Raw genomic sequence first — 57671 nt, 5'->3', positions numbered from 1 at the left:
CTGTGGGTAGTACAGGCGGGATTTTCCAGCGCAGTTGCCACCGGTTCTCTGTTCCTTCAATTACTTCCACATAAACCGGCCTGCCTTCGTGTGCACCGGTGGGTAACGAGAAAACAAGCAGTAATAATCCAAATAACAGGCGCATTTAATTGGCCTCGTTTTTGCGGATGATGGTGTATTTACGCTTGAGCTTTTCAATAGCTTCCGCTTTTGCCTGGTCTCGCCTTGTGCGCCTCAAATCATTAAGCACACGGGCTGCTACCTGCTCGAGCAATGGCTGGCGTTCGGGCTTAATGTTTTGGGCATATATCAGGTGATACCCATATTCAGATTGTAGCGGCCCTTGCCATTTGCCTGTCTGTGCTGCGCTAAAAAGATATGAGGTTATTTCTGATCCGAAATGATCATTGATAAGCGCACGGGGTTGCTCAATATAATTGCGGTGGAAATAAAAGCGGTCTGCAGAGGGTGTGCTGCCTGCTTTCAGAGCCAAAAGTGCTTGTTCAGCACGATCTTTCGCGACATCTAGGCCACCTTTTTCTTTTGAGAAAAACAAGTGGGTGAAGCTGGCTTCTGCAGGCAGTGTGTAATCCCGGTGGTTGGCTTCATAAAAAGTTTTCAGTTCCTGTTCCGTAATCTGCTGATCTGCGGTGGTAAAGCCTTCAATGATAAAATCCATTTTCTGGATCAATCGCCGCCGGATGATTTCATCGTCCTTGCTAAGGCCAAGGTTTTCAGCTTCACGCACCAATATTTCATCGCGGATAAAATCAGCTTCAAGGCGGGTGCGGTGATCTGCATCCATGCTGCCTAGCAGCTGAGTACTCCTTGCCGCATCAAAGCTTTTGTTCTGGAACTGAAGGTAGGTGAGAAGGGCTTCTTCACTCACCTCAATCATGTAAGGATTGACCTCAGGTTCACCAGCTTTCAGGTTCAGGAATGCATAGAACAGCAGCCCGCCAATAACAAACTGGACGAGCGGTTCTTTTATCAGGGTGCGCATACCGGCAGCCTTACGGTTTATACCAGATGGCGGATGTGTAGGCACGTTCCTGTATCACTTCCGGGCCTTCTTCCGGCGCGTTATCCAGCCCCAGTGCTATAGCATCAAGAAGCGAATGGCGTGCGGTTGGAATTTGAAGCACCCGCACATAATAAAAGGCGCGTTCATTCGGGTTAAATTCAGGGTCGCTCCATTTGGTGATCAGCTCAGGTGTACCGATGGTGTTGTCGGTTTTTCCTGTTGTACGGTCTACCGTATCGCCAATCGCAGGCAGTTTGCCATTCGCACCGATGGTACGGCTGCCCGACCACGCAACGTCAAATACCTTTTCATGAAGTTGCCCACCAGCATCCAGCCAACCTTTTACCACTTGTACGCGGTCAAGGTTTGCGCCAACCGGATCTTTCACCGCTTGAATGAGGAATTCTGGCGTTGCGCCTTCTTCATTTGAGCTTGAGAAATCGCCGCCCATAGGCACACCGCCCGCATAGCCAACTTCTGCAATGTTACCAGCTTCAGCATCAAAACCATCAAAGCCCCAGCCAGCGAAGAAACGCACACGCATGCGTGGGCCGGTGGTGCCGTAAACTTCTTTACGTTTGAAAGCATTGAAGATGCTTTCGCGGGTATTTTCTTCTGCCCACACGGCAGCTAAACCCTGTGCCGCCATGTTCCAGCCGTTTACAGTGCGGCGGCCAATGCCGAAATCTTTTTTCGCCTCCGGTATGCTATCTCGTGCCATTTTGCCCCAGAAATTATCTTCATCAGCAGACGCCAGCCCGCTGTGGCTATCAGTAGAGCCGATCACACCAAACTGGTATGGGTTCACGCCAACTTTGCTTTCAAGCTTAAGGCCGGTTTTCAGGGCTGACCGAATATAATCTCCCTTACCCGGTTTATAGGTGTAGGGCTTTTCGCTGTTTTGGATATAGAAGCCGTAAGTTTCAAAATCAGCAAATTCATCTTCTGGTGAAAGGTTAGGGTGTGTTTCGCTGTCTCCCTTGATCTGAGTGATCTCGGTAACTGGTTCCCAGAAGCTGCGGCGGGTGGCGTATTCTTCGGTTATTGGCTCACCCTTCAGGGTGGTTTCCTGAAACATATAACCTTTGGAAATATTGGAATTATGCGGGATGGCCAAAAACTTGGCGCCTGTGCGCTCTGATGTTGCTTCAAGCCATGCCCATAGGTCTTCCGGGTATTGGCTTTCATCTGAACCGTAGGGTAGATACTGCTTGGCGGTATCGCCGCCATCAGGGGACATAACAATCCGGTGGAGATTAGCGCCCGTTGGAATACTGCTCCATTCCCAACCGATCAGGCTGGTAAATTTACCCGGTTCGTTGTGTTTTTCCGCCGCATCAACAATTTCATTCCAGGCAATTTGTTCAATGGCGTTTGTGTTGCCAAAGGTGCGGGTAGGCATGCGGTTGTTTGGATCTTGTACCGGATCGCCACCCGGGTTGGCCATTTCCTTTGGGAGCAGATCCACGAAAACATCAGCAGCCGTACCTTCTTCAATCTTATCGTTCAGGGTGTTGATAGCAAACCAGCGGTACAGGCTATCCCACCATCCCATCTCGGGCAGTTCTTCAACCAAATCAAAATTAATAGCGCGGATCACGCCCATCAGTTCTGCATGATCAGCCACCACAAGGAAATCCAGTGGGCGCTCAAGCTGCACCCGCGCCCGGTTATAAGGGTGGATCACAGGTTGGCCTTTGGCCCAGCGGTAGGCGGTATCCGGATCAGCAGACTTATTCTCGTTCATGAAGGCATCAAAGGAATAGGAAGTATGAAGGTGAGTATCCCCCCAATAAAGATTTGTGGGTTCTGTATCTTGTGCAGCCACCGTGAATGAAAGCGCGAGTAGCGCACAGCCACTAAGTAATTTCTTTATCATTTTTCCCTGCTTCCCTTTGGTTGATCCATGTCTTTGATCAATTTAAATCATATGATTTAAATAATGTGTATCATTAAATAAATGTCGGGGCAAGATGGGGTACTTTTTCACAATTTCGGGAAAACACGGCGAAACGAAAGTTAAATCAGAGGAAATGCAGGGTTCTATTACTAAAGTTTATTGACGTAACAGTGTAAGCCGCGCTTAATGTGGCCCCAGTGGCGCATGGTGGGTCAGCGCTATAAAAATCAACAAAAATGGTTACAGTTCCAAAGGGGGAACACATGAAGAATTTACTGAAAATGTCTGTTGCGACAGCAGCCCTTTTGATTGCGGGCGCATGCTCAGAAGGTACAGAAACTGCATCTGCTCCAGCAGAAGAAAAAGCAACACAGGTTGCCGCTGCAAAGCCTGAGCTTGGCACGTGGGGCGTTGATATGACAGCGCAGAAAGCCAGCATTAAGCCGGGGGATGATTTCTTCCAGTATGCAAACGGCACATGGCTCGACACATTTGAGCTGCCAGCAGATAAAACAAATTATGGTGCTTTCAACGTACTTGGTGATCGTTCTCGTGATCAGGTAAAAGCAATCATTGATGAACTTGCCTCCGGTTCATACGCGGCTGGCTCTGTTGAGCAGAAAATTTCTGATTACTACAACAGCTATATGGATGTTGAGACAATCAACAAGCTTGGCATCGCACCGCTTCAGCCAACGCTTGATTATATCGCGGGCATTAGCGATGTAGCTGGCCTTACAGAGGCATTCGGTCGTCAGGATATTGATAGCATCACATCGCCACTTGGTTTTGGTCCGGGCATTAACCGCACGAACCCTGATGCATACCAAATGAACCTTGGTTTTGGCGGCATGGGCCTTCCTGACAAGGATTATTATTTCAACGAAGCAGAGCGCTTTGTGAAAATCCGCGAAGCTTATGTAGCATATATCGAAAAGATGCTGACATTCGCGGGCGTTGAAGGCGCAGCGGAAAAAGCACAGGCGGTAATGGCGCTTGAAACAAAGCTTGCTGAAAAGCAGTGGGAACGTGCTGATCGCCGTAACCGTGATAAAACATTTAACCCAATCAATTATGCTGATCTGGCAACAGAATATCCGGGCATTGATTGGGATGCGATGTTCAAAGCAGCAGGCTATGCTGATTTTGCTGACCTGAACGTATCACAGCCATCTGCTGTGAAGGATGCGATTGAGCTGATCAACACCCTGCCGATTGAAGACTGGAAAGCATACATGACTTTCCACCTGATCTCAGATCACTCTGCGGTTCTTCCTGAAGAAATTGATCAGGCTGCGTTTGATTTCTACGGTAAAACACTTCGCGGTCAGCCACAGCAGCGTGCGCGCTGGGAACGTGCTGTTGGCCGTGTTGGTGCTCTAAATGCGCTGGGTGAAGCGATTGCACAGGTTTATGTGAAACGTCACTTCCCTGAAAGCTCTAAAGCACAAATGTCTGAGCTTGTGGAAAACCTCCGCACAGCACTTGGTCAGCGTATTGATGGCCTTGAGTGGATGGGCGATGACACGAAGGTAGAAGCACGTAAGAAGCTTGCGTCTTTCAACCCGAAAATTGGTTACCCGAACAAGTGGAAAGACCTGTCTTCCATGGAAATTAAAGCGGGTGATCTGTTCGGTAACGCCAAATCTATCCGTCTTTATAACTATGAAGATACAAAATCTCGCCTTCACAAGAAGACAGATAAAGACGAATGGTTCATGACACCGCAAACAGTGAACGCTTATTATAACCCTGCGTATAATGAGATTGTGTTCCCTGCGGCAATCCTTCAGGCACCATTCTTTGATCCGGCTGCTGACGCTGCTGTAAACTACGGTGGTATTGGTGCTGTAATCGGTCACGAAATGGGCCACGGTTTTGATGATCAGGGTTCCAAATCTGATAGCGAAGGCGTTCAGCGTAACTGGTGGACTGATGAAGACCGCACAAACTTCGAAGCGCGTACAAAAGCTCTTGCAGCTCAGTATGACAAATTTGAAGCGGTTCCTGGTAACTTCGTAGACGGTAACTTCACACTTGGTGAAAACATCGGTGACCTTGGTGGCCTTGCAATGGCGTACCACGCTTACAAACTTTCCCTTGGCGGTAAAGAAGCGCCAGTGATTGATGGTCTTACAGGCGATCAGCGTTTCTTCCTTGCATGGGCACAGGTTTGGAAGCGTAAGTACCGTGAAGCAGAGTTGATCAACCGCCTAAAATCTGATCCGCACTCACCATCTGAGTTCCGTGTGAACGGTATCGTTCGTAACATGCCAGAATGGTATGAAGCGTTTGGTGTGAAAGAAGGCGATGCGCTTTACCTAGCACCAGAAGAGCGTGTAGCGATCTGGTAATCAGGCTGTTTTAAAAAGTTTTGGAAAGGGTCGCTTATGCGGCCCTTTTTTGTTTATGCGTCCACTTTATGTATTTGCACCTTAAAACCTTCTTCTGCGGTGGGTGGTGCATAATGCTTGGTGATACGGTGGAACTGTTCTTCTGTTGCAGCAAAAGCATGCTCGCCTGCTGCGTTTCGCGCTTTTAGCCGTTTCAGACACAGATCATCCGGTGCTTCAAGAACATGAAGGGTATGGGCTGCACCAGAGTTTTTGGTGATTGAACGCATCCAGTTGCGGTTCTCAACTGTATTTGCCGGGAAATCCAGTACCACTGAAACACCAGCTTTAAGAAGCGCAGTGATGTGTGGCCCCATTATTTTCCTCAGATTGCCAGAGCGGTGTACATAGTCCGCGACTGTAGACATTTCCGCGCCGTGCAATGTGCCAAGCCAGTCGTCCTCAGAGATAAGAACAGTTTTCTCGGCCGCCGCAAGTTTTGCAGCAAGGGTTGATTTTCCAGAAGCGATTTTGCCGCACAGCATGTGCAGCGTTGGGTATGCAGGTGTCATGATAAAAACCTTGGTTTCCGCGTATGCGGTATATTTCACATAATTTAAAAAGGCTTAACCCGGCCCGATCGATCAGACCGGGATGGTAATTCGCTTTTGCTGCCGAAGGGCATTTATGTGTTTAAAGGTATTTTTCATCATAAGATATGATGTGGCATTATCCCCGCATGATTTCAAGGCTTGGGTTTATTCTGCTAGAGGCTTTTCCTGAGCGCTTAAATTAGCGGCCACTATCAGCATCCCCGATGCTATGACATCTATCCAATACACTTTCGTGAGTGACGAATTTAAGGGCTCCAACAGATGATACAGCAGAATGAAACTCAGCATGCTGGTCAATCCCATAATGCTTGCTGTGGGGCGGTGCTTTGGCTGAAAGGCTGACAGCATTATAAACCCACCAATAATGCCGAATAAAACGGCCCGGTGCTGCAAAAGAAGAAGCATGTCCTTGGGTTGCTCCGGAATCTGGTAAAGCGCAGACAATTGGTCTTGCCCCAGAACACCCATAAGCGGTGTGAAGTTAATCAGCCCAACGATTAGGTATAATCCAGTGATAAGATGCTGTTTCACGCCTATCCCTTCTATTCAACTTTAGTTTGAGGGCAGTAGGTAAGGAAAGCAATGGTGTGAAAGGTAATAAGTGTAAGTGTGAGTATGATGGATAAAAGAACCCAAAACACTGTTATCGTTATCATGAAATTAAGCATTTATTCTTTAAATTGGAGCAGTAAACATGATTCTGAATTTCAGGGGTGAAGGAAGAATGTCCGCGTTTAAGAAAATACAACAAGTTCTTAGCATAACGAAAGCTAAAAGAAATATGGCCATCGCATGCGGCTTGCTTTCTTTGATGGTTGGGCTGTGCGTGGTTTTAGGTTTTAGGTTTGATTATATTACGCCTGTAGAGCGTTATACCGCACCAATCACAACTGTTATTTTTTTCATGCTGGCTCTGGGGTTTGCGTTTCTTCCTGTCCGTTTTGATCAACGACTAGGATTTGTATTTAAAGTTTCGTCCGGGGCTATGCTTCTAAGTGGACTTTTGGAAGCCTCTTTCTTTCAAAAGGCAAATGTAGAATTTTATCTTTTGATGCTATCTCCTTACTATTTGATGCTTATGTTTTCTGATGCTAATTTAGAGAAGATAAGATGGGAGCGTTGGTTTTTTCTTGGTTCCAGTGCGGCCATTATCATCGCTCTTATTTTAGGGCCTTTTGCATGGAATGATCGCCGAACGATTCTTATGGTTGCTGCAATAATCAGCCAGTTCTCCATTCTCAAGCTTTTTGGGTTCCTTCAAATTGTGAATATCAAACTGAAGAAAACAAAAGAGCAGGCTAAAATTGCCAAAAATATTGCCGAGGCGGCGGAGCAGGCACGGCAGGAAGCTGACAGATCGAACAGAATGAAATCTCAATTCCTTGCGAATATGAGTCATGAATTACGCACCCCTTTGAACGCGATCATTGGATTTTCTGAAATGATTAGCTCGGGTGTTCAGAAGACAGATCCGTCGGGCAAAAATATAGAATATGGTCAATATATCCTAGAAGCGGGGAGTCATCTCCTGAGTATTGTGAATGATATGCTTGATCTCGCTAAAATTGAAGCGGGTCGGATGCGGCTTGATGAAGAAAACTGTTCATTACATGAAATTGTTTCGTCTACGGTGCAGGGGCTTTCACCTTTGATAGAAGAGAAGAAATTGCAACTGTTAACAGATGGTGTGGAAAAGGGTGTTTTTCTAAGTGTTGATGCGAGGATGGTTAAACAGGTTTTTGTTAACCTTATTTCCAACGCCATTAAGTTCACTGATCCTGAGGGGATAATAAAAATAACCAGCCAAGTACATGAAAGCGGTAAATTAACTGTCTCTATTGAAGATAACGGCATTGGTATGGGGGTGGCTACCATTAAGCGAGTCCTCGAACCGTTTGTACAGGGAGAGGATTCATATGCAAAAACCAAAGGGGGCACAGGATTGGGTCTTAGTTTAGCCAATGCAATGATAGTATTGCATAGAGGGGCGCTTTATATCCACAGCGAAGAAAATGTAGGCACTGAAGTAACAGTCGTATTTCCTGAAGACAGAGTGCACCGCGCATAATCGCAGGGGTTTTGTTAACCTAACCCCAACAGCCAATCTTTGAAGATATGAACCTTGCTGCTGTGTGCCATGGCGGCGGGGTATGCAAGATGGTACCCTTCTTGGCTTCGTACGGGTTCACCAAATGGGGCAATCAGGCGGCCTGCCTTCAGGTCTGCTTCCACATAAAGCTTAGGCATGATAGCAACGCCTAGACCGCTCATCACCGCTTCGATCATCATGGTGAAATTCTCAAACTTCGGGCCGGTTTTTTGGCGCGTGGCACTCATGCCTTGGGCGGCGAACCATTCGCTCCATGCAGCTGGCCGCGTTGTCATCTGCAAATGGCTGTAGCTGAAGATATCGTCTGCGCTGTAATGGGCTGGTGCGATCACGGGCACTAAATGCTCATCCAGTATCTTATGGCTGATGTAATCAGGCCAATCACCGCTCCCGTAAATAATCGCTGCATCCACCTGCGCACTATCAAAATCCTCAAACGTAAGGCCGGAGATAATATTGAGCTGCACACTGGTGTGCTTCTCCGTGAAACCACCAAGCCGGGGAATAAGCCAACGGCTGCCGAAGGTGGGCAGAAGACCGAGCTTTAAAATGTTTGCATCCGCCCCGTAGCTGATAAGCCTGCTTACAGAGCGTTCAAGCGTTTCAAGGGTTGGGGAAAGTGTGCGAAGGAATTCTTCCGCTGCGGGGGTAGGGATTAACCGTTTCCTTTCTCGTGCGAACAGGGGCTTTCCAGTGAAATCTTCCAGATTGCCAATTTGCCTGCTCACAGCACTTTGGGTGAGGTTGAGTTCCTCTGCTGCTTTGGTCACCAACCCATGCTTCATTACACTTTCGAAACATTCTAAGGCTATGAGGGAAGGTAAATGGCGACGCATCATTGCTCTTTCATTACATTTTGTAATGAATTTATCAGAATTAATCACTTCAATACAGGGTTTTTATGGTGTTTTATGATCTTTAATCATTAATTCAGCCTACGGGGAAGTAGCCATGTCATCGAAGCCGCAGTTTAACTGGGAAGATCCATTCCTGCTTGAGGAACAGCTTACAGAAGAAGAGCGGCTGATCCGCGATAGCGCGCGGGATTATTGCCAAGATAAGCTGCAAACCCGCATTCTTGAAGCCAACCGCCATGAGGTGTTTGATCGCGCTATCATGACAGAGCTTGGTGAAATGGGCCTCCTTGGCGCAACCATCCCTGAAGAGTATGGCGGCGCTGGTGTGAACCATGTGGCTTACGGCCTGATCGCCCGTGAGGTTGAGCGTGTGGACAGTGGTTACCGTTCTGCGATGAGTGTGCAGTCATCTCTCGTGATGTACCCAATTTATTCTTACGGCACTGAAGAGCAGCGCAAGAAATACTTGCCAAAGCTGGCGTCTGGTGAATTTGTGGGTTGTTTTGGCCTTACTGAGCCTGATCATGGTTCTGATCCGGGCGGCATGAAAACGCGTGCGGAAAAAGTGGATGGCGGGTACCGCCTCACAGGCGCAAAAATGTGGATCACCAACAGCCCAATCGCTGATGTAGCCGTTGTTTGGGGCAAGCTTGACGGTAAAATCCGCGGTTTCATTCTTGAGCGCGGTATGGAAGGTTTTTCAACTCCGAAAATCGAAGGCAAGATGAGCTTACGCGCTTCTATCACCGGTGAGATTGTGATGGATAATGTATTTGTGCCGGAAGAAAATCTTCTACCGAACGCGTCTGGCCTCTCTGGCCCGTTTGGTTGCTTGAACAAAGCGCGCTATGGCATCGCGTGGGGTGCCCTTGGTGCAGCGGAATATTGCTGGCATGCAGGCCGCCAGTATACGCTGGACCGTTCGCAGTTTGGTCGCCCACTCGCGCAAACCCAGCTGGTGCAGCGTAAGCTCGCGGATATGATGACAGAAATTACCCTTGGCCTTCAGGCTTGTCACCGTGTGGGTCGCCTTTTGGATGAAGGTAAAACAGCGCCTGAGAATATCTCCCTTATCAAGCGCAACAGCTGTGGTAAGGCGCTGGATATCGCCCGTATGGCGCGGGATATGCACGGCGGTAACGGTATCTCCGATGAATTCCATGTTATCCGCCATATGGTGAACCTGGAGACAGTGAACACCTATGAAGGCACATATGATATCCACACCCTTATCCTTGGCCGTGCTCAAACTGGCCTGCAGGCCTTCATGTAATGGCAGGACCGCTTGAAGGCATAAAGGTTCTTGACCTGAGCCGGGTGCTTGCGGGGCCGTGGGCCGCGCAAACGCTGGCTGATTTAGGCGCAGATGTGGTGAAGGTGGAACGCCCCGGCGCGGGGGATGATACCCGCCAGTGGGGCCCGCCATATTTCAAAGATGGTAACCGCGAGATCTCCGCCTATTTCATGACAGCGAACCGCGGCAAACGCTCGGTCACCGCTGATATGCGCACGCCAGAAGGGCAGGAGTTTATCAAAAAGCTTGCAGCCCGCGCGGATATCGTTGTGGAAAACTTCAAAGTTGGCGGGCTTGGAAAATATGGGCTGGATTACACGAGCCTGAAGGCCATTAATCCGGGCCTTATTTACTGCTCTATCACAGGGTTCGGGCAAACCGGGCCGTATGCCAAACGCGCAGGGTATGATCTGATTATCCAAGCCATGGGCGGGTTGATGAGCATCACCGGTGAGCCTGATGATGTGCCGGGCGGCGGGCCACAGCGCGCAGGCGTTGCCGTGTCTGATCTGTTCACGGGGCTTTATAGCACGATCGGTATTCTCGGCGCGCTTCACCACAGGAGCGTATCGGGCGAGGGCCAGCATATTGATGTTGCGCTCTTGGATACACAGGTGGCGATGCTGGCGAACCAAGCTTCCAGCTATCTGGTTTCAGGCACACCGCCAGAACGCCAAGGCAACAGCCATCCTTCCATTGTACCGTATCAGTCGTTCGCGACGAAAGATGGCCATATGATTTTGGCGGCGGGGAACGATAGCCAGTTCAAGCATTTCTGCGAAGCCGCTGGTATGCCGGGCTTAGCGAGTGATGAACGTTACAGCACGAACCCAAACCGTGTGGCGCACCGGGCGGAGCTGGTGCCCATTGTTGCCAGCATTATAAAAGGCAAAACCACGGAAGAATGGATCACGGTTCTTGAAGGTGTGGGTGTGCCGTGCGGTGCTATCAACAAACTGGATGCTGTGTTTGCGAATGAGCAGGTAAAAGCGCGCGGTGTGGAACTGTTGCTTGAAGGTAAAATGCCTTCTGTGGCGAACCCCATTAAAATGTCTGGAACACCGCTCGAATTCACCAAAGCCCCACCCCATCTGGGTGCTGATACAGAAGATGTGATGAAAGAATTGGGCTAAGCCCGAGACTATTAAGGAAACGGTAAAAGCTGGCCCCGTGCCAGCTTTTCCTTTAAAAGGCTTTCACATTGTTTCGGGGTTCGCGGCACGCCGCAATTGGGGAATATCAGATGCGTTTTTTCACCGCTTTTTTACTGGTTTGTTTTTGTGGCCTACCGCTTCGGGCGGATGATGGCCTGAAGGCCGCGCTTGATGCCCAGCTTCTAAAAAATGAAGCGCGGTACGGCATCGTGGGCCAATCTGTCATGCTGCTGAAGAATGGTGAACCGCTTTACCGCGGCAAGGCGGGCCTCGCGCATCTGGAACTGGATGTGCCGGTGGCAGAAAATCACCTGTTCCCCAGTTATTCGGTGGCAAAGCTTTTCACCAGTGTGCTGGTGATGCAGATGGTGGAAGAAGGCAAGGTTGATACGGGCGTGTCTATCCGCACCTATCTGCCAACCCTTACGGAGCGCTGGCAGCCTATCACCGTGGCGCATGTGCTGAACCATACATCAGGTATCCCGCGCTATATTGATGATGCCATCACCAGGAATAAATTCCTGCCTTCCAAAGCCGCGGTTTTTGAAGCCTTCGCAGATGCGCCAGAGCATTTTAAAATCGGTACCCGGAACGGCTATAACAATACCAATTATCTGGTACTGGCTGCCATCCTTGAAGAGGTAAGTGGCGAAAGTTTTGAAACGCTTGTGAACGCGCGCATCATCACCCCGCTTGGGCTAAAGCACACAGGGCACGCCAGCGCAAAAGCGGTGGTTAAAAATATGGTTTCCAGCTATCAGGGCGCAGATGGCACCGTGCGCAAAAACATTGATGTAGACTGGCCCATTTACACCTTCTCGCACTCAGCGCTTTATTCAACACCGGAAGACCTCACTAAATTTATGACAGCCCTCGTGGGCGGCAAACTGGTGCCGCTTTCAGCGCTCAAAAACTTCTGGCAGCCTATGGCGCTCGCGGATGGCAGCAAGGGCCACTATGCTTTCGGTTTCGAATATGCGGAGCGGGACGGTTATATCCAGGTGGGCCATGATGGCGGCAACCGGGTGAAACTGCGGCATTATTTTCCCATAAGCGGTGAGGGTGATAGCTACACACTCGCCTACCTCACAAACGGCTATGCACACGGTGTGTGGACCGATATTTTCGCTGATAGCGTGATGGCCCGTGTGAACAAGGGGCAGTTCGCCCGCGCCCATATTACAGAAGCCTTTATGGCCCATATGCTGGAGCATGCTGGCGAAAGCACAGCGGCGCTATATGGGGATATCCTCAAGGCGGTGGGGAGCGCTGCGGCAGCAGAAAGTTTTATCACCAACCGGGCATACGCCGTACGCTATGCCGCAGGCCAGAAAGCCGCTATTCCCGCCTTTAAAATGCTTACTGACCATTTCCCAAACTCCGCTAATGCATGGAGCCACCACGCCGAGCAGTGGGAGCATCTGGGCGATACAGCAAAAGCCATCAGTTATTATAAGAAGGCTGTTGAATTGAACCCAGAGCATGGTTATGCGAAGCGAAGGTTGGAGGTTTTGGTAAAGTAAAGAAAGTTTACCTTGCTATTTATGGTGAAATACCGAAGCGAGGAACTGCATTATGTTCCGAAGTATCTGTATTCCAGTGTTTTTTGTAAGGTAGATAAACTAGCGTAACTTTTGTATCAGCTGTGAAGAAATCTTGATTTCTTATATTGTACATGGTCTCGATTTCTACGCGATCACAGCCTTTAGGTAGAGGAAAAATTTCGTGTTGAAATGGTAAGTTAACAGTTAGATTTTCTGTTAATTTTAATGCTTCACCTGCCTGCGTCTTGATGTACACCCTGCCATTAGGGGTTTTTTCTATTTCTTTAATTATTTTGTTATTTTGAAAATAGCGTATGCTATTTCTGTATAGAAATTTAACATTGGAAAGCTCATATTTTCCGGTATTTGTAATCTGAAAAATCAACGCATCTTGAGTGTCGTTTATGGTTAGTCCTGAAATGGAGACTTTGGGTGTATTTTTTCGGATATATAGATTGTAGAATCTATCGGTTATACCTTTTAACTCTCCAGTTTTGAGTGTAATTAATTTTTGGTTGTCGTTGAAAAGCTCTTTATTTTCTTCGCGTAATGATTTGATTTCCAGATTAGCAGCTTCAAGTTTCTTAGAGATTTTTCCTGTTTCAATATTCGCCTGATCCAGCTTTTCTATTACTTCATCTCTTTCTTTTTTTGCTTCTTCTTTCGAATTTTCTTGGCTGATATAAGTTAGGATTAACACTATAATTCCAAGAATTAATAAAGTTAGTGACAAGTTGAAGTGTCCTTTAAAAGATTTCATGTGACGATGAATGGCCTCTAGTAGCGGTGGCTAATTTCTCAAAAGTCCATTAGATAGAAATTCACGATCTAAATGCACTTTATAGGGGTTTTTTGACTTATATAATTGAGTGTATATTATTAAAAGACAATAGTGCAATAGGAGGATATATGACTGCGTTTCGCAAAGAATATGCTGATAAAATACGCATAATAGCTTCACGTAATGATCTCAAAAATGTTGAGAAAACAGATGGCATCAAATTATTTGAACCAATTACAGTTGAAGTTGATAATCCTGCTGCACCGGATGGAGATATAGGCTTTTCCAAGGCAGTGGAGTTAGCGGAACCCATAATATGTGAGCTTTGTGAGATTTCCATTGAGGAGCTACAAACATTTTCTATCGACTATTTCATGAATGTTTCAATCACAGCTAAGGCTTTATAGAACGTTAATACCCACTCCCATCCTTCTTCGTGAACACCCAGCCGTCTGGGGTGAAGGTGGCTTTCATATCATCTTGCGGGTATTGAACGGTGTCGTCGGCGCTGCGGTCACCTACCTCTAAGATCACAGCATCAGCACCAGAACGGTTCACCAGTTGGTGGGCCTCACCGCCCGCAGGGAAGCCCGCGCACATGCCTGCTTTCATCACTTGCTCACCGCTTTCGGTTACCAGCACCACTTCGCCCGCGAGGATATAGATAAATTCATCCTGGCTTGAATGTTTGTGAAGGAGGGCGCTTTCCCCGCCCGGCGCGAGCGTGGTGTGGTTCACGCCGAAGTTCTTCAGATCAAACACATCCCCAAGCACCCGTTTGGTGCGGCCTTCCATACGCGTGGCGAACTGTTGTGGGTACACAGATTTCACTTTGCGCGGCTCGGCACTTGCGGCATCAAAAGCGGGTTTTTCGGGCGTGTTTGACATGAGCTGTCCTTCCGGTTTCCTGTTGGCGTAAACTTTATTTAGGAAGCTTCTTCCGCGAAATCAATTGGCTGACAAAGATATGATTTTGGCCTTGCTGTGCCAGCTGGTGCATGCCTATGATCATGGCCTTTCGAGCAGCCGGATAGATGGGGGATTTTATGATCAGATGCGCGTGCCTTGTGGATATTGTGGGGGATACTGTGCTTTTGGTGCGCGCGCGGGATAATGATGTGTGGTATTTCCCCGGCGGCAAGATTGATGCGGGTGAAACGCCCACTGAAGCCCTTTCCCGCGAGCTTGAAGAAGAACTGGGTATCGTGCTTTCTGTCGCTGAGTTTGAGCATATAGGCACCGTTTCCGGCCCGAACCATGACCGTACGGCAGAGGCAGAGCTTATCTGTTACCGCGCGCCCCATGTGCCGGATGTGAAAGTACAGGCTGAGATTACGGGTGTGGAGCGCATGCGGGTTTCAGACCGGGCGCGCATGGCGCCGCTTGTGGAACAGCTGCTTGATAGCCTTTCCTGAAGTATTTCATTTCCAAAGATGCCGCCCGCCGTTATGGTGCAGGCATGTTTAGGAGTGAGTATGTCTGTTAAGGAACGCCTGTTTCATATGGTGCTGTTTGAAGCCATTGCGCTTCTACTGTTTATCCCGCTGGCGATGCTGGCAACTGGGGAAGGCGCGGGTGCTATGGCGGGGCTGAGCATCGGTCTGTCGCTTATCGCGATGTTGATGAATTTTCTCTATAACTGGGGTTTCGATATTGTGTTCGGGCATGAACGCATTAAACGCACCGTGAAAATCCGCATCCTTCATACAGTAGGGTTTGAAGCGGCGATGATTATCAGCTCCTTCCCGCTTATCATGTATGTGCTTGATAAAGATTTCCTTACCGTTCTGCTGCTTGATATCGGTGGGGTGGCTTTCTTCCTTGTTTATGCGTTTATCTTCAACTGGGTGTATGATGTGGTGCGCCACCGGATGGTGACGCAGCAGAAGGCAAGCCAGATACCTTAATCCCGGTTCATGCGTTTGCGGAATTCCCGTTCTTCCCATTCTGGGCCAAGGAATTTGAAGAAATTGCAAGTAATTGCCCCTTGCAGTGCAATGGCAAACAGCCACGGCACCAATACAAAAATCCACCAGTGGAATACGGGTGTAAGCAAAAGATTGAGAAGGATAAGGCCCGGCATAACCAGCACGAACACCAGAAGGTGTGTGTAAAAGCCTTTCAGGTTTTTTACATGCTCAATAGCTTCTGCTTCGCGTGATGCCTTAAGGCTGCTGAAGCTTGGGTGGTTTTCTGTCGTGTTCTCGGGCCGTGTTTCTGTTTTTTCAGACATCGTTCTTTCCTGTGTCATTAAATCGCTGACGTTAGTTTCAAGAACGGCCGCAAGGCATTTAAGTGTCTCGAGGCTAGCGGTTTTGCCGCTTTCAATACGCTGAATTGTGCGCACGCTAACTCCCGCATGAAATGCGAGTTCTTCTTGTGACCAGGCTTTCTCTAAGCGGTATTTCTGTACACTCATACTATGCTCCGTTGTTGATGCCTGATGCATATTGGAAACACGGGGTTATAAACCACGACACGCCCCCGCCATGACGCGACAGGGGCGTGATTTAACTGTATCCGCACGCTAAAAAATTAGCAAATCAGCCTTTCCTGAAGCTGCCCGGTGTTTGCCCTGTCCAGCGCTTGAAGGCACGCGAAAAGGAGCTCGGATCAGCAAAACCAACCAGAAAGGCGGTTTCATTTACAGAAGCTTTTTGTCCGTTCAGATAGTGGATCGCCATTTTTTCCCGAAGTTCATCAAGAAGCTGTTCGAAATTTATTTCTTCAGCTTTCAGGTTCCGGTATAGCGTTTGGCGGCTGATGTTCATCTGCTCTGCCACCGTATCCATATTATAATTGCCTTTATGCAGAACTGGAATCAGGAGGCTTTCCACCTGAGCGCGGGTGGTTTTACCGTGCTGTAGTTCATCCAGCAGCTTTTGCGCATGTTCGGACAGTACCCCGAGGATATAAACATTCGGGTAAAGGAGCTGAATATCAAGCCAGCTTTCGTGAATAAGAAGGGCGTTTCTGTCACTGCCGAACACCACAGGGCCGGGCATAAATTTTTCATATTCTGCGGCGTGTGCTGGTGCGGCGTGGGTAACATGCACTTCAATCACATGAGGTTCATCAGGGAAGGTGCGTTTGGTTTCTGCCACAAAGCGTGACCATGTTTCCTCTGTCATTTCAGGGAAATCATTCGCGTTAAAACGGGTGTCTACCATCCATGTTTTACCGCTTTCGCGTACAATCTGGAAACGGTCGTCTTTTTCTGGCACATCCAGTTCGGCAACCAGGTAACCGAATCTGTTAAGAAGGTTTAAGCCCTCTGCCATAGTGTGCGCTGAATAGCACATCATGCCCACCACAGAGATTTCATTGAAGTTTTCATTCGCCCCTAATTTAAGCGGCAATGCGGGATCACCGGTTAGCTCCTTTGCAGCGCGGGTAAGGGCGATATAGCCTTCAAGCGGAATTCGGTTATCAGGGTTTTCAAGCTGGGAAGCACTGGCACCAGCACGGGTAAGAAGATCTTCCCGGTTCGCGCCGTGGGCGCAGGCAAATTCAAGGTGAGCAGAAAAATATCCTGCGGAGACTGTCGCTATATTCATGAGCGTTTCCTCATTGTTTTTTTCTTAGTTTAAAGACCGCGTTACGAGATGCCAACAGTTTGATTGCTGCAGTCATGGGAATGCTGGATGGGGACCCTTACATAAAGGAAATAACGATAAAAATATAATGCGAGGAAAACCCCATGACAGATATGACGGCCCCCGGTTTGGCGCCGGGCAGCAAGAACACGCGCAAGCGAGCGGCGAAACGTTCTCTTGATATGGCAGCAAAATACTGGTGGCTCGTGACAGCCGTTGGCCAGTGGTTTTTCACGGCCTATATCGCGGTATTTTTTGGTAGCCGCTTTTTCGCGGGCGGTGTAGCTGCGTTTGAAAATACACACCTTCCTTCAGGCTATGTGGAAGGTGATGTCGTTGGTAATTTAGCGGTGGCAACCCATGTGCTCTTGGCAGCGATTATTATTGGCGGTGGGCCACTTCAGCTGTGGTCCCAATTCAGGGCAAAATTCCCAACCTTTCACCGGTGGAATGGCCGATTTTATATGTTGGCTTCCCTGCTTGTGAGCGCAGCTGGGCTTTATATGACCTGGTTTCGGGAAGGTGGTATTGGGGATACCATCCAGCATATTGGTACCAGTAGTGCAGGTGTGTTGATATTTATCTTCGCGTGGAAAGCATATTTCACGGCTCGCAACCGGGATTTTAAAGCACACCGAAAGTGGGCCTTAAGGCTCTTCATGATGGTAAGCGCCGTATGGTTTGTGCGGCTTATGATTTTTGGCTGGATATTCGCCACTGGCGGTATCGGGATTGATTTTAAAACCTTCTCCGGCCCGTTCCTGTATTTCACCTCATACGGTCAGTGGTTGTTGCCTCTACTACTGCTTGAGGCCTATTTTTGGGCACAGGAACGGGCGCAGGAAACAGGAAAGTTCGTAGTTTCGGGCACACTGTTTCTTGCAACAAGTGCTATGGCATTCGGTGTGTTCGCGGTAACTGCCGCGAACTGGATTCCGAAAATAATGCAATAGCCCGATGGGGTTTGAGGGGTGCTTTACCCCTCAAACTTCACCCCGTCCATCGGGCGGGTATTTACTGAAAGCTCAAAGATATCAGGACGGCTATAATGCCCATTTGTATCAAGGGTTTGTGCTTGCTCTTTGAGAAGGCTGGTATCTACCTCTGCAATCACAATACCGCTTGCATCAAAGAGCGGGTCTGCCAGATAGCTGCCATCAGCTGCGACGATTGAACTGCCGCCATTATGGATGAAATCACTGTTTTTACCTGGCATGGCTTCCAGCATTGCAAGCGCTTCAGCGTTTGTGTTTCCGAGCGATTTATAGCCTTCAATCACATCGCCTCGTGTCATGATCGAGCCTGCAGCTGCAACCGTGCAGCGGCCTTCAAATGCATAGTGGCGACTGGCCACTTGGTGCATATCTTTTACAATCGGCCACTGAGCGATATGGAAGGTTTCGTGCTTGGCATGCATGGCAGCCCGCGCGAGCGGCATCCAGTGTTCCCAGCAAATCAGGCTGCCTAATGTGCCCCACGGGGTTTCCACCGTTTCCATTGTGCTGCCATCACCGCGGCCCCACACAAGGCGTTCTGTATAAGTTGGTACCAGCTTTCGGTGGGGTACTGGTTCTGCCGCACCCGGTGTGAAGGTGAAGGTGGTGTTATAAAGCGTGTTACCGTCCCGTTCGTGGGTACCGATTACGATATAGCTGCCTGTTTCATTACAGACATCCTGAATAGCTTTCAGGTGTTTGTCTCCGCGTACCACAGAGTTTTCATATAGGGTGCGGAATAGGGCTTTGGCGCCAGCATGATCCCAGATCGCAGCTTCCGGCGAAAAATCCAGCCATACTGGGTAGCCCGGTAACCAGCATTCTGCGAAGCTGATGATATTTGCGCCTTGGTTGGCTGCTTCCCGAATATGCTTTACTGCTTTCTCAGTACTGGCTTCAAGATTCAGGAAAACAGGTGCTTCCTGAACAATGGCGAGTTTTGGATTTTCTGTCACGATATACCCTCCCTAAAACGTGGCTGCAGTTTTCCACGAAACAGCACCTTATGGAATAGTTTCTGATACACGAAATCTTTACCTGACGTTAGGGGACTCTCTGTATTAAAAATCCTATTGAGGGTGGAGTAGTTTTTAGTCATGGGTAGAGACATGAAATTTGTAAAAAATATTTTCATCGCACTTTCATTGGTATTTGGCGGTGCGGCTGCAGCATCAGCAGAAGAAGATGCGATTTATACAGGCCTTCTAAGCAGTGAAGCGGTAAGCGGTTATGATACGGTTGCTTATTTTACTGAAGGTAAAGCCGTTAAAGGCTCTGACGAGTTTTCAACAAAATATATGGGAGCTGAATGGCTGTTTTCTTCAAAGAAGAATCTTGAGCTGTTTAAGAAAGATCCTGCGAAATATGCACCGCAATATGGCGGTTACTGCGCGTGGGCTGTAGGCCACGGTTACACAGCATCTGGTGATCCGGAAGCATGGAAGATTGTGGATAACAAGCTTTACCTGAACTACAACAAGCATGTTCAGGAGCGCTGGTCAGAAGATATTCCAACATACATCAAGGATGGGGATAAAAATTACCCTGGCTTGGTGGACTTGAAGTCGGCGAAATAATGCAAACAAGCCTGTCTCATTTGAGGCAGGCTTTTTTACTTAAGGACTAATGAAATGAAAGCAATCCTGGCGGCAGCATCCATCGTGGTGTCTTCCCTTATCGCAAGCCCGGTAGTGGCACAGGAAAAGACAGAAATCGTTACAAAAGGTGTTAATCACCTTGGTTTAGCTGTACGTGACTTGAAGAAGACAGCGGCCTTTTTCACAAAAACACTTGGTTGGAAAGAAGCGGGTGGGCGCCCGGACTACCCAGCGATTTTTGTGACAGACGGCAGTTTGTTTTTAACTCTTTGGCAGGTGGAAGATCCTGCAACAGCAACACCGTTTGATCGCCGCAAGAACGTGGGCCTGCACCATTTGGCCATTACTGTGAATACGCTTGAAGATCTGGATGATCTGCACGCCAAGTTCCAGAAAGTGGATGGTGTGGAAATTGAATTCGCGCCTGAATTTTTGGGTAACGGACCAACCACACATATGATGATCCGCGAGCCATCAGGTGTTCGCCTTGAGTTCATCGTGCCGGGCGGAAAACGCCGCGGGCAATAATTCATTGGAAAATCTGAGCAATAAAACAATATTTTATAGCACAGGTTTCAACATATTCTTGCAATGCAGGGCTTTCCTTTTCTGGCGAATATGCCCTAATGTAGGATGGAATTATGTAAGGGCTGTGGTTTCACAGCCCTTTTAAATGATCGGGGAGTATTTGTATGCGTTTGATGTCTTTGGTTTCAGCTCTTGTTATTGGGGTTAGCGCCACCTTTGGTGTGTCTGCTCAGACAAAATCTCCAACCCCGCTTATTACATATGACATTCAGTATCACCCAACTATCGCCAAGAACGGCATGGTGGTTTCTCAGGAATATCATGCAAGTGAAGCTGGTCTTGAAATTTTAAGGGCTGGTGGTAATGCGGTGGACGCCGCGGTGGCAACGGGTTTTGCCCTTGCGGTTACTCACCCACAAGCTGGTAATATCGGCGGTGGTGGTTTCATGATGGTTTATCTGGCGGAAGAAGATAAAACCATCGCTATTGATTACCGTGAAATGGCGCCAGCGGCCGCGCACCGGGATTTGTTCCTTGATGCGAACGGTGATGTTGATAATGCGCTCGCGCGTTTCAGCCTAAAGTCATCTGGTGTGCCGGGCACTGTAATGGGCCTCACGCAGGCGCTTGAAAAATACGGAACTTTACCGTTGAAGCAAGTTATGCAGCCTGCTATTCGCCTTGCCCGTGATGGTTTTGAAATGACATGGGCCCTGCAGGACAGTTTGACCCGTTATAAGCCTCGCCTTGAACGTGACCCGATTAGCCTGAAGCTTTTCTATAAAGCAGATGGCAGCCCTTATGTGGCGGGTGAGGTTTTCAAACAGCCTGAGCTTGCAAATGCCCTTGAAGAGATCGCGAACAAAGGCGCTGACGGTTTTTATAAAGGCTGGGTAGCGGATGCCATTGTTGAAAAAATGAAAACAAGCGGTGGATTGATAACCCACAAAGACCTTGAAAACTATGTTGCCAAAGAGCGTGAACCAATCGTTGGTACATACCGTGGGTTCAAGGTGGTAACAATGCCGCCGCCATCATCTGGTGGTATCCACGTTGTGCAGATGCTGAATGTGCTTGAAGGGTATGATATGGCAGCAGAAGGCCATAACAGTGCGGGCTATATTCACCGTCTTACGGAAACAATGAAATATGCGTATGCGGACCGTTCCAAGTGGCTCGGTGACCCTGATTATTTCAACGTACCGCGCGCTGCGCTTACAGATAAAAACTACGCCGCTGAAATCCGAGGCAAAATCAAGCTGGATCGTGCTACGCCATCAACAGAAATCGCACCAGCACCAAAGCTACCGCGCGAAAGCCATGATACCACCCACTTCTCTGTGATGGATAAGGCGGGTAATATGGTGGCAAACACCTACACGCTGAACTTCACATACGGTAACAGTAAATCGGTGGATAAAGCTGGTTTCCTTCTTAATAATGAGATGGATGATTTCTCTGCAAAACCGGGTGTGCCAAATGCCTTTGGTCTTCTTGGTGGTGAAGCAAACGCTATTGAGCCGGGTAAGCGTCCGCTATCCTCGATGACACCAACCTTCCTGTTCAAAGACGGTAAGCCACTGATGGCAACAGGTAGCCCAGGTGGTTCGCGCATTATCACTACAGTATTGCAAACAATCCTGAACGTGATGGATTTCGGTATGAATGCGCAGGCGGCAACCAGCGTACCTCGTTTCCACCACCAGTGGTTCCCTGATAAGATTTACACAGAGGCTGGCTTCAGCCTGGATACGCGCCGTATTCTCGCGAAGATGGGCCATGATGTAAGTCTTGACCCGGTTAAGGGCCGTGTTGGTGTGCTTGGCGCTGAACAATCAGTAATGATGACACCGGACGGCTATATCACAGGTGCTGCAGACCCGCGTAGACCGGGCTCCCATGCTGCTGGTTTTTAGGTACAGCGAAAGCTAGACAAACACTAAAGCCGCTTGCATGATGCAGGCAGCTTTTTTTGATGAGGATAGATGTGTTTAATCGCGAACATATAAGAAGAGGTTTCATAAGAAGGATTTACCAATGGCCTTTGATGTTAGGATTGGCCGTTTTTGCGGTGTCTATCTTTACGGTATTCTTGAGTACCTTTTCTTGGGTGGACACATTGAAAACATTCTTTCTCTCAAGCATTCTTTTGATAGTGGCATACATAATTTACAGAAAGAGAAGCTGACCTTGAAAGGTCAGTGCTTAAACTGGCCTTTTGTAGGTTAGTTGTTTGCCTTAATCCACTTCCCTAAAGCTTCCATTGCTTTCTTATCATGCCGCACGCCGTTGTGGGATGCGCCTTCAGTGAGGTAGAAGGTGCCATCTGTGTTGTTTCGCACTACTGGGCCGTAAACCATTGAATTAAAGGTGGTGTCATGGCTGCCTATAGTTACGAACAGGGGTTTATCAATTGCTTGCAAACCGTCTTTATAGTGGGCCGGTGACATGCTGGCAGCGGCATTGAAACTGTATGTGTTCAGAGGCGCCTCTTCAGGCAAGTTAAAGAACATCACAGGCTTATGGTTCCATGCATCAAAACCGAAGATATTTAAGAAACCCAGCGCGATAAGGCGCGGAATATGCACTTTCATAAAGCCGCCGCTTTGTTTCTCGACACTGTTTGGCTGCTCCATAGTGGGCGCATCTTGCCCGAGAAGCGGGGCGAACAGGATATAGCCGTCCACCTGTGGCGCATCATCCATCATGGCGTAACGGAGAAGGATGCCGCCACCCATCGAATGGCCCGCGACCATCACTTTGCTGTCTGGATGTAGGGTTCGTACATGCTTAACAATATCAGCCACATCATCCCGGTACTGGTCTGTGTAGCTTAGGTCACCCGGTTTGCCGCCAGACATACCGTGGCCTCTCAGGTCAATGGAATAGACCGTTGCATTCGTGGCGTTTCGAATGTTGCCAGCAAATTGGTTGCTTTGAAAACCGTCTGCCAAAACGCCGTGGAGTTGGATGATAACCGTATCTGCGTTCTTGCTAGCGTATTTTCGCCCGAAAATTTTAGTGCCGTCTCTGACAGTAAAAGGATGAGGTTCATGGCTGAATTTTTGTTCGAACCCTAAATCAGCAACCATCTGAGCACTCATTGGTTCTCTTGGGCCTGCATCAGAGAAATCTGGATTATCTATATGAACCATGGCAGCAGCCGCTCCGAATAAAATTGGGGCAACCACGGCTAAGGTAGTGAAGGTGCGTTTAATGAAACTCGTTGGTTTTTTGTCCTGCATTGTGTCGCTCGCTGTGTGTTGTTGCTTATGTTTCATTATTCGCGAACGGCGCAGGGTTTATCACACGAGGCAAATAAAAAAAGGCTGCGAAAAACGCAGCCTTTCTTGTTTCTTTATATCAGCGCTGATTATTCAGCTGGTGCGCCTTGGCTAATGCGCTTACCACGACCTTTCATGCGGCTCTTCAAGTTGCTGAAGAAGCTGCCAAGGTCTTCGCCAATTGCATAAAGTGCAGGCACCATAAACAATGTTACGAAGAAGGCGATAAGTACACCAGAAGCAAGGGATACAACGATTGGCTTCAGGAATGCTGCCTGAATTGACCTTTCAAGCATCATTGGGACAAGGCCAACAAACGTTGTTACCGATGTTAGAAGGATAGGGCGGAAACGCGCCACACCTGCTTCTACCACTGCTTCATAAGCATTCAAGCCACGCTCACGCAGGCGGTTACAATAATCCATAAGTACAAGGTTATCGTTCACCACTACGCCAGCTGCAGCGGCGATACCGAAGTAGCTGAAGATTGCCATAGTTAGATCAGCTGTAAAGTGACCGAATACCGCACCGGCAAACGCATACGGGATTGCCACAAGGATCGCGATTGGCTGCCAGTAGCTCTTGAAGGCAACAGCAATCAGCATATACATCGCGAAAATCGCCATTAGGTAAAGTTTGATAACCTGAGAAACGAAACGTGCTTCACCTTCAGCCTGACCGATAGAGCCACGGATAAGGCCTGGGTATTTTTCTTCCCACTGTGGGAAGAAGTTCTTTTCCAGGTCTTCCATGATTTCGCCGCGCTTGTTTTCTTTCATGTCAGCAGAAACACGTGCTGCACGGTTGAAGTTCCAGCGCTGAATGCTCTTGATACCAGGTGCAAACTCTACCTGAACAACAGATAGAAGCGGTACTTCACGGCCATCATTTGTACGGATACGCAGATGCTCAAGGCTTTCCACACTGCGGCGGTCGCTCTTAGGCAGGCGAACCATTACTTTTACATCCTGACCAGCACGTGGCAGGCGCTGTACTTCTTCACCGAAGTATGCCTGACGAACCTGACGAGAAACATCAGCAAGGTTAAGGCCTAGTTTCTCTGCACCAGGGCGCAGTGTTAAGCGAATTTCCTCAGAAGCGGCTGCAAGGTTGTTACGTACATCATAAAGAATGTCGTACGTACGCATCTTGTCTTCAAGGTCAGCTACCGCTTCACGAAGGATATCAAGGTCAGGGTGACGAACAGAAAGTTCGAAGCCCGGGTCATTGTTTCCATCTTTATATTCAACGGTTACTGATTTGGCATCTGGGATTTCACCAAGTAGTTCGCGAAGACGAATAGCGGCATCTTTTGTAGTAAGGGTACGCACTTCTGGCGGCGCAAGCTTCACAATCGCAAGAATATTTTCTGCGCGTGAGCGAGTGTACCAGTTTTCAATAAGAGTACCTTTTTTACCTTCTTCCGCTTCTACTTCTTCTACAAGCGTACGCTCAGCATCCTGAAGCTGCGTTAATACTTCGAGAGCACGGCTGTATGGAGAACCTTCAGGCATGTTCACATTCACTCTGATTTCATCTTCTTCGAAATCAGGGTTGAAGCTTTTCTTCACAAAACCAGCATTGAAGAGAGTCATAGCAGTCATAAAGACAGCAATGAAGATAGCAGTAGTTAGATAACGGTTGTTAACTGACCACTGACCCATGCCGCGATAGTGGTTTTCAGCGAAGCTGATAATACCGCCAGCGATTTTCTTTTGGAACCTGCCAAATGCACCAACCTTCTCACGTGGTTTCAGGTGTGAAAGGTGAGCAGGTAGAATAAGAAGAGATTCTACAAGCGAGAAGAATAGAGCAGTGATAACCACCCATGTAATGTGACGTGTAAATTCGCTTGTTGAACCATCAATCATAATCCACGGAACGAACGCGATAATGGTGGTTAGAACCGCGAATACCACTGGCTTGGCAACAAGCTGTGTACCAAATACTGCTGCCGTAATACCGCCACCAGTTTTCTGGCTTTCTGTGTGAATACTTTCACCCACTACAATGGCATCATCCACCACAATCCCCAGCACAAGCAGGAAGGCGAATGTTGAAAGCATATTGATGGATACATCAAGTGCAGGCAGGAATACGAAGGCACCAGCATATGCTGTTGCAATACCAGCTGCTACCCAGAAAGCTACTTTCGGACGTAGTGACAATAATAGTACGATTAATACCAGAATAAGGCCGGAACCAGCGGCATTAGTGATTGTTGTCATACGGCCGTTGTAGGCTTCGGCTTCATCAGTCCAAAGAGTTAATGTCGCGCCAACTGGAAGCGATTCCTGACGTTTCTCAATCCATTCATTTACAGACTGGGAAGCTTTTACAATATCCATAACCTCTGTGGTCATCACTTGCAGTAATACTGCAGGCTCACCGTTCAAGGTTGCAAGAATATCGAAATCTTCAAAACCATCTACTACAGTTGCCACATCCTTCACGCGGATTGTACCGCCATCAGGCTGTTGACGAACAATGATTTCGCCGAACTCTTTTTGCGTATCCGCACGGTTACGAATTGCAATTGTATAAGCACCGGCATCTGTCCGAACATTACCACCAGAAAGGTTGATAGAGCTGTTACGGATAGCAGTAGCTACATTTGCAAAAGAAAGATTATAGCGGCGCAGGTTTTCCTCGGAAACTTCAACTGAAACTTCTTCACGGCGAACACCAAACAATTCTACCAGATTTACCCCTGGTAACTGAGCGGCTTCACGGCGCAGCTTTTCTGCTAAACGTTTCAAATCACGTTCAGGCAGTTGGCCGGAAAGGGCCACACGGATAAATTCATCTCTGTTTACCCACTGTTGAACCTGTGGCGGTTCAATATCACGCGGGAAACTGGAAATGGAATCTACACGGATTTTCACATCGTTCATGAACTGTGTGAAATCAACACTTTGCTCTGCAAGGATATATACCGCACCGAACCCTTCAGATGAAGAAGAGCGAACCCATTCAACATTATCAAGGTCACGCACAGATTCTTCAATCCGGGCTACGATTTGGTCTTCCACTTCAGTTGGGCCAGCGCCAGGCCATGCCACCTGAATTTGAAGGCCAGGGAAACGTACCTGTGGGAACATTTCCTTTTCCATGGACGTAAAGCCGAAAATACCAGCCAAGATGATACCAACCATCAATAGGTTAGCAGCAACGGTATTACGCGCCCACCATTCAATTAAACCATTCATGTTGGCCTCCCCTTATTCTGAGGTAGTGTTTTGGGCGTCAGCAGTCTTTGTAATGGCTTCCACTGACATGCCCTCAACCGCAGATAATACAGGTGATGTCACCACTTGGTCACCTGGCTGAACGCCTGATGAAACATAAAGGTGATCACGTGTTGTCGCCATAATGTCTACTGTACGGATTTGTAGTTTGCTGTCGCTGATTACGTAAACCTTGTCTTCGCTTCTAAGAGCCAGACGAGGCAGTACCATTGCGTTGCGCGGTGCAACACCTTGGATTTCAGCGTTTACAAACATGCCTACTGCTAGCGGTACATTATGATCTGCTGCGGCACCGTAAGGATCGTTCACTTCAGCGATTGCGTACACAAGGCGTGTCTGCTGATCGATGGAAGCATTGATGCGTACGATCTTACCTTCCCACTGGAAAGTTTTTGTGCCCATGGATGCTGAGAATGTTACGTTTGGCGCCGGAATTTCACCAGCGATAAAGCCGATTGGCAGGTTTAGTTCAGCAAGTTGGGCATCTGTAAGTGGTAGTCTTACTTCAACAGTATCTGTCGCGAATACGCGGCCAAGCTGTGTGCCCTGCGATACAAACTGACCAAGACCAATGCTGCGCTCTGCGACACGGCCTTTAAATGGCACTGAAATTGTTGTACGGGCTAAGTTGAGTTTAGCTGTTTCAAGATCAGCTTCTGCTGCACGCATATTTGCCTGAGCTTCAGCAACCTGTGGTGCGTTTAGGGCTAGGGGGGTTGGTGTTCCGTCTTTAACCCAGTCTTGCCACTGCTTCTTTTTGATGCGGGCATCAGCAAGTTGGCGCTCCAGCTGCACTTTAGCTTGTGCTACACGAGCTTCCTGGCTGATTACGGCAAGTTTATAATCTGAGTCATCAATCTGGATGAGTGTTGTATTTGGCTCAAAGGCCCCGCCTTCCGCAAATACATCAGAAACTTTAACGATGCGTCCATTCACCTGCGGCACAAGGTTGATTTGTGTCTTGGGTGTTACTTCGCCTTGCGTGGTAACGGAAAGCGTTACATTTTCCGCACGAACTTGCTCAACATACATGGAAACCGTACGTGGCGCTTCTGGCGTAGTTTCTGGAGCTTCTTTCGATGCTGCAAGCACATTTAAACCAATGGCGGCAGCCACAACGACCGAAATAGGCGCTGCAATCTTTGCAATCTTCCTCACTGCTATCCTCGCATATGTTAGTGTGGCTTTGTGCCACTTCTTATTTATCTTTTTCGTTATATAACAGTCGGCCTCAAGAGTCGACCTTTAAATTATTTAGGAAACTTAACCTAAAATTACGAGTTATATTTTATAAGCTCTTGAAAAGTATGTGGAATAGTATTTCAATGGTGAACATGTGCACGAACGTCCATGTTTGGTGAGCATGTTATGTGTAGTAAGGATCGATGAGATGTTAGGTGTATGTCTTTATGTTTACACGATTCTTTCATTTGGGGTTTAGCTAGTGTCGCAGGGTTCAGATACGCAAAATCAAGGTGAGGAAGCTGTTAAAAGAAACAGCAGGCCCGAGATGGCGATGCTCCTTGATGCTATTACGGAATGTGTTTTTGTAAGTAACAGAGAGACAATGTTATTTATGAACGGTGCAGCGAAGGCATTGTTCACTGATACAGATGCAGAAAATATCAGCGATTTATCATATTTTATGGGATGGGTTTTCCCTGAAGATCGCATTCTTCTTCAACAAAAACTCGAAAATTGCCTTGAAGGTAAATCTGACGGCGGCACGTTTGAATTCCGTTTCCTTGTGAACTCAACTGAAATGCGCTGGTTCTGTGGAACCGTGAAGCCTGTCGTTTGGGAAGGCCATGAAGCTGTTGTTGCATCGCTCTATGACGTGACAGACCAGAAGGAAGTGGCGCATGCCCACGACCGTTCCGAGCAGTTGTTCCAGAATATTTTCCGTATTACCCCTGAGGTCATGTTGCTCTCAAGCCTCACAGATGGCCGCATTTTTGATGTAAACCCGGCTTTCCTGAATGTGTTTGGTTACCGCAGAGATGATGTCATTGGCCGCACATCTGAGGCGCTCGGTATTTGGGCAGACTCGACCTTCCTTAACAGGTTTGTTGAAGAACTGAAGATGACAGTTTCCATGACAAACGTGCCAGCAACGGTACGTACACGCGGCAATATGATTAGGCATTTTCAGTTGAATGCACAGAAGATTGACCATGCTGGCGAACAGCTTCTTTTGCTTATTGGCCGCGATGTAACGGATGAACTTATTCAGGCGCAGGAACTGCAGCGAAGTAAGGATTCGGCAGAACTTGCGAACCGTGCGAAATCCGAATTCCTCGCGAATATGAGCCACGAGCTTAGAACGCCACTGAACGCAATTCTTGGATTTGCTGAAATTCTTAGAGACCAGATTATTGGGCCGATTGGGAATGATCGTTACTGTGAATATGCACAGGATATTCATGAAAGTGGTACGCATCTTCTTTCCATCATCAACGATATCCTTGATCTGTCGAAGGTAGAAGCAGGACGGCTTGAAGCGTATTTACATTGGATTGATCCAACCAATAGCCTTGATATGTGTATGACACTCGTGCAGCAGCGTGCGTTTGAAAATGATATTACGCTTGAGAAGGATATGGACGAGACAGTTGAGCTTGAGGCTGATCAACGCCTTATCAAGCAGATTGGTTTGAATCTTCTTTCAAATGCAGTGAAGTTCACTGAGCCGGGCGGGCATGTGAAAATGTGCCTGTCTCGTACAGGGAATGCGGGGCTGTGCCTCAGTATCTCTGACACGGGTATTGGCATGACACCAGATGAAATTAAAATCGCGAAGCGTCCGTTCGGGCAAGTGGATACCAGCCTGAGCAAGCGTCATGAAGGCTCGGGGCTTGGCTTACCGCTGGTGACTGCCTTTACTGAAAAACTGAATGCTACGATGACAATCGATAGCCAGCCAGGTATCGGCACACGGGTGAATATCCTGTTCCCGCCTGAAAAGGTGCGGGAGAAAGTTAAAGATAGCTATGAAGATGAAAGCCTAGATCAAATCTAGGCTTTCGGTTTTTTGATTAAGCTTTTTCACGGGCAACAGCACGCCAGCCTATATCTCGACGGCAGAAGCCATCATCCCATTTAAGTGTATCCACAGCAGTGTAAGCTTTGGCTTGAGCTTCAGTAACAGTTTCACCAAGGGCGGTTACGTTTAGAACGCGTCCGCCAACGGCAAGTACATGGCCGTCTTCCTGCTTTGTGCCCGCATGGAAGATTTTTGCGCCCGTTGCTTCTGCGGCTGTAAGGCCCCTGATCTCTGTACCTTTTTGGTAAGAACTCGGATAGCCGTTCGCGGCCATCACAACAGTAAGGGCAACTTTATCGTTCCAGCTTGCAGTGTGCTCCGCCAGTGTGCCGTTAGCTGTCGCTTCAAGAAGAGGAATGATATCGCTATCAAGGCGTGACATCAGTACCTGACATTCAGGGTCACCAAAACGGCAGTTATATTCGATAAGTTTAGGGCCGGTATCAGTGATCATAAGCCCTGCGAAGAACACACCCGTGTACGGATGGCCCATATCAGCCATGGCTTCTGTGGTCGGAAGGATAATTTCCTTCATTACCCGTTCGCACATATCATCTGTCATTACTGGCGCTGGTGAGTAAGCGCCCATGCCGCCTGTGTTGGGGCCCGTATCGCCTTCACCAACAGCTTTATGATCTTGTGCAGTGGCAAGTGCGAGCGTGTTCACGCCGTCGCAGAGTGCGAAGAAGCTGGCTTCTTCACCTGTCATGAATTCTTCCACAACAACTTCAGCACCCGCGTCGCCGAATGCACCGTCGAAAATATAATCAACAGCGTCCAGTGCTTCATCGAGCGTCTGCGCGATAATCACACCCTTACCAGCGGCCAGGCCGTCAGCCTTAATAACAATAGGTGCACCCTGTTTGCGGATATAATCTTTCGCAAACTCCGGGTCTTCAAAACGGCCGTAAGCGGCTGTTGGGATACCGTACTTGGCGCACATATCTTTGGTAAAGCCTTTTGACCCTTCCAGTTGTGCGGCACCCTTGGTTGGGCCAAAGGCCAGAATGTCTGCGGCTTTCAGATCATTCACGAGGCCGGCAACCAGTGGTGCTTCCGGGCCAACAACAACCAGATCAACTTCATGATCACGGCAGAATTCAATCACTGCACCATGATCTGCTGCATCAAGTGTGACACAGTTTGCAACATCAGCGATGCCGCCGTTACCCGGTGCGCAGTAGAGAGTTTTCAGGAGTGGACTTTGTGCGATCTTCCATGCCAATGCATGTTCACGGCCCCCAGAGCCGATCAGCAAAATATTCATAATTTTTTGCCCTATCGTGTGGTGTAAGCTTGTAGGCTGGCTCCTTGTATCATAGGTTCACTGTGAAACAAGCACATTGATAGATTCTTTTTAATTGAGCGAACTTCTTTTATGGCCTCTAATGAAGCAACCACCAATGCCCATGAATTTACGGTTAGTGAGCTATCTGGCGCGTTAAAGCGCACAGTAGAAGATCGTTTCGGATATGTAAGGGTTCGAGCCGAACTATCAGGTGTAAAACGCGCGGCATCTGGCCATATCTACTTTGCGCTAAAGGATGATAGTGCGGTGATGGACGGTGTTATGTGGCGCGGTAGTGCGACGAAACTTTCCTTCGTGCCCGAGGATGGGCTCGAGGTGGTGGCGTCGGGCAAGCTAACCACCTATCCGGCACGCTCAAAATACCAGATGGTTGTGGACCGGATGGAACCAGCGGGGGCTGGTGCCTTAATGGCGCTTCTTGAAGAACGCAAAAAGAAACTGGCGGCAGAAGGATTGTTTAATTCTGACCGGAAGAAACCAATCCCGTTTTTGCCGAAAGTGATTGGCGTGGTTACATCACCAACAGGTGCTGTGATCAGGGATATCCTTCACCGCTTGAATGATAGATTCCCCCGGCACGTAATGGTGTGGCCTGTGTTGGTGCAGGGTGAAGGGGCTGCTGATCAAGTGGCAAAAGCTATCGAAGGTTTTAATGCCATCGATGGTTCAGGCAATTTACTAAGGCCTGATCTTCTGATTGTAGCCCGTGGCGGCGGATCAATTGAAGATTTGTGGGGGTTTAATGAAGAGGCTGTGGTGCGTGCGGCAGCGGCTAGTGATATTCCGCTTATTTCAGCCGTTGGCCATGAAACGGATACCACGCTTATTGATTATGCTTCTGACCTGAGAGCGCCAACGCCCACAGGTGCAGCAGAGATGGCGGTGCCGGTCCGTGAAGAGCTCAACTATACGGTAGCTGATCTGGGGCGCAGGCTATCAGGCCTGAAAGTAAGCATGATTGCTGACCGTCTGGAGCGCGTGAAAGGCCTTGCGCGCGGTCTTCCAAGCCCTCGCGATTTGTTGGGGCTGGCGTCTCAGCGGTTTGATGAACTTTCTGATCGCCTGCCGCGCGGCCTGCAGAATGTAACTCAGAAAAAAGATATCCAGCTAAGCAGATTGGCCGGTGGTTTGAGCGCCGGGCGTTTGGTCCAGATGAAGAATTTTAAGGGTACTCAGCTAGAAACTACTACCAAGCGGCTTGAGCCTGCTTATGAACGCAAACTGGCTGATTTGTCACAGCGTTTGAACAGTGCAGGCCGAATGCTTGAAAGCCTTTCTTATGAACGTGTTTTGGATCGTGGTTTTGCCCTTGTTGAGGATGCTTCTGGCAAGCCGGTTGCTTCCTCAGGTGAACTCCATGCTGAACAACAGGTAAGTGTTCGCTTTAAAGATGGCACGCGCGGCATGAAAGTGTTGGATGGTGAACCTGTTGAAACAGTTGAAGCGCCAAAACCAGCTCCAAAGCCAAAAGCGAAGCCGAAAGCCAAACCACAAAATACCAATCAGGGTAGTTTGTTCTAGAGTGTCAAAATTCCGCCCATATTGTCTGGTGAAAATGCGCCCATGAAATATTTAAAACACATTCTTCTACTTTTGGCATTTTATAGCTCAGTTGCTGAGGCGACCGAGCTTAAGGGAGATATTGCCCAAGGTGGCCTTGTTTGGGGGCAGCTCAAGCACGGCGCCGAACTGCGGCTAGACGGTAAACCTGTTTATGTAGGTAAAGAAGGATATTTCGTTTTCGGCTTCAGCCGGGATGCGGCGGATACGGCAACGCTGGTTATTCTTCACAGAGATGGCAGGCGCGAAGAGCGCACGTTGAATGTAGCGCAGCGTAAGTTCAATATTGAACGGATTGAGGGCTTACCGCCTAAAACTGTAACACCACCAGCAAGCTGGACTGAACGGCGTAAGGTGGAAACTGGTCGTGTGCGCAAAGCCCGTGCAGCCCGTGCTGTAACGCGGCTTGATTGGTTGAATGGTTTTATCAAACCAGCCGAAGGTCGTTTTTCCGGTTTCTATGGCAGCCAGCGTATATTGAACGGTAAACCGCGCAGCCCGCATTATGGGCTTGATATCGCAGGACCTGTGGGTACACCGATTGTAGCACCAGCGGGTGGTATCGTTACACTTGCAGCACCTGATTTTCTCCTTGAAGGGGGAATTGTGATTATTGACCACGGCTACGGTGTTTCTTCCACACTTTTCCATATGAACAGTGTTGATGTGCAGGAAGGGCAGCGTATCGAGCAAGGAGAGCCGATTGGAACTATCGGTTCCAAAGGCCGTTCAAGCGGTCCACATGTAGATTGGCGAATTAATTGGGGTAATGTGCGGCTTGATCCGCTATTAACTCTTGAAGAATAAAAGCGACAGGGATTTTCTGTGAAAAATATCTTTATCGGTTCAGCACTGGTTGTAGCTGCGAGTGCAGGTGCTTTTGCTCAGGATAGTGAAAGCGCTTGGTCATTAGATGGGTATGTAGCATTAGCGACAGATTACAGAGACCGTGGCCTGACACTTTCTGATCGGGATCCATCCTATTATGGTTCCCTTTCACTATCCCATGAGAAGGGATGGTTCTTTGGTGTTGATGCAGCTCGTATTGATGACCAGCGTGGCGGCGATGTACGCACAGAATTTTTCGTGGGTTACCAGATCGATGCAGGTGATTTCATTTATACTCTTTCAGCGGAAGTTGATGCGATACACGGTAATGGCAGCCAGTATTACCCGGAGTTTAAAGCATCTATCGCGAGAGATTTCGGGCTTGCTTACATCAGTTCCGGGTTTTCAGTAGCACCTGACGGACGCTGGAACACACCAGATGTTGATAGCTACTACAGCTATGTGGATCTTGAAGTGCCGGTACCAACTATGCCTGAACTCACGCTGATTACCCATGTGGGGTATGATATTCGCGATGGCCGTTCTGATTTGTGGGATTGGTCAGCAGGGCTTTCAATCTTTGTGAATGATTTTGAACTCACGCTTACGTTTGAAGATAACAGTCTTGATAACCGCTTAAGCAATGGCCAGTTTATTGTAGGTACCAAGTTCTACTTCTAAGCTTATGAAGCCAGTTCGGTGCTGTCACAAACGTCAGATGCGCCTTTAAAATCACAGTCATCACAGTGGCTCGTGCATAGCCCGCCAGAACGTTCTGACGGGAAGGTAATCAGTACACTTGTACCGATACTTTTATAGGTGTTGATCTTCAGTGTGCCGCCGTGAAGCTCTACCAAATCTTTCACCAAGGGCAAGCCCAGGCCTGTCCCTTCGTGGCTTCTGGTGGAAGTAGTTCCTGCTTGCCCAAAGGGAGTTAAAGCGATTTTCAGTTCTTCAGGTGTCATGCCTGAGCCTGTGTCTGATACTTCAATCTGAATACAGCCATCATCCAGTATAAGGCCGAGCATTTTAACACTGCCATAAGCGGGGGTAAATTTTACACCGTTACTTAAGAGATTAAGAAGAATCTGTTTTAGCAGGCGCCTGTCAGCCTTCAGGTAAGGTACTTCATGATCAACAACTACAGAGATGGTTATTTGCTGCGTTAGAGCTTTTGGCTCCAGCACCGCTTTCACATCCTGGAACAGGGAACATAGATCAATTTTTTCTTCAAGTAACTGAAGTTTGCCGCTTTCAATTTTTGAAAGATCCAGGATATCGTTGATGATATCAAGAAGGTGTGTGCCACTATTATGAATATGGCCCACATATTCTTCATATTGGTGTGCGCCCAGTTTTCCAAAAACCTGATGAGACATCATCTCAGAGAAACCTAAAATGGCGTTGAGCGGTGTTCTTAATTCGTGGCTCATATTAGCCAGAAATTCAGATTTTGCTTGATTGGCTGTTCTGGCTTCTTCAATGCTCTGAGTTAACTGCCGAGTATGTTTACGCTGTTGGAAAAAGATGATGGCAAGGCCAATAGACCCAAGGAAGATCGCTACCCAAGTTGCTCTCAGGTAAGCTGTTTCAGCGGCTTCCAGCTTGGATTCTGTTTCCTGTTTTGCGATAATAACCTGAAGGTTGGACTGGAGTTCAGCAAGGCTGTCACGGAATGTTGCAAACTGCTCATCCAATTGATCTTTACGTGCTTCATCCAGCAATTGGAAGGCTTGGTCTGGTTGGTTGCGTGCTGTTGCGATAAAAGCAAGAGTCAATTTTTTAGCGGTTTCGAAATATTCCAAGCCTGCTTCTGGGTTGTTGGTATAAAAACTTTCTTCCAGCGCCAAACGTTTTTCCGCTTTTTCTGGATTTCCTGTGCGAGCATAATTCAAAGCGGTAAGGCCATTCATATTTGCTATATGCTGCGGTGTGGCACCTTTATCGGTTAAAGTCAGGCTTTTCTCGGCATGTATATTGGAGGCTTCGTAATTTCCTTTGGTATATTCAAGCAGCGCTAATCCAGAATATAGGTAGAACTCATTTGTATAGTTTTGAGTTTGGTCCATTATGGCCTTGAGCGTTTGATATGCGAGTGCAGCCTCTTCGAAGTTCCGTTCGTTTGTTAGGGAAAGTGCTAGGTTGTAAACAATAGTTTCTCGATCAATAGCTAGGTTTGACCGCTGTGCTGTTTGAAGGGCTTGACCATAATATTTTATAATACCGTTTATATCGTCAGCGGCACCGTAACTGAAAGCTATGGTGTTTAAAGCTATCATGCGTAATTTGTCGCTTGATGGCGTTTGATCGAGAGTTGGTTCAAACTGTACGAGCCGTGCTATACCTTCAAGATAGTTCCCGGTTTCTGGCCCTAAATTCGCTTCAACAGCATCAACGAAAAATACAAGCTCTTCAGTACCACGAACTTGAGCAAGTTTACGTGTTTGGGCAAAAATATCCCGGGCATTGGTGTAATCCCCTTCAAGCGAGAGCGCATTTGCGTTTGCGACTTCGGAAAATACTCGGAGTTCTACATCTGGCAGGCTGAAAGAGAGCGGTAGGGCCAGTTTTGAATATTTATACTGGCGTTCGATATCGCTCATATCGATAGCGGTGTATAGGAGATCTTTATAAAGTGCTGCGAGCTCTTGGTCATTTTGTACGCCAGACAGGCGACCTTCCAATTCACGCATGTGTAGGAACGCATCATTTTGTTTGGCATCTTGAAAGGCAGTTAAAAATGTTTGGGTTTTTTTAAGTGATTCTGAGGTAGCAGCACTGTTTTGCGCATGAACAGGCGTGTACAGATAGAAAGTAACTATCTGGAATATAAATAAAAAAGCAAACGCTCTATATATATGGCGCCAGTTCAGCATGAATTCACCAACTCTACACTATTCGACCCCATCTAATTTTTATCTGTAAAAAGGAAATTGAAAGTTAACAAGAGCCAGTTTTAGTAAAAACAGTTCTACTTGATTTATAAAAAGAAAATCACTTGTTTCTATTTCGCCATTTCTCAAGCGCTGGCGTAACGCGGTCCATAATGGAAGGAATCAGGTTAGGGCAGGATGCTATGATATGAGCGTGAAGTGGTTTCTTGCGGTTGAAGAGCAATCTGTCTTGATCACCAGTTGTAAGGAGCCCGCCAGCTTCTTCCAAAATCAGGTCTGCAGCAGCTACATCCCAATCATTCTTGGGCCTTAGGGTTACACAGCAATCAAACTGCCCGTCTGCGATCTGGCATATTCTTAGGGCGATGCTGTTGGCTTGTTCTGTATGCATGCCTTCAGGCCAAGGCACTGGCCAGAAAGGACTGGTGTGTTTGAACGCTTCCGGATCGCCCATCATGCGGGCTTCATCAAGGGTGGCGTTACAGCTTACAGCAATTGGCTTGCCGTTCAGGGTTGCCCCTTTGCCGCGCTGAGCAAAATAAAAGGCGTTTTTAACAGGTGCGTAAAATGCGGCGATAACGGGTTTTTGGTCTTGCACCAGCGCAACTGAAATACCCCAGTTTTCTCCGCCAGCCAGGAAATCGCGAGTGCCATCAATTGGGTCCACGATCCAGAGCCTGCCGCACCGAAGCCGTTCAGGCTGATCTTCAGTTTCTTCAGAAAGCCATCCGTATCCCGGGCGGTTCTGCATAAGCGTGGTGCGGAGAAATTCATCAACCGCCATATCAGCTTCTGAAACCGGGTTGTCGGGGGATTTATCCCACTGGTGGATATCACCACGTACAAAATAGGAAAGCGCAATACGGCCAGCTTCTTCTGTCACATGCTGCACCAGATTTGCTTCCTCGGTAAGATCCCAAGGACAGCTATCTTCATCAAATGGTGCAGCGTTTGACACTCTGAAAACTTTCTGGCTGGCTTATGTTCCCGCTACCATCATACCGTCAATACGAACGGTTGGGGCGTTGGCACCGTATTTAAACTCAAGGTCTGATGCTGGCACAAGAGCCATGAACATATCCTTAAGATTGCCAGCAATTGTAAATTCGCTCACGCTTTCGGTGATCTCGCCGTTTTTGATCATGAAACCAGATGCACCGCGGCTATAGTCACCTGTTACGCCGTTTACACCCATGCCAATAAGCTCGGTGATATAAATGCCGTCAGCGATATCAGCCATCAGTTTTTCAGGGGAAAGGGTACCAGCTTCCATATAAAGGTTGGTGGTGCCAATGCCGGGGGCGGAAGATGTGCCGCGTGATGCATGGCCTGTTACTTCCATTTCAAGCTGGCGTGCGGTGGCACTGTTCAGTGTCCATGTTTTCAGTGTACCGCTTTCAACGAGGTTCATTTTTTGAACCCTTACGCCTTCACCATCAAAAAGTTTGCTTGAAAGCCCACGTTTCATCAGCGGGTTATCCACAATGGTAACGCCGTCTGCGAAGACGGCTTCACCAAGCCGGTCTTTCAGAAAGCTGGTGCCGCGCGCGACAGCGCCGCCTGAAATAGCACCTGCAAAATGCCCAAGTAGTGAGTTTGCAACACGTGGGCTGAATACAAGTGGTTTCTGACCGCTTTCCGCTTTGGTTGGGTTCAGGCGTTTTACGGCAAGTTCACCCGCTTTTGTACCAATAGCAGCGGCACTTTCAAGATCAGCAAAATGGCGGGTTGATGTGAAATCATAATCTCGTTCCATGCCGGTGCCTTCGCCAGCAACCGCAGAAACACTGGATGAAAAACTAGAGCCTTTATAGTGGCCTGCAAAGCCGTGGCTGGTCACCAGGTCAATCGCCCAACTGCTGGCTGATGCACCAGCGCCCGGTGATGTGGTTACACCCTCAACAGCGCGGGTTGCTTCCTCGGCTTCACGGGCAATTTCCGCCAGTTGTTCGGCGGATACTTCCGTATCATCATACAGGTCAAGCTCAGCAAATGGGCCTGTGTGAAGTTTATCTTCGGGTGCCAAACCACAATATTGGTCTTCCGGCACTGCGCGTGCCATAGCAAGCGTGCGCTCAACCACTTCTTTCAGGTTGCCCGTGCTGCGGTTGCTGGTGGAAACCATCGCCTGCTGTTTGCCGATCATCACACGGAGACCAATATCTTCGCCTTCAGAGCCTTCAACATCTTCCATCTGGCCTTCACGCCAGGAAACCCCTTTTGAGCGTGCATCAACGGCAACCGCATCGGCTGCATCTGCACCGCCTTTAAGCGCTGCTTTTACCAGATCATCAAGCAAGTCGAGGGTGCTGTCAGAAGACTGAGACATCCAAAAATCCCCATGTGAGAAATTACCAAATACAGAAGCCACAATAAGCCACAGAAGAGTGGTTGCGGCAAGGGTGTTTATGTCCTCAAAGGTATGTCAGAGCACACTACTTTTGTTTCAGCATTTTCTACTCCTTTATTTTGAAGAAGTTCGATGAATGTTTTCTTTAAAGAAGTGGCGTGGTGACTTGGGCCAATAATAATACGATTGATGATGTCTTTTGGTGTCGCACCAATGAAGCCTTCTTCAGGGTAGTCTTTCAAAGGAATTTTATAAATTTTTTGGGGAATGTCATCAAGAGTCACAGTATCTGCTATTAGTTTGTCTGATACAAGTACCGCTGGATTATATACTATTCTCAGTTCTTTTTCTTCTTGGAAACCAGGATGTTTGATCGCCAATGGAAAGCTTAAAAGATACATTAGTATAGTGTCAATCAAACGCTCTTTAGGTATCGATGAAAAGTATTCCCTCTCTTCTTGCAGCCTATGTAAGGTTTGAAGGAGATGGCCTTTTAGGGAGCTTGTTTTTTCATAATCAACCAAAAATGATAATGCCTTTGTACTATTACTTTCGGAAAAGAATGGCCCAGTATTAAATATTATCGATACACCTGAGTTGCCACCGTAGGCTCTCCACATTGAAAGTCGCCCAAGATCATTTTCACTGACAGGGTCGTGTTCGGAAAAACACGATATGTATGTTTCTTGGTTTAAGTAGGGTGCCATTCTATCAAAGCGTTGGGTTGTTTCATTAAATATACCTGGTGATATTGAATTAAGAGTATCTTTGAAGAAGTTTAAAACTTCTGTGCTACTCAAGATATTATGTAAGCATTTCAAACCATGATTAACTTCATCATGATCGTTCATGTAATTTGTATTTCTTAGCCATATTTCCTCATTTTTAATTATTTCATATGCTGTGCCTGCTGAAGTGTAGTGAGCGAGTTTAACTTCATTTTTCTCAAAAAACGGCAGTTTTGACTTATATTTTGGGAAAAATACATCGTAAGCTTTTTGTTTAAATAGTTCTTGATCAATTGTCATAAATGAACTCATAAGTATTGTTGGAATTTAGAATAAAAGCTCTTTTTAGGTGTAATATTATACCCTGTGTTGGTATATAGTAATGGTTACCTGCCCGTTAAAGTTTAAAGTTTGCAAAATTCAAACTAACTTATGTACTGTTAGGTACTCTTATTTAGATTAAGAACTTTATGCCCATACGCCTGAAATCCATAATGTTGAATGATTTGGAAGCGTTCCATGAACAGCTGAATGATCCGCTTGTAGCGCGGAACAGCAGTACAATCCCGCATCCGGTAACGTTGGATTTTGCCAAGGAAAGGCTTATTAGCCGCGGTAGGGATGAGCGGCTTTTGTTTAACATGTTTCAGCGCGGTATTTATGATGGTGACGTGCTTGTGGGCAGCGGTGTTTTGTTCATCAATCCAAAAGATGAATGGGAAATTGGGTATTTCATTGGTGCTGATCATCGGGGGAAAGGCTATGCAACCGAGGCTGCGCAGGCACTTTTGAAATTGGCACAGCAACTGGAACCGAGGCGTTCTATCACAGCAAGGTACGGGAAGGATAATCCGGCATCCGGGCGTGTGCTTCAAAAGCTTGGGTTTGTGTTTGATAGCATTGAGATGGTGCAATCTGTTTCAAGGAATGCAGCATATCCAAGTATGAAGGTTCGGTATCCGCATCCGGCTGACCCTGACGGAGTTATGCTTGCCCGTTTTGAAACAGTTGCTGATATTGAATGGATTTACAGTCTGAATGAAGACCCGGAGGCTCTGCTTATGGCAGGGATCGCGGGTGAAATGATTGATAAAGCCAGCTTTGTGAAAGCCATGCAGGACGATTTAGCTAATCCTCAAAGTGGTGCCTATGTGTTTCTCATAAGAAAGAACGGTGAGCGCGCGGGGTATGTTGATCTTTCTCCTACACAGGCGGGAGAGATGGTGCTTGGGTACTGGATTGACCGCAAATTCTGGGGGCAGGGGATTGCAGGACGGGCGGTGGCAATGCTGTTGCAGGCTCAGCCTAAGGCGATGCGGCGCCAGCCACTTTTCGCGCGAGTGCTGGACGGTAATGAGGCGTCTATTCGTATCCTGGAAAAACTGGGGTTTGAGGCGATTGGCCGGAACAGTTATTATTCCGGCCCCCACAAAGGTAATGTTCAGCAAACAATTTTCCGCCGCTGAGCATTATTCCTGCTCAAGTGTGAAACCAATAGTTTCAACAGCTTCAGCGTTGGTGAATGGTTTGTATGGTGTTTGTTTGCCGCCCATACCGTTCACAAAGCTGTTCGGGAACACCTGAATGCCACTGTTGAAGGCTTCTACATTACCGTTAAAGATGCTGATAGCTGCCGAGATGTTATCCTGCAGTTCGGAAATCTCTTTCATCAATCCTTTGGTAACACCAGCCATCTCCAGGTTCGGGTAGGCTTCCATAGCAATATTAAAGCTGCCAAGCATGCTTTGGGTGCGGGCTTCAATTTGTGCCAGTTGGCTTGTGTCTACATCGCTGGTGTTCGCGCGAGCAAGCGTACTTCTGAGAGCTGTGATTTCCTCTAGCAGCTTTGCTTCATGTTCTTGATATTGGCTCGCAACACGTTCAAGTTCAGGCAGCGTTTTATTTTTCTGCCGTTCGTATGTGATGACATCCGACCATGCGCGTACCACCATGTTTTTCCGGCGGATAATGCCGTTGTTGATGATGATAAAGCTGATTATCAAAACGGCTGGAATTAGTAGCCATATAAAGAGTGTTGGGTCCATGTTTATGCCTTCCCTGTGGGTAAATTAGCTAAAATTATCATCTGAATATTTCATCAGTTTTTCTATGAATGCGAGAGCGGCAGTAAGCCTTGGCTGGTTGGCTTTGCCCTCAATCTCTGCTGCAAATTCTTTGGGTTGTTTCAGGCTGAATTCCCTGTTTATCCGTATGGTGTCGTTATTGCCGAAGGAAAAGCACAGATCACCACTGCCGTTGAATTCAAGCACTATTTCACTAAGCGCATCGCCGGTTGCTTCAATTGCCTGAAGCACTGCGGGTTTCAGGAATTTCACAACTTCCATTTCGCTGTCAAAATTCACGGAAAACTTTTTGTTGAAACTGATGGAGCTGGTTTTATAGCCAGTCTGGAACAATTTCAGGTATTTTTCGGCGATATCTATATTGCGGGCGTATTTGAACGGTACGATGAAACCATAACGGTGATGATGATCATATACGGTTTTTGTTCTTACATTCCCTTTACTGTCCGTGGTTGTTACACGGCGGCGGTCTACATAATGGAAATGATAATAATTATAGTTGAAGCTATTTTCTTCGCCTTCATGCTTACCTTCCAACCACTGTTCAATCAGGCGCTGGTGGTTTCCTTTCCTGAAAGAAGTGAAACGACCCGCCAGCTCCTTGGCTTTATCCGGTGCATGAACTCTTATTTCTTGCAGGTTATAATCAAAAAGCGTGCTGCGAAAATGGATACGGTCAGATAGTTTATCAAAGCTAGCTCTGCGTTGGTGCCAGAAACTGCCGTATATGACCAAAACCAAAACTAAACCGCCGAGCGGGACGAAGAGGTATTCTTCTGGTATCTGTATGAAATACAGAGCTGCCCCGATGAGTATAAATAAAGCTGCAAAAATGCTGGCGAACATATTCAGGCGCCGGTTATCGTATGCAACTGGCTGTGGGAATTGTTCTAAGCGCTTGATGGCTGTGATTAGCTCATCATCGGAAGATGCTCCTTCCGCCCTTAGTTTTACTTCTATTAATATTGATTCAAGCCGTTTGTTATGTGGCTTTGAAGCGGATGATGCTTCCATATTTCCCCCGATTAGCAATGAATGCCATAAGGTTTATATAAGAAGCTTCTCTGGCGGTTACAAAGGGCTTTTCTAAGTTTGATGGTAATTAATCGTATTTATCGATTGAAATGTAAAATTTAATAAATTTGCGAAATTAATAGGTTATGCATATCTTGGTTTTACAGACACAAACCAAGAGGATGAGACCATGTCAGGAAACACTCCAAATATTCTTACTACAGCGAACGGTGCTCCCGTTGCTGATGATAATAACAGTATTTCAGCTGGCTCTCGTGGCCCGCTAACTTTTGATAATTTTCGCCTGATGGAAAAGCTGGCGCACTTTAACCGCGAACGCATTCCTGAGCGTGTAGTGCACGCCCGCGGCAGTGGTGCATACGGCACATTCACACTTACAAAAGATTTGAGTGATTACACCATCGCCAACTTCCTTCAGGGCGAAGGCAAAGAAACAGAGGTGTTCGTTCGTTTCTCCACAGTAGGTGGCGGTCAGGACAGCAGTGATTATGCCCGTGATCCACGCGGTTTTGCTGTGAAGTTTTATACAGAAGAAGGTAATTTTGATCTTGTTGGTAACAACACGCCTGTATTCTTCCTGCGTGATCCATCAAAGTTCCCTGATTTTGTACACAGCCAGAAGAAAAATCCCCGTACAAACACACCAGATGCATCTGCGGTGTTTGAATATTGGGCGAACCACCCGCAGTCTTTGCACCAATCAACCATTTTGATGTCAGACCGCGGTATTCCAGCAAGCTACCGCCACATGAACGGCTACGGTTCTCACACCCTTAGTTTCTGGAATGATCAGGGCGAGCGTGTATGGGTGAAATTCCACCTGAAGACCGACCAAGGCATTAAAACACTGCGCGGTAGTGAAACAGCAGGATTACCTGCATATGGTGCGCAGGAAGATTTGGTGAACTCGATTGATGCAGGTGATTTCCCAAGCTGGACTGTGAAAATCCAGATCATGACAGAGGCTGAAGCGAAAACATACCGCTACAACCCGTTTGACCTGACGAAAGTATGGCCGCATTCAGATTTCCCGTTGATTGAGATTGGGAAAATGGAACTGAACCGCAACGTGGATAACTATTTCGCGGAAACAGAGCAATCTGCTTTCACACCGTCAAACCTTGTGCCGGGTGTGGGCGCATCGCCTGATAAGATGTTGCAGGCACGCTTGCTGGCATATCCTGATGCGCAGCGTTACCGGGTTGGTGTGAACCACCAGCAGTTGCCTGTGAATGCGCCGAAATGCCCTGTGCACCACTATCAGCGTGATGGTGCGATGGCAGGTATGGTGAAATGCCCTGTAACTGGCCATGCGGCGAACCAAGGTAGCGGTGCCAACTTCTTCCCGAATGATCGGGCTGCAGAAGGTGCACCAGTGCCGAAGCCATCAGTGATGGAGCCGCCAATGCCACTTGAAGAAGATGCATGGGTTGGTTACCACGAAAGCCGCGATGAAGATAACTTCACGCAGGCTGGAGAACTGTTCCGTATCATGACGGAAGATCAGAAGAACCAGCTCGCTGAAAATATCGCAGGTGGCCTAAGCCAGGCATCTGAAAGTGCGCAAGTGCGGATGCTGGAACAGTATGCAGCAGCGGATGTAGATTATGCCGCACGCGTTAAAAAAGCGATTGAGGCCCTTAAGGCCTAAATCAACGAGAAATCCTCGGGAGGGGTGCGGAGCTGTCTGGAATTTGCCGCACCCTTAAAGAACCGCCAACCCTGTTGTTTCCTCAAGGGTTGGCGGTTTTCTTATGTGGTGTGTTTGTTTAGTGAACCCAGGCGTTTTTAATCACTTCACCAAGTGCTTTGAAAGTTTCAGCCCGTGGGTTGGTTTTCCGCCAAATGAGGCCAATGGTACGCGTTGGGTTAATATCTTTAAATTCCACAATATCCACACCTACGTTATCCGTGAGGCCAGCATCCACTGCCATCTGGGGCAGTAAGGTTGTGCCGTGGCCAGCTGCTACCATTTGTAGAATTGTTGGCAGGCTGGTGCCAGAAAGTTCTCGGCGGGCCTGATTACCAACAAGCTGGCAGGCATCAAGTGCGTGGTCGCGCAGGCAGTGGCCTTCCTCAAGCAGCAGCAGATTGCTGTTATCAAGCTGTGCTGTTGTGATTTCCTTGCCCGGAGCTGTGTCTTCGGGGAAAGCGGCGACAAAACCATCATAAAAGAGCGGCATTTCGGCGGCATCACCACATGCGAACGGCAGCGCATAAAGAACAAGATCCAGCTCGCCAGAGCGCATCAGGTCACAGAGATCAGCAGATTTATCTTCCCGTAGGTGTAGCTCAAGGTCTGGGAGTTCTTTTTGCAGGGCAGGCATTACCTTCGGCAGTAGATACGGGGCGATCGTTGGGATAATACCGAGGCGGACAATACCTTTGAGCGGGTCTTTGGCGGATGCTGCCATGTCAGTGAGGTCATCCACATCGTTCAGGATTTTGAGGGCACGATCCACTACCTCTTCACCAAGGGCTGTGAACATCACGCTTCTTTTGGTGCGTTCCACCAGTTGTGCGCCAAGCAGGTTTTCAAGTTCCTGCAGGCCAGCGGATAAGGTTGACTGGGTCACATGGCTGCTTTCCGCGGCACGACCAAAATGGTTAGTTTTATGAAGGGCTACCAGATAGCGCAGCTGCTTTAAGGTGGGAGGAAAGCTCATTTACCTGTCCGATCAAAAAATATCTATATAATTCATTCAGTCGATTATGTTTCGAAAACTTCTGAAACGCAAGCTATTCAATGGGTTCGTTATTATATCGTTAAAAACGATTACAGAATATATTTTAATCGGTTGGATTGTTTTGTTCTTTACCTGCATATTCATTTCAACAGGCAACGACAGCGAGACAGCGACCGGCCTGAAACAGATTTGATTATATTAGAGGATACCAAGACCATGCTTACTATCGGTGATAAAATTCCAGCGTTCGACCTTAAAGCAGTTGTTGATGCAAACATGCCTGCGGATGATTTCCCGCGTATTACAAATGAAAGTAATCCTGGTAAGTGGACAGTGCTTTTCTTCTGGCCAAAAGATTTCACATTCGTATGTCCAACTGAAATCATTGCTTTCAACGAACTGAATGAAGAATTTGCTGATCGTGATGCAGTTCTACTTGGTGCAAGTACAGATACAGATTTCGTACACCTTGCATGGCGCCAGAGCCGCGATGACCTTGGTGAGGTTTCTTTCCCGTGGCTTGCGGACGTGAAGAAAGAACTTTCTGACGGCCTTGGTATTCTGGACAAAGAAGAAGGTGTTGCACTGCGCGCTACGTTCATCGCTGATCCGGACGGCATCATCCGTTACGCCGCTGTGAATGATCTATCAGTAGGCCGTAACCCTGCAGAAGTTCTCCGTGTTCTTGATGCACTGCAAACAGATGAGCTTTGCCCATGTAACTGGAACCCAGGTGAAGAAACACTCTAAGACTTAATACCCCTAAGTTTCCCTGACGCAGGCTGTGTATATCCCCCTCGCAACAGCCTGCACTTGGCCCCGGCTTTTCCTCGCATAATTTTCTTTTAGCCGGGGCCGCCCCTTTTTTTGCAAGCGACAGTTTTAAGGATAAGAGACATGTTAGATACAATTAAAAGCCAGCTCCCCACGTATGCTAAAGACCTGAAACTTAACCTTTCTTCCTTGATGCGCGAAGAAACTCTCTCAGTAGAGCGTCGATATGGTGCGTTGTTCGCAGCTGCTCTTGCTTCAGGTAATGAAACGCTCATCAAAGCGTTCGCGGATGAAGCAGGTCAGCATCTAAGTGCTGAAGAAATTGAAAACGCCAAGGCGGCGAATGCCATTATGGGTATGACAAACATTTACTATCGTTTCCTTCATATGGCGAAAGACGGTGAATATCAGCGTATGGCTGCAAACCTCCGTATGCAGATTATCGGCAAACCACCAGCTGATAAAGTGAACTTCGAACTTTTCTCGCTTGTTGTCTCTGCAGTAAACGGTTGTGAATTCTGTGTGGCTGCACATGATGCGGAACTGAAGAAAGCTGGCCTGAGCCGCGAAGAAATTCAGGCAAGTATTCGTATTGCTGCAACTGTGCATGCGGTGGCAGGTGTGCTGACAGGCGAAGAAACCCTTGCTGCTTAGCCAGCAATAGATTGTCAGGCGTATGGATGACCCTGCAGAAAAATGCAGGTGTCGCCTGATTATTGTCATAATTCAGATGTTATAAGAAAGTGGGCTAGGTTTCTGGCCCGCTTTTTCTGTTTGGGGTTTCGTAAAATTTTGTCTGATTGATTTCTTTTATAGCTGTAAAATGCAGCTAATAAGGGAATTTTGCTTTAGACAAAAAAGTGGCCGGGAAATACCCGGCCCGAGTCACGACAGCGAGGATAGAGTAACCACGAGGCGTGGTTACAATATGGAGAGACGCAGCAAGGCCGCGCCCTCTCGCAAGAACTAAAAGACCAAATCTTGAGCGCGAGGTCAATGCCTTAGTCATAAGAATCGTGCAAATCCTTGAATTTCTGCGAAATTTTTGTGTTTTTGTGATCAGAAGGCACCGCTTTTTCCATCGAAAGATTAGTAAATGCTGCTCAAATCATCGCTGCGACAAACTGTGCAGAAACTGCGGGGAGTTGTTTTGGAGGATGATTCGCCATTTAAAAGGCGAATCGGGTGATGGTGCGTTTAACCGCCTTTGTTGATGAAATCATCAGCCACTTTACAGGCGGCAGGGCCCATAAGTACGACAAAGAGTGTCGGCATGATGAATACAATGAGCGGTACCGTAAGTGTGGCTGGCAAACGTGCCGCTTTTTCTTCTGCTTTCATCAGGCGTTCGTTCCTGAATTCTGCTGATAAAACACGTAAGGAAGTAGCGAGTGGTGTTCCGTACCGTTCTGACTGGATAAGTGTTGTCACCACACCTCTAAGTGCGGGTACATCAACTCGTTCAGACAAGTTTACCAGTGCCTGTTTCCGTTCAGGTAGGAAGCCCAGTTCAATAGCTGTTAGGGAAAATTCATCCGCAAGCTCAGGGTATGCTCGGCCTAGTTCCTTTGCTACACGGTTTAAGGCACTATCCAGTGTTAAGCCTGCCTCCGCACACACAACGAGCAGATCAAGCGCATCAGGAAGCGCGAGGCGAATGGCTTCTGTGCGTTTCTGTTTGGAATTGGTGATATATATATCCGGCAACTTCAGCCCAAAGAACACCATCGCGATGGAGAAAACAGGGTAGAGATTTTTATGCTCAGGCAGGCTACCCATGCCGTAAAATAGGATAATACCTATTAAACCCATTAGAAGCGGTAAGGTGAGGCGCGCTACCTGATAAACCACCACAGCGTCGTTTGAGCGGTATCCAGCCTGCATAAGGGCTGCGGAAATTTTGCGAGTTTGTTCCGCTTGCAGAAGTTTGAATTTATCTGCGATCAAACGCATTAAATTCATGCTTTCCACTTTTTTAACAGGTGAGCGTCGTTTGCTGCTTGTTACCAGGCCTGCTTTCAAAGCTTCCCGTTTATCCTGCAGGTTTTTTACCCGCCCTTTCATAGGGTCACGTACAATAGTGGTTTGGTAGAAGGCATACATTACAAGGAAGGCAACAAGTGCTGCGGCCATTGCGAGCAAGTCAATAATCGGAATTCCGAGTGTGTTCTCTATATCCTGCATGTTACACCTTGAAACTAATCATTCGAGACATGATGAACATACCTATGCTCATCCATATCAGGGCAGCGATACCTGCGATTTTCGCTTTTGCGTGGGTGAAAAGCACGATGCCGTAATCATAGTTCAACAGCATGATCACTCCGAGCATAATGAAAGGCAGTAGGCCAACAATCCACGCGCTGGCTTTTGCTTCTGAAGACAAGGCTTTGATTTTTAATTTCATTGCCTGACGCTGCCTCAAGATATTAGCCAAATTTTCCAGCGTTTCGCCAAGGTTACCACCTGTCTCCCGCTGTACGACGAGAGAGATAACAAAGAACTTAAAATCTGGCGTATCCAGCCTGTCTGCGGTTTCCCACAGTGCTTCTTCAAGCTGTTTACCAAGCCGCATGCTATCGGTGATTTTCTGGAATTCGGTACCTGTTGGTGCAGGCAGTTCCGTTGCCACGTTTGCAATACATTCGTTCACTGGCAGGCCCGATTTAAGACCACGCACCATAAGGTCCATCGCTTCGGGAAACTGCTTGGTGAATTTCCCGATACGGCTGTTGATCCGCATACTGAGAAACCAGTGGGGCAAGCCAATACCAGCGATAATGCTCATGAGCAGCGAGAAAACCGGTGTACTACCTGCCAGTAGTAGAGTGACCAGGGTAGCAACAGCCAAACCGCCAGATGTCATCGCATACCGGGAAAGATTGGGTTCAATGCCTGCTTTGCTGAGCCGAATTTTAATCTGGTCTCTGCGCGGTAAAAGCTCGGCCAGCGTCGCTGCAAAACCAGTTTCCTTTTGGTTCAGGCGAATAGAGCGTGCTTGCTCGCCTTTCAGGGTTTTGCGGTCATTAAAGCGTTCCTGAAAGCGGTCCAGCTTTTTCTGAGTTTCTTTTTTGCCTTTGTTCATAGACCCAAAGAGCGTGATAACAGCAATCAGTATGATCAGGCCGATCATGCCGCCAGCAAGAAGAAGGATATCGAGATTTCCGTTTTGCATGGCTCTGCCCTTATCCGTTCATCGCGTCCATCAAAGCACGGTCCAGACCGAAATATTCTGCTTTGGTAAGGAAGTGAGGGCGAACGCCTGTGGAATTCCAGTTACCAACTAGACGGCCGCTTTCATCTTCGCCGGTGAATTCATATTTGAACAAATCCTGAGTGGTGATGACATCACCTTCCATGCCAACAACTTCTGTTACATGAGTGGTACGGCGGCCACCATCCCGCATCCGCTGGACTTGTACGATCATATCAAGACTGGAACTAACCTGTTCTCTGATTGCTTTTGCAGGCAAGTGGAGGCCTGCCATGTTTACCATGTTTTCGAGGCGGGTCAGCGCTTCCCGTGGGCGGTTTGCGTGAATGGTGCCCATGGAACCATCGTGACCAGTGTTCATGGCCTGAAGCATATCAATCGCTTCGCCGCCTCGAATCTCACCAAGGATGATACGGTCTGGGCGCATCCGTAGTGCGTTTTTAACCAGATCGCGCATTGTAATTTCGCCTTGCCCTTCAAGGTTTGGAGGGCGGGTCTCCAAGCGTACCACATGTGGCTGCTGTAGCTGTAGCTCAGCCGCATCCTCAATGGTAACAACCCGTTCGCCTTTATCCACCATACGGGAAAGGGCATTCAACATCGTTGTTTTACCGGAGCCTGTACCACCTGAAATCAGGATATTAAGGCGACAGGCGCCAGCGATTTTAAGTAGTTTAGCAAGAGGCGCTGAAATACTGGCGAAATCCAGCATTTTATCCAATGTGATCTTGTCCTTTGTGAATTTCCGGATGGAAATGGAAGCACCGTCAATGGCAAGCGGTGGGGCGATCACATTCACCCGGCTGCCATCTTCAAGGCGCGCATCACAGATCGGGGATGTTTCATCAACCCGCCTGCCAACAGCTGTTACAATACGCTGTGCTACATTCATCAAGTGCTGATTATCGCGGAATGTTACGTCAGTAAGCGTAAGGCGGCCTTTTTGCTCCACATACACTTGCCGCGGGCCGTTCACCATAATATCGGAAATGGTTTCATCAGCGAGCAGTGGCTCCAGTGGGCCAAGGCCAAGCATATCATCAAGAAGAAGGGTAACCAGATCCCGTTGTTCTTTCAGGTTCAGGTTGATCTTCTCCTGAACGAGTAGTTCACCCACTACTTCACCAACCTGTTCAGCAAGTTCCGGGCGTGGCAGTTCCGCGGCAGCTGCTGGATCAATATGTTCCATCAGAAGCGGTTGGATATGTTCTTTTGCTTTAATCAGCGCTGCGGTGCCATCATCCTGCTTGTCGTTTGCAGCATCCAAATCCATTGGGATATCGCCGATACGGCCAATCGCTGTTTCTGCTTCTGAAAGGAGATACAGGGCAAGTTCAGTATGTTGGCGTTCACTGAGAACAGCATTTTCCATCTGCGTACAGCGACCAATAAGCTGATCGATTTTCTTTTCCACATCCCCTTTGGTGGACATCCGGAGTTCATCGGCCGTGAAACTTTCAAGAAGCATGGAGCGGGCACATGTGGTAACGGCATCAATGTTTTCAGCACCGGCGCCTTCTGGTTCCGGGGTAGGCGGCATTGCTTCTGGTTGAAGTGGTTCAAGTGGAAATTCATCCGTAACACCCGGTGCGGCAGGCATAGCTGCACGGCCAAAGCTGCCGCTTTTTTTAAGCCCCTGTCGTTTTTTGCCGAATGCCTGAGATTTCATACCTGAATGCCTGTACTTAGAACATGTGCTTAGCTAGCTTTGCGCTGCAAAAGCTTGTTAACCCATGATGGTTTTTGCCCATCTGCATTTTCGCTGCCTGAGGTAAACAGGCTGTTAACAGCCTTCATGCCTGCGGTAACTTTTCCTGATTTTGTGTGATCAGCGATAACTGTGCCTTGTTGCACAGCAAGAAGCATTGCTTTCGCATCAAACGGCACGCGTGCGTTGATTTCTGTTTCGATGCTATTGGCGAAATCTTTCTCTTCCACTTCAGCAGGAACTGCACCCAGCTTATTCAGAACCACGTGAACTGATGCCGCTGGTGCACAGGTTTTTAAATAAGCCTTCAGGCGGATACAGTCCCGCGCTGAAGAAAGGGAAAGATCGGTAATCAGAACAATGTCCGTAGCTGTGTTCAGTACTTCCGGTTGCTCAGGTACCATGTGGCGCGGCATATCCACCACAACATTTCGGTATGTATTTGCCATTGTATCAACAAGGTGTTCAAGCGCTCCTTCTGCAGGACGAGGTACTACGCCAATCGCTGCTTCCGTGCAGAGAATGGAAAGCTTTTCGCTTGGTTTTACCACAGCGCGGTCAAGGAATAATCCATCAACCCGGTTTGGGTTATCAAGTGCATCTAACAGGCCCCGGCCGGGTTCCAGATCAAACTGGATTGCTGATGAGCTGAAATGAAAATCAAGGTCCAGAAGGGCTGTGCTTTCACCGCCGTTTGCACTCAGCCATGCGGTGTTTGCAGCAAGTGTGCTTGTGCCCATGCCGCCACGTACTCCAATGAAGAAAATCGTTTTCCCTTCACTGGCTGGGCCTTCTTCTTCCACTTCCTCAACTGCATTCATGGCCTCTTCAGCTGAATGCATAGCTGCTTTGATAACATCAACAGCAAGAGGTTTTACCAGATAATCATGAACACCAGCGTGCAACAGATCCCGATAGAGACCAACGTCATTCAGGGCACCAATAGTGAGAACAACGGTACCTTCTTCACATACTTCTGCGAGCGCTTGAACGTCTGCCCGAGGGTCTTCACTGTCAGATAAATCAACAATTAGAAATTCAGGGCAAGGCATGGCACCAAGCGCTCGCACTGCTCCCGCGATACCACCTGAAAAGACCATGTTTTCTGACCAGCCACGGCTTGGTGCGGCAGCTTTTAAAAGGTCGATGGTTGCTTCATCGCAGCAGTAGGCTGCGAAAGTTTCTCGTTCGGTTTTCTTTGAAGGACCTGTCATCATATCCTCCTAGTTGCTGCCACTTGAATTGGTATTTGTCGGCGCAATCTCGTTTAATCCTTCCACTGAGAAGGTTACCCTGGGGCCAGTGCTTGCCGGTTGTGATAAGCCGTTAACTGCTGAAACTGCAGCTTGCGCATTTGCTCGACCGTTTTGTCCTGCCACCAGATCGCGAGGGTTCGCTACCATCAAATTCAGGGTAGCGGTTGTTGCACAGCCGTGGAATGGCGCCGCGTTGTTTGGGGCAATAGAGGCATTGTCTGCTGGCCAAACCCCACAGTTAGGCACAGTAACTTGATAGCGTTCCACATATAGCATAACGCCTTGTTCAGATGGCGCCGTCCCGAGAGGGGCAACCCCGCCAAACGTGAGCCCACGTTCTTTCAGAAATTCCTGAATAGCTTCCAAGCGTTTCGGGGTGGCGGATGGTGCGTCCAGCATAATGATGTCGCCGTAACCCGCATTTACGCTGGTTAGGAATGCATGCATGGATACAGCGGATTGAGCAGATAGTGTGTCAGTACCATCAGCCTCGGGGCGAATTTCAAATGGCAGGCGAACCAGTTCCACGCTGGAACGATTCACGGCATCTGTATGACGGGTTGTACCGCTTGTTTGACATGCGCTCAACGCGATGATGCCAAGCGCTAAAAGAGCGGTTTTGGGGGCGGATTGTATCATGTGCCTAATCATCATACTGTCCTTCCATTAATCTAACTGGAAACCAGCACGTTGCTTTAGAGAAGCGCCTGTGCGGTTATCTTGGTTTGCGATAGTATTTTGAGTGCTGCCTTCCCAGCTTTTACCGTTCAGGATGCGGTTCACATCATTTGGTGCGATAAAGTTATCGGTAGGCAGATTGATGTGTCTGTTTGACACTGGTTTCACCAGATACGGTGTCACCACAATAAGCAGCTCTGTTTCTTCACGGCGGAAACGATCAGAACGGAAGAGAGCACCAATGATCGGGATATCACCAAGGCCGGGGTATTTATCCTTATCCTGAGAAACACTGTTTTCAATAAGCCCTGCAATCGCGAAGGATTGGCCACTTCCCAGTTCAATGGTGGTTTCTGCGCGTCGTGTGCTGATAGATGGCACGCTGATACCGTTGATACGGATTGCACCAGCATCAGAAAGATCGCTGACTTCAGGGCGAACCTGCATGGAAATACGACCCGAGTTTAGAACAGTTGGGGTGAAATCCAATTTTACGCCAAATTCACGATATTCAATGCCAATACCGTCACGGCTTGGGATTGGAATTGGAAATTCACCGCCCGCAAGGAAATTCGCTGCCTGACCTGTCAAAGCTGTTAAGTTTGGCTCTGCCAGAACGGTAAGGAAGCCTTCGCGGTCAAGTGCATCAATGGCATAGTTCAGGTCAAGGTTTCCCGGGGTAATCGTGCCTAAGAGAGAGCCTGTATCTGCACCCGGTATAAATACTTTTGAAGGAATGCCTGTAACAGGATCAGGCACCAGATCAAAAACATTACGACCGGTTGCGATACCAATACCTGCGCCGCTTCCGGATAGGAAACCTTCCCAACTTACACCTAGCTGTTTAAGGACGGTGCGGGAAACTTCAGCAATGCGAACATGAAGGTTCACCTGAGTTGGTTGAAGTACATTGATATTATTCATTACCTGATCAGTCCCTAAAACAGATTTTGCAAGCTGTTCAGCAAGCGCTGCCTGATCAGGTGCGCCGACGTTACCCTGAAGTACAATAAGTTCTCCAAGTGTCGTGGCGCTAATGGGAGAGCCGGGCATCATGCGTTCGTACGCTTTATTAAGTGCTGAAAGATTGCGTGTTACGGCAATGCCAGAACTGAAGATGGTGTTATCCTGTTCGTCAAGCGCATAGAAGGTGGTTTCGCCCTGTGCTTTCCCGAAGATATAAACAACCCGTGCTGATTTAACTTGCACATCTGCAATTTCAGGGTTCGCGATAAATACTTCAGATGCAGGGCGATCAAGACGTACAAGGGTACCTTTGTTGATTTCAATGCTCATGCCGCCTGCGTGCGGTGTTACAAGTTCTGCGCCTGATACTTTGTTAAGCGTTGCAGGGTTTGAAGGTTCTGCGGCTACCGGAGCGCATAAAATGCTGCTCGCAAGTGCCATATACTTAATGGATTTTATCATTTGTCATCTCCATCAGATGGAAGATTGTCTGGCTGCGTATCACCAGTACCATTTGAAGGGACAACAACTGTTGCAACGCTGCCTCTTGCCACGCGGATGGAGTTCTTTTTACCGTTGATACGAGGTAGGTATTTACTAACGTCGTTGCCGTGGCTTTGGCTTGTTGTCACCATGATTGGTGGTGTGTTTGGATCTGCCAGAGGGCCATCATTACCGCGCTCCAGTGATCTGAGAGCAAGTGAAAGCTTTCCAACATTTGCGACAATCGCCAGCTTTTCAGCCATGCTTTGGGTAACTTCCAAAGTTGCAGTTTTAGCTACTTTCACCTTGTCGTTCTGTTGGTTTTTCTGATCTGTTGCGAGCACACGTACATTTTGGAAAATGGTTTCTGCAACTTGATATTTCTCACGGCGGGTCACTTCCACTTCGTGAGTAAGGATCACATCAACACGGTCGCCCGGAACGATGAAACCAGCCACGCCTGATGTTGCTGTAACAGGTACTGTGAAAGCACGCATCCCTGGGGTTAATGTCGCAGCAAGAACACCACTTGCACCTTTTTTAACCAGTGCTGATTTGGTGATTGGATCACCTTCATTCATAGGTGTGCGTACGATGGTGCCAACCAGATCTTTTATCTTTGCATTTGGTTTGCTGTAGTAGGCTTTGTTCACACCGCTTTTGGGCCAAGCCTGCCAAACGAGGCTTTCTGCAGTAATCGTTGAACCTACATGGAGATCTGTTTTCGCTACAAGAATTTGAGCTGCGGGTGTTTTCGCTGTCAAAACCTGTGCTTGTTGTGCTTGTTGCTGAGCATTTGAAAGGTATGAGCGGGTCATAAACCAGACCAGTACCATGCCTGCAAATGCAACAAGAATGAGGAGTAGTTTTTTGATGCTCATGTTTGCCTCCCGGTGGTACAGAAAACTGTACTTCTACCGAATTTCCCCAACTCTTCCGGGCCTTATGCCATCAGAAAAGCATGCAATCCTTTGGCTTTATGTCACCAAAGAGGAAAAGCATTGAAAACAAACCCAGAGACCACCAGCGGCGATTGCAACGCCGTAAGGTACTTTAGCTTGATCAAGTGTTGTTTCTTTACTGAGTTGGGCATGAACCAAAGTTCCTGTGGCTACAAAGCCGCCCAATAAAGTTACATAGAGCACGAAATGAAGGCTTAGAGCAGGGCCCGCAAAGAGTGCGGTAGCTGCCATCAGTTTCACATCGCCTCCCCCCATAAGCCTGAGCGCAAAAAGGCCAGCACCAATGAGGAACACAACGAAAGCACTTAAGAGAGGCCAAACAATAGCCCCTAAAAATGCGGCACCTGATATCACTTCAGCAAAGGCAAAAACACTAAACAAACCACAAATGGCAACCGATAAAGCGTTCGGTATTCGCCTAGACTGCAAATCAGATACTGCTGCCGCGATAAGCAAGCCTGAAAAAGCTACCGCGATAAAAATATCTATGCCTGAGATGATCTGCATGGTTCTGTTTTTGCCTGTTATCTGGGTACTATTTTACAAATTTCCCAAAAATAAAGCCGCCGGAAAACTGCCATCCCCCGGCGGCTTTTGATAGGTTAATTGATATGTTTAGATGCGAGATCTATTAGCTACCTGTGCCAGAACCAGAGCCAGAAGCACCTGTATCTGTTGCATCAACATTTCCATCAAGTGTTGTTGAAGCTTCACCAAAGATTGTCTGTAGTGAACCGCCTAGCGCGCCAAGTGCTGTGATGAGGCCAATAGCAACAAGTGCTGCGATAAGACCATATTCAATTGCAGTAGCGCCTTCTTCATTACGGCGTAGTTTAGAAAGAAACTTAGTCATTTTAATTCTCCAGCTGCCAAGTTCGGATGAGTTTTTTATACGGCTTGAGTCTTAAATAAAAAGTTAACGTCAATCCTAAAAAGATATTTAAAAACAATAACTTAAATGAAATTTAATATCTAATTATCTTCAAATTTTATCTAAATTTTAAAGCTGTTGAAAATGCGTGATAATTCGCCGTGATTAAAATTTTAATCACTGAATTGGGAGCTGCTGAGAGGAGAAGAAAAAAGTAAAAAACTGATTTTTTTGTTGCTGTGACTGTTGGAAATTAACGGGTGGCGGGATGATTTGGTGTAAATATTAAAGAATCTTAGCCACAAAACTTCAGGTTTAGCGGCAAAAGGAATCGGTTTTAGCCGCTTTCGGGGCTGAATAAAGGAGAAGATTCGGTTCGAAAAGAATCGGTTTCCCAAGGAATATATAGGGACTTTATGTAAGTTATCGTTCTGGGTTTAGAAATAGGTCGGCTTCGGCTGTTGAAGCGAAGGCTATTGGCTTAGCACCAAAGAGCCGAGAACCCAGATATTGCCGAAAATCGATCAGGCTTTGTTCCATATCAACCAGTTTTCCGCCTGTGGTTCTCTTGGAATGCATGCCTTGCTGTACGCGTTCACAAATCCATTTGTCTTCTTCCAGAAAAGCAGCTGTGAAATCGGCTGATATTTTATCATCGTTCCCAGGTTCGTTACTAATTCCTCCGGACATGATCTGGCACTTTTCCGCTGCCTTGGGTAAAACGGCAATCCACTGCAAGCTGCCGTAAGTTAGAATACCAATAAAATTGGGCGGCAAAAATATCAGGAGATAATGGCTGTATGCCTCAGGTACTTTACCGGTGAGCCACTTTTCAAGGGTGCTTCTTGTGTCTGCCATTTTACCACCGGTTAAAGTCCACTCGGAACTACCCGCCACATAATATGAAGTTTTGCTGGGTGTTATGGTTTCCAGTGTTTCTTCATGAACCTTGAAAAGGTGATAGCTTTCTATGGCGTTTTCCACGGCCAGCTTCCAGTTCGCCTGCCATTCTTCATCACCAGATTTAACGCCGTGGATAAAACTATGGGGTTCAAATAAGTGAAGATAATCATTGATACCTTCCACTCGAGCAGCAAAAGGGGATGGGTTTTCAGCTAAGTTGATGAACAAAAGCCCATGCCAGCTTTCAAGGTGAAAGGCGGGCAAACAGTGTTCTGATTTTTCGGGTTTATGGTTCCGCGTAAAAGGTGCCCCTTTGAATTTGCCTGTCTGGTCATAAACCCAGGCGTGATAGGGGCAGGTAATGTGCTTTTCAATCGTGCCGTATCCTTCATCAAGAAGTGGCGTGCCACGGTGACGGCAAATATTGGAAAGCGCACGGATTTCACCGTCGGTACCGTGGATTATTGCAATTGCTTCG

Annotated in this window: 53 protein-coding genes (2 of these 53 running past the window's edge); 21 read left to right on the top strand and 32 right to left on the bottom strand. The window is 47.8% G+C overall.

What is annotated here, in order from left to right:
* The 3 genes in view from MF542_RS02180 to MF542_RS02170 are tightly spaced (at most 10 nt apart) and all read right to left on the bottom strand, a layout consistent with a single transcriptional unit that may run on beyond the window.
* A protein-coding gene (locus tag MF542_RS02180; RefSeq protein WP_247015472.1) for a HupE/UreJ family protein crosses the window boundary here: on the bottom strand, nt 1-145 show its 5' end (the start). Its footprint begins 824 nt before the window's first position; 145 of the gene's 969 nt are visible here — the first part of the coding sequence; the start codon lies at nt 143-145; its stop codon lies beyond the left edge, outside the window.
* Complete coding sequence (locus MF542_RS02175) at nt 146-1003, bottom strand: peptidyl-prolyl cis-trans isomerase (protein WP_247015470.1); 858 nt, start codon at nt 1001-1003, stop codon at nt 146-148.
* A gap of 10 nt (nt 1004-1013) precedes the next feature.
* A complete protein-coding gene (locus MF542_RS02170; protein WP_247015468.1) occupies nt 1014-2903 on the bottom strand; it encodes a DUF3604 domain-containing protein in 1890 nt (629 codons plus the stop codon).
* 284 nt (nt 2904-3187) lie between these two features.
* On the opposite strand from MF542_RS02170, the gene MF542_RS02165 reads away from it, so the two are divergent.
* Nucleotides 3188-5278: a M13 family metallopeptidase gene (locus MF542_RS02165; RefSeq protein WP_247015466.1), complete on the top strand. Its 2091-nt coding sequence runs from the start codon at nt 3188-3190 to the stop codon at nt 5276-5278.
* Nucleotides 5279-5331: 53 nt separating this feature from the next.
* Here MF542_RS02165 and MF542_RS02160 read toward each other — a convergent pair whose 3' ends face one another.
* A complete protein-coding gene (locus MF542_RS02160; protein ID WP_425531241.1) occupies nt 5332-5868 on the bottom strand; it encodes a P-loop nucleotide/nucleoside kinase family protein in 537 nt (178 codons plus the stop codon).
* Nucleotides 5869-6015: 147 nt separating this feature from the next.
* The gene (locus tag MF542_RS02155; RefSeq protein WP_247015462.1) at nt 6016-6402 is read right to left on the bottom strand and encodes a hypothetical protein; all 387 of its coding nucleotides are present in this window, start codon (nt 6400-6402) and stop codon (nt 6016-6018) included.
* A gap of 193 nt (nt 6403-6595) precedes the next feature.
* Between MF542_RS02155 and MF542_RS02150 the strand changes: the two genes are divergently transcribed.
* Nucleotides 6596-7939, top strand: a complete 1344-nt coding sequence (locus MF542_RS02150; RefSeq protein ID WP_247015460.1) for a sensor histidine kinase — start codon at nt 6596-6598, stop codon at nt 7937-7939.
* A gap of 14 nt (nt 7940-7953) precedes the next feature.
* On the opposite strand, the gene MF542_RS02145 is transcribed toward MF542_RS02150, so the two are convergent.
* Nucleotides 7954-8817, bottom strand: coding sequence for a LysR substrate-binding domain-containing protein (locus MF542_RS02145; protein WP_281501504.1), 864 nt, complete (start codon nt 8815-8817; stop codon nt 7954-7956).
* A gap of 115 nt (nt 8818-8932) precedes the next feature.
* Here MF542_RS02145 and MF542_RS02140 point away from each other — a divergent pair, with 115 nt between their 5' ends.
* From MF542_RS02140 to MF542_RS02130, 3 genes are all read left to right on the top strand, one after another.
* Nucleotides 8933-10111: an acyl-CoA dehydrogenase gene (locus MF542_RS02140; protein WP_247015456.1), complete on the top strand. Its 1179-nt coding sequence runs from the start codon at nt 8933-8935 to the stop codon at nt 10109-10111.
* Nucleotides 10111-11265: a CaiB/BaiF CoA transferase family protein gene (locus tag MF542_RS02135; protein ID WP_247015454.1), complete on the top strand. Its 1155-nt coding sequence runs from the start codon at nt 10111-10113 to the stop codon at nt 11263-11265. The genes MF542_RS02140 and MF542_RS02135 overlap by 1 nt, the downstream gene beginning before the upstream one ends.
* 110 nt (nt 11266-11375) lie before the next feature.
* The gene (locus MF542_RS02130) at nt 11376-12809 is read left to right on the top strand and encodes a serine hydrolase (protein WP_247015452.1); all 1434 of its coding nucleotides are present in this window, start codon (nt 11376-11378) and stop codon (nt 12807-12809) included.
* A 19-nt stretch (nt 12810-12828) separates the two neighbouring features.
* Here the strand turns inward: MF542_RS02130 and MF542_RS02125 are convergent, their stop codons facing one another.
* Complete coding sequence (locus tag MF542_RS02125; RefSeq protein WP_247015450.1) at nt 12829-13590, bottom strand: hypothetical protein; 762 nt, start codon at nt 13588-13590, stop codon at nt 12829-12831.
* 149 nt (nt 13591-13739) lie between these two features.
* Between MF542_RS02125 and MF542_RS02120 the strand changes: the two genes are divergently transcribed.
* Nucleotides 13740-14018 carry a hypothetical protein gene (locus MF542_RS02120; protein WP_247015448.1) on the top strand — a complete coding sequence of 93 codons (279 nt, stop codon included), beginning with the start codon at nt 13740-13742 and terminating at the stop codon, nt 14016-14018.
* A 4-nt stretch (nt 14019-14022) separates the two neighbouring features.
* On the opposite strand, the gene MF542_RS02115 is transcribed toward MF542_RS02120, so the two are convergent.
* Complete coding sequence (locus MF542_RS02115; protein WP_247015446.1) at nt 14023-14499, bottom strand: cupin domain-containing protein; 477 nt, start codon at nt 14497-14499, stop codon at nt 14023-14025.
* Between the two features lie 158 nt (nt 14500-14657).
* Here MF542_RS02115 and MF542_RS02110 point away from each other — a divergent pair, with 158 nt between their 5' ends.
* Complete coding sequence (locus MF542_RS02110; RefSeq protein WP_247015444.1) at nt 14658-15026, top strand: NUDIX hydrolase; 369 nt, start codon at nt 14658-14660, stop codon at nt 15024-15026.
* Between the two features lie 60 nt (nt 15027-15086).
* A complete protein-coding gene (locus MF542_RS02105) occupies nt 15087-15518 on the top strand; it encodes a PACE efflux transporter (protein ID WP_247015442.1) in 432 nt (143 codons plus the stop codon).
* Here MF542_RS02105 and MF542_RS02100 read toward each other — a convergent pair.
* Both MF542_RS02100 and MF542_RS02095 read right to left on the bottom strand, forming a co-directional pair.
* Complete coding sequence (locus MF542_RS02100; protein ID WP_247015440.1) at nt 15515-16030, bottom strand: helix-turn-helix domain-containing protein; 516 nt, start codon at nt 16028-16030, stop codon at nt 15515-15517. The genes MF542_RS02105 and MF542_RS02100 overlap by 4 nt on opposite strands.
* Nucleotides 16031-16154: 124 nt before the next feature.
* The gene (locus MF542_RS02095) at nt 16155-17168 is read right to left on the bottom strand and encodes an AraC family transcriptional regulator (RefSeq protein WP_247015439.1); all 1014 of its coding nucleotides are present in this window, start codon (nt 17166-17168) and stop codon (nt 16155-16157) included.
* 143 nt (nt 17169-17311) lie between these two features.
* On the opposite strand from MF542_RS02095, the gene MF542_RS02090 reads away from it, so the two are divergent.
* A complete protein-coding gene (locus MF542_RS02090; protein WP_247015437.1) occupies nt 17312-18160 on the top strand; it encodes a DUF2306 domain-containing protein in 849 nt (282 codons plus the stop codon).
* Nucleotides 18161-18183: 23 nt separating this feature from the next.
* On the opposite strand, the gene MF542_RS02085 is transcribed toward MF542_RS02090, so the two are convergent.
* On the bottom strand, nt 18184-19158 hold the full coding sequence (locus tag MF542_RS02085; protein ID WP_247015436.1) for a carbon-nitrogen hydrolase family protein: 975 nt from the start codon (nt 19156-19158) through the stop codon (nt 18184-18186).
* 153 nt (nt 19159-19311) lie between these two features.
* On the opposite strand from MF542_RS02085, the gene MF542_RS02080 reads away from it, so the two are divergent.
* The 4 genes from MF542_RS02080 to MF542_RS02065 all read left to right on the top strand — a co-directional run bounded on the left by MF542_RS02080 (nt 19312) and on the right by MF542_RS02065 (nt 22557).
* Nucleotides 19312-19779 (top strand): YHS domain-containing (seleno)protein, encoded by a 468-nt coding sequence (locus tag MF542_RS02080; RefSeq protein WP_247015434.1) that lies wholly within the window; start codon nt 19312-19314, stop codon nt 19777-19779.
* A 54-nt stretch (nt 19780-19833) separates the two neighbouring features.
* Nucleotides 19834-20328, top strand: coding sequence for a VOC family protein (locus MF542_RS02075; RefSeq protein ID WP_247015432.1), 495 nt, complete (start codon nt 19834-19836; stop codon nt 20326-20328).
* 164 nt (nt 20329-20492) lie between these two features.
* The gene (ggt, locus tag MF542_RS02070; RefSeq protein ID WP_247015430.1) at nt 20493-22244 is read left to right on the top strand and encodes a gamma-glutamyltransferase; all 1752 of its coding nucleotides are present in this window, start codon (nt 20493-20495) and stop codon (nt 22242-22244) included.
* Between the two features lie 121 nt (nt 22245-22365).
* A complete protein-coding gene (locus tag MF542_RS02065; protein ID WP_247015428.1) occupies nt 22366-22557 on the top strand; it encodes a hypothetical protein in 192 nt (63 codons plus the stop codon).
* On the opposite strand, the gene MF542_RS02060 is transcribed toward MF542_RS02065, so the two are convergent.
* From MF542_RS02060 to MF542_RS02050, 3 genes are all read right to left on the bottom strand, one after another.
* Nucleotides 22554-23573 carry an alpha/beta hydrolase gene (locus MF542_RS02060; RefSeq protein WP_247015426.1) on the bottom strand — a complete coding sequence of 340 codons (1020 nt, stop codon included), beginning with the start codon at nt 23571-23573 and terminating at the stop codon, nt 22554-22556. The two genes, MF542_RS02065 and MF542_RS02060, sit on opposite strands and share 4 nt — an antisense overlap.
* A gap of 128 nt (nt 23574-23701) precedes the next feature.
* A complete protein-coding gene (locus tag MF542_RS02055) occupies nt 23702-26821 on the bottom strand; it encodes an efflux RND transporter permease subunit (protein WP_247015424.1) in 3120 nt (1039 codons plus the stop codon).
* A 12-nt stretch (nt 26822-26833) separates the two neighbouring features.
* Complete coding sequence (locus MF542_RS02050; protein WP_247015422.1) at nt 26834-28018, bottom strand: efflux RND transporter periplasmic adaptor subunit; 1185 nt, start codon at nt 28016-28018, stop codon at nt 26834-26836.
* A 286-nt stretch (nt 28019-28304) separates the two neighbouring features.
* Between MF542_RS02050 and MF542_RS02045 the strand changes: the two genes are divergently transcribed.
* Nucleotides 28305-29879 (top strand): PAS domain-containing sensor histidine kinase, encoded by a 1575-nt coding sequence (locus tag MF542_RS02045; RefSeq protein WP_247015420.1) that lies wholly within the window; start codon nt 28305-28307, stop codon nt 29877-29879.
* Between the two features lie 16 nt (nt 29880-29895).
* Here the strand turns inward: MF542_RS02045 and purD are convergent, their stop codons facing one another.
* Nucleotides 29896-31170, bottom strand: a complete 1275-nt coding sequence (purD, locus tag MF542_RS02040) for a phosphoribosylamine--glycine ligase (protein ID WP_247015418.1) — start codon at nt 31168-31170, stop codon at nt 29896-29898.
* Nucleotides 31171-31281: 111 nt separating this feature from the next.
* Here purD and xseA point away from each other — a divergent pair, with 111 nt between their 5' ends.
* The 3 genes from xseA to MF542_RS02025 are packed head-to-tail and all read left to right on the top strand — an operon-like array spanning nt 31282 to nt 34281.
* Nucleotides 31282-32733 (top strand): exodeoxyribonuclease VII large subunit, encoded by a 1452-nt coding sequence (gene xseA, locus MF542_RS02035; RefSeq protein WP_247015416.1) that lies wholly within the window; start codon nt 31282-31284, stop codon nt 32731-32733.
* Between the two features lie 42 nt (nt 32734-32775).
* On the top strand, nt 32776-33579 hold the full coding sequence (locus tag MF542_RS02030; RefSeq protein WP_247015414.1) for a M23 family metallopeptidase: 804 nt from the start codon (nt 32776-32778) through the stop codon (nt 33577-33579).
* Nucleotides 33580-33597: 18 nt separating this feature from the next.
* Complete coding sequence (locus MF542_RS02025; protein ID WP_247015412.1) at nt 33598-34281, top strand: TorF family putative porin; 684 nt, start codon at nt 33598-33600, stop codon at nt 34279-34281.
* Between the two features lie 2 nt (nt 34282-34283).
* Here the strand turns inward: MF542_RS02025 and MF542_RS02020 are convergent, their stop codons facing one another.
* The 4 genes from MF542_RS02020 to MF542_RS02005 form a co-directional block, all read right to left on the bottom strand.
* Nucleotides 34284-36293: a sensor histidine kinase gene (locus MF542_RS02020; RefSeq protein ID WP_247015410.1), complete on the bottom strand. Its 2010-nt coding sequence runs from the start codon at nt 36291-36293 to the stop codon at nt 34284-34286.
* A 301-nt stretch (nt 36294-36594) separates the two neighbouring features.
* Nucleotides 36595-37452, bottom strand: coding sequence for a 3'(2'),5'-bisphosphate nucleotidase CysQ (locus MF542_RS02015; protein ID WP_247015408.1), 858 nt, complete (start codon nt 37450-37452; stop codon nt 36595-36597).
* A 21-nt stretch (nt 37453-37473) separates the two neighbouring features.
* The gene (locus MF542_RS02010; RefSeq protein ID WP_247015406.1) at nt 37474-38823 is read right to left on the bottom strand and encodes a TldD/PmbA family protein; all 1350 of its coding nucleotides are present in this window, start codon (nt 38821-38823) and stop codon (nt 37474-37476) included.
* A 77-nt stretch (nt 38824-38900) separates the two neighbouring features.
* Nucleotides 38901-39872 carry a DUF2971 domain-containing protein gene (locus MF542_RS02005; protein WP_247015404.1) on the bottom strand — a complete coding sequence of 324 codons (972 nt, stop codon included), beginning with the start codon at nt 39870-39872 and terminating at the stop codon, nt 38901-38903.
* Between the two features lie 170 nt (nt 39873-40042).
* On the opposite strand from MF542_RS02005, the gene MF542_RS02000 reads away from it, so the two are divergent.
* Nucleotides 40043-41038, top strand: a complete 996-nt coding sequence (locus tag MF542_RS02000) for a GNAT family N-acetyltransferase (protein WP_425531240.1) — start codon at nt 40043-40045, stop codon at nt 41036-41038.
* A 3-nt stretch (nt 41039-41041) separates the two neighbouring features.
* Here the strand turns inward: MF542_RS02000 and MF542_RS01995 are convergent, their stop codons facing one another.
* A complete protein-coding gene (locus MF542_RS01995) occupies nt 41042-41617 on the bottom strand; it encodes a LemA family protein (RefSeq protein ID WP_247015400.1) in 576 nt (191 codons plus the stop codon).
* Between the two features lie 24 nt (nt 41618-41641).
* The gene (locus tag MF542_RS01990) at nt 41642-42670 is read right to left on the bottom strand and encodes a hypothetical protein (protein WP_247015398.1); all 1029 of its coding nucleotides are present in this window, start codon (nt 42668-42670) and stop codon (nt 41642-41644) included.
* Nucleotides 42671-42860: 190 nt separating this feature from the next.
* On the opposite strand from MF542_RS01990, the gene MF542_RS01985 reads away from it, so the two are divergent.
* Complete coding sequence (locus MF542_RS01985) at nt 42861-44342, top strand: catalase (RefSeq protein WP_247015396.1); 1482 nt, start codon at nt 42861-42863, stop codon at nt 44340-44342.
* Between the two features lie 118 nt (nt 44343-44460).
* On the opposite strand, the gene MF542_RS01980 is transcribed toward MF542_RS01985, so the two are convergent.
* Nucleotides 44461-45357 carry a hydrogen peroxide-inducible genes activator gene (locus tag MF542_RS01980; RefSeq protein ID WP_247015394.1) on the bottom strand — a complete coding sequence of 299 codons (897 nt, stop codon included), beginning with the start codon at nt 45355-45357 and terminating at the stop codon, nt 44461-44463.
* Nucleotides 45358-45594: 237 nt separating this feature from the next.
* Here MF542_RS01980 and MF542_RS01975 point away from each other — a divergent pair, with 237 nt between their 5' ends.
* Together MF542_RS01975 and MF542_RS01970 are read left to right on the top strand one after the other, a co-directional pair.
* Entirely contained in the window at nt 45595-46128 is a 534-nt protein-coding gene (locus tag MF542_RS01975) for a peroxiredoxin (protein WP_247015392.1), read from the top strand.
* Nucleotides 46129-46275: 147 nt separating this feature from the next.
* Nucleotides 46276-46806 (top strand): carboxymuconolactone decarboxylase family protein, encoded by a 531-nt coding sequence (locus MF542_RS01970; protein WP_247015390.1) that lies wholly within the window; start codon nt 46276-46278, stop codon nt 46804-46806.
* 543 nt (nt 46807-47349) lie between these two features.
* Here the strand turns inward: MF542_RS01970 and MF542_RS01965 are convergent.
* The 10 genes from MF542_RS01965 to MF542_RS01920 form a co-directional block, all read right to left on the bottom strand.
* Nucleotides 47350-48336 carry a type II secretion system F family protein gene (locus MF542_RS01965; RefSeq protein ID WP_247015388.1) on the bottom strand — a complete coding sequence of 329 codons (987 nt, stop codon included), beginning with the start codon at nt 48334-48336 and terminating at the stop codon, nt 47350-47352.
* A gap of 1 nt (nt 48337) precedes the next feature.
* Nucleotides 48338-49327: a type II secretion system F family protein gene (locus tag MF542_RS01960; RefSeq protein WP_247015386.1), complete on the bottom strand. Its 990-nt coding sequence runs from the start codon at nt 49325-49327 to the stop codon at nt 48338-48340.
* Between the two features lie 10 nt (nt 49328-49337).
* On the bottom strand, nt 49338-51035 hold the full coding sequence (locus tag MF542_RS01955; RefSeq protein ID WP_247015385.1) for a TadA family conjugal transfer-associated ATPase: 1698 nt from the start codon (nt 51033-51035) through the stop codon (nt 49338-49340).
* A 29-nt stretch (nt 51036-51064) separates the two neighbouring features.
* Nucleotides 51065-52288: a CpaE/TadZ family protein gene (locus MF542_RS01950; protein WP_247015383.1), complete on the bottom strand. Its 1224-nt coding sequence runs from the start codon at nt 52286-52288 to the stop codon at nt 51065-51067.
* A gap of 9 nt (nt 52289-52297) precedes the next feature.
* Nucleotides 52298-52984: a CpaD family pilus assembly lipoprotein gene (locus tag MF542_RS01945; protein ID WP_247015381.1), complete on the bottom strand. Its 687-nt coding sequence runs from the start codon at nt 52982-52984 to the stop codon at nt 52298-52300.
* Between the two features lie 12 nt (nt 52985-52996).
* The gene (locus tag MF542_RS01940) at nt 52997-54436 is read right to left on the bottom strand and encodes a type II and III secretion system protein family protein (protein WP_247015379.1); all 1440 of its coding nucleotides are present in this window, start codon (nt 54434-54436) and stop codon (nt 52997-52999) included.
* The gene (gene cpaB, locus MF542_RS01935) at nt 54433-55338 is read right to left on the bottom strand and encodes a Flp pilus assembly protein CpaB (RefSeq protein WP_247015377.1); all 906 of its coding nucleotides are present in this window, start codon (nt 55336-55338) and stop codon (nt 54433-54435) included. The genes MF542_RS01940 and cpaB overlap by 4 nt, the downstream gene beginning before the upstream one ends.
* A gap of 96 nt (nt 55339-55434) precedes the next feature.
* Nucleotides 55435-55926, bottom strand: a complete 492-nt coding sequence (locus MF542_RS01930; RefSeq protein WP_247015375.1) for an A24 family peptidase — start codon at nt 55924-55926, stop codon at nt 55435-55437.
* A gap of 124 nt (nt 55927-56050) precedes the next feature.
* Nucleotides 56051-56272 carry a Flp family type IVb pilin gene (locus MF542_RS01925; protein ID WP_247015373.1) on the bottom strand — a complete coding sequence of 74 codons (222 nt, stop codon included), beginning with the start codon at nt 56270-56272 and terminating at the stop codon, nt 56051-56053.
* A 441-nt stretch (nt 56273-56713) separates the two neighbouring features.
* On the bottom strand, nt 56714-57671 hold the 3' portion of the coding sequence (locus MF542_RS01920; RefSeq protein WP_247015371.1) for an aromatic ring-hydroxylating oxygenase subunit alpha. The gene runs 200 nt beyond the window's last position; the window shows 958 of its 1158 coding nt (coding positions 201-1158); the start codon falls outside the window, past its right edge; the stop codon is at nt 56714-56716.

Origin of the sequence: Kordiimonas laminariae, assembly GCF_023008165.1 — a bacterium.
Classification (GTDB): Bacteria; Pseudomonadota; Alphaproteobacteria; order Sphingomonadales; family Kordiimonadaceae; genus Kordiimonas; species Kordiimonas laminariae.
This window is presented reverse-complemented; position numbering and strand designations above follow the sequence as displayed.

Excerpts from the sequence above, each read along its gene's own strand:
- MF542_RS02175 (WP_247015470.1), bottom strand. The coding sequence starts at position 1,003 with ATGCGCACCCTGATAAAAGAACCGCTCGTCCAGTTTGTTATTGGCGGG.
- MF542_RS02170 (WP_247015468.1), bottom strand. The coding sequence starts at position 2,903 with ATGATAAAGAAATTACTTAGTGGCTGTGCGCTACTCGCGCTTTCATTC.
- MF542_RS02165 (WP_247015466.1), top strand. The coding sequence starts at position 3,188 with ATGAAGAATTTACTGAAAATGTCTGTTGCGACAGCAGCCCTTTTGATT.
- MF542_RS02150 (WP_247015460.1), top strand. The coding sequence starts at position 6,596 with ATGTCCGCGTTTAAGAAAATACAACAAGTTCTTAGCATAACGAAAGCT.
- MF542_RS02145 (WP_281501504.1), bottom strand. The coding sequence starts at position 8,817 with ATGCGTCGCCATTTACCTTCCCTCATAGCCTTAGAATGTTTCGAAAGT.
- MF542_RS02140 (WP_247015456.1), top strand. The coding sequence starts at position 8,933 with ATGTCATCGAAGCCGCAGTTTAACTGGGAAGATCCATTCCTGCTTGAG.
- MF542_RS02135 (WP_247015454.1), top strand. The coding sequence starts at position 10,111 with ATGGCAGGACCGCTTGAAGGCATAAAGGTTCTTGACCTGAGCCGGGTG.
- MF542_RS02130 (WP_247015452.1), top strand. The coding sequence starts at position 11,376 with ATGCGTTTTTTCACCGCTTTTTTACTGGTTTGTTTTTGTGGCCTACCG.
- MF542_RS02125 (WP_247015450.1), bottom strand. The coding sequence starts at position 13,590 with ATGAAATCTTTTAAAGGACACTTCAACTTGTCACTAACTTTATTAATT.
- MF542_RS02120 (WP_247015448.1), top strand. The coding sequence starts at position 13,740 with ATGACTGCGTTTCGCAAAGAATATGCTGATAAAATACGCATAATAGCT.
- MF542_RS02115 (WP_247015446.1), bottom strand. The coding sequence starts at position 14,499 with ATGTCAAACACGCCCGAAAAACCCGCTTTTGATGCCGCAAGTGCCGAG.
- MF542_RS02110 (WP_247015444.1), top strand. The coding sequence starts at position 14,658 with ATGATCAGATGCGCGTGCCTTGTGGATATTGTGGGGGATACTGTGCTT.
- MF542_RS02105 (WP_247015442.1), top strand. The coding sequence starts at position 15,087 with ATGTCTGTTAAGGAACGCCTGTTTCATATGGTGCTGTTTGAAGCCATT.
- MF542_RS02100 (WP_247015440.1), bottom strand. The coding sequence starts at position 16,030 with ATGAGTGTACAGAAATACCGCTTAGAGAAAGCCTGGTCACAAGAAGAA.
- MF542_RS02095 (WP_247015439.1), bottom strand. The coding sequence starts at position 17,168 with ATGAATATAGCGACAGTCTCCGCAGGATATTTTTCTGCTCACCTTGAA.
- MF542_RS02090 (WP_247015437.1), top strand. The coding sequence starts at position 17,312 with ATGACAGATATGACGGCCCCCGGTTTGGCGCCGGGCAGCAAGAACACG.
- MF542_RS02080 (WP_247015434.1), top strand. The coding sequence starts at position 19,312 with ATGAAATTTGTAAAAAATATTTTCATCGCACTTTCATTGGTATTTGGC.
- MF542_RS02075 (WP_247015432.1), top strand. The coding sequence starts at position 19,834 with ATGAAAGCAATCCTGGCGGCAGCATCCATCGTGGTGTCTTCCCTTATC.
- ggt (WP_247015430.1), top strand. The coding sequence starts at position 20,493 with ATGCGTTTGATGTCTTTGGTTTCAGCTCTTGTTATTGGGGTTAGCGCC.
- MF542_RS02065 (WP_247015428.1), top strand. The coding sequence starts at position 22,366 with ATGGCCTTTGATGTTAGGATTGGCCGTTTTTGCGGTGTCTATCTTTAC.
- MF542_RS02060 (WP_247015426.1), bottom strand. The coding sequence starts at position 23,573 with ATGCAGGACAAAAAACCAACGAGTTTCATTAAACGCACCTTCACTACC.
- MF542_RS02055 (WP_247015424.1), bottom strand. The coding sequence starts at position 26,821 with ATGAATGGTTTAATTGAATGGTGGGCGCGTAATACCGTTGCTGCTAAC.
- purD (WP_247015418.1), bottom strand. The coding sequence starts at position 31,170 with ATGAATATTTTGCTGATCGGCTCTGGGGGCCGTGAACATGCATTGGCA.
- xseA (WP_247015416.1), top strand. The coding sequence starts at position 31,282 with ATGGCCTCTAATGAAGCAACCACCAATGCCCATGAATTTACGGTTAGT.
- MF542_RS02030 (WP_247015414.1), top strand. The coding sequence starts at position 32,776 with ATGAAATATTTAAAACACATTCTTCTACTTTTGGCATTTTATAGCTCA.
- MF542_RS02020 (WP_247015410.1), bottom strand. The coding sequence starts at position 36,293 with ATGCGTGAATTGGAAGGTCGCCTGTCTGGCGTACAAAATGACCAAGAG.
- MF542_RS02010 (WP_247015406.1), bottom strand. The coding sequence starts at position 38,823 with ATGTCTCAGTCTTCTGACAGCACCCTCGACTTGCTTGATGATCTGGTA.
- MF542_RS02005 (WP_247015404.1), bottom strand. The coding sequence starts at position 39,872 with ATGACAATTGATCAAGAACTATTTAAACAAAAAGCTTACGATGTATTT.
- MF542_RS02000 (WP_425531240.1), top strand. The coding sequence starts at position 40,043 with ATGCCCATACGCCTGAAATCCATAATGTTGAATGATTTGGAAGCGTTC.
- MF542_RS01995 (WP_247015400.1), bottom strand. The coding sequence starts at position 41,617 with ATGGACCCAACACTCTTTATATGGCTACTAATTCCAGCCGTTTTGATA.
- MF542_RS01990 (WP_247015398.1), bottom strand. The coding sequence starts at position 42,670 with ATGGAAGCATCATCCGCTTCAAAGCCACATAACAAACGGCTTGAATCA.
- MF542_RS01985 (WP_247015396.1), top strand. The coding sequence starts at position 42,861 with ATGTCAGGAAACACTCCAAATATTCTTACTACAGCGAACGGTGCTCCC.
- MF542_RS01980 (WP_247015394.1), bottom strand. The coding sequence starts at position 45,357 with ATGAGCTTTCCTCCCACCTTAAAGCAGCTGCGCTATCTGGTAGCCCTT.
- MF542_RS01975 (WP_247015392.1), top strand. The coding sequence starts at position 45,595 with ATGCTTACTATCGGTGATAAAATTCCAGCGTTCGACCTTAAAGCAGTT.
- MF542_RS01970 (WP_247015390.1), top strand. The coding sequence starts at position 46,276 with ATGTTAGATACAATTAAAAGCCAGCTCCCCACGTATGCTAAAGACCTG.
- MF542_RS01965 (WP_247015388.1), bottom strand. The coding sequence starts at position 48,336 with ATGCAGGATATAGAGAACACACTCGGAATTCCGATTATTGACTTGCTC.
- MF542_RS01960 (WP_247015386.1), bottom strand. The coding sequence starts at position 49,327 with ATGCAAAACGGAAATCTCGATATCCTTCTTCTTGCTGGCGGCATGATC.
- MF542_RS01955 (WP_247015385.1), bottom strand. The coding sequence starts at position 51,035 with ATGAAATCTCAGGCATTCGGCAAAAAACGACAGGGGCTTAAAAAAAGC.
- MF542_RS01950 (WP_247015383.1), bottom strand. The coding sequence starts at position 52,288 with ATGACAGGTCCTTCAAAGAAAACCGAACGAGAAACTTTCGCAGCCTAC.
- MF542_RS01945 (WP_247015381.1), bottom strand. The coding sequence starts at position 52,984 with ATGATGATTAGGCACATGATACAATCCGCCCCCAAAACCGCTCTTTTA.
- MF542_RS01940 (WP_247015379.1), bottom strand. The coding sequence starts at position 54,436 with ATGATAAAATCCATTAAGTATATGGCACTTGCGAGCAGCATTTTATGC.
- cpaB (WP_247015377.1), bottom strand. The coding sequence starts at position 55,338 with ATGAGCATCAAAAAACTACTCCTCATTCTTGTTGCATTTGCAGGCATG.
- MF542_RS01930 (WP_247015375.1), bottom strand. The coding sequence starts at position 55,926 with ATGCAGATCATCTCAGGCATAGATATTTTTATCGCGGTAGCTTTTTCA.
- MF542_RS01925 (WP_247015373.1), bottom strand. The coding sequence starts at position 56,272 with ATGACTAAGTTTCTTTCTAAACTACGCCGTAATGAAGAAGGCGCTACT.